Genomic DNA, 54,679 nt, shown 5'->3' on the forward strand with positions numbered 1-54,679 from the left:
GAAAATCAGTCGGCATGACGTCCTCGGAGGCATCAATAGTCTGCCAATCGCGAACCTTGCGCCTTGGATCTCGCCTTGTCGACCAGCAGCGCCACGTCCGCACCGTCACTTTTTTGATCACCGCATCGACATCAACTCCGTCATCAGACCTGCTTTGATTTCGAGCACGGGTCGATTGTCCTGGGGGTGACCGATGTCATCCCGGGGATAACCGATGTCCCTCAACTGATCGGGCGTCAACTCTGTCAGTGCCTTCCGTCTAACCACGGCCCGCCGCCACGCCCGCAGGGCGGTGACGACGGTTGCCAGACTGTTCGGCCCGAACCCAAACACCTGTCTTTCCGGCGCGCTGATGCCGGCATGAGTTTCCGTGTGAGCCATTTTCAGTCTCCCATCTGTGAGATTTGCAAGTGGGAGCCTGCCACGCGGGTGTTTTCGCGCTGTTCGGCTCAGCGTGAACGGCCGGGAAAACGTCGACAAGCCGCCGCTAAATCGGTGTTAAAACTCTTTGCCGAAATGCTATTCTGCGGCGGCAGTCGAAATCTGGGGGACGATCTGTGCGCATCAGGTTGCTGGGTGGCCTCGAAGTGACTTCGCCGGAGCACCGGCAGGTTCGCTTCACCACGCGCAAGACGTCGCTTCTCTTTGCTGCTCTCGTGCTTGGAGGCCGCCGCGGCCATCGCAGGGAACTGCTTTCCGAAGCCTTTTGGCCGGGACGAAGCAGTGAGCAGGCCCGCAATAGTCTGCGCCAGGCACTGGTCGATATCCGGCGATCGTTTCCGGCCGGCGGCGATGCCACCGTCTACATTGACGGGGATCAGGAGACCGTCGCGCTGATAGCAGGTCCTGAAGAAACCGACATTTCGATCTTCGACCGTAAACTGGAGGCAGGCCGGACGGCCGATCTCGCCGTTGCCGCCGATCTCTACCGCGGCGAGGTGCTGTCAGGCGAGGCCATTCCGGACGAATTGGACGAGTGGTTCAGCCCCTATCGGAGCACATATCAACGCAAGGCGCTGCAACTGGTGGAGCGGCTGAGCCACGCGCTTTCCGAGCAGGGCACCGCGGAAGAATCGACCTGCGAAGGGTTGGCCGAACGGCTGCTCGCCATGGACCCGACCATGGAGGCCGCCCATCGGGCGCTGATGCGGATCCACGCTCTCAGGGGTCACGAGAACGCGGCCCTGCGTCAGTACGAAGCCTGTCGGGCGTTCTTGAGGAAGCACCTTCAGGCAGAACCCGAGGCAGAGACCTCCTCCTTGGCCGCTTCGCTGCAATCTCGGCAGGGGTCGGAACATCGGCGGACAGCGCGTGGCGTCGACGTCCCCTCACAGCCGCAGGTCTTCGCGGCCCCGACGAACATCACGATCGGCCATCGGTTGCGGTGTTGCCGTTCCAGAATTTGAGCGGCGACGCGGAGCAGGAATATTTTGCCGACGGCATCGTCGAGGACGTCACCATCGCGCTTGCTCAATTCCGCCACCTCTATGTCATCGCACGGAATTCGAGCTTCACCTACAAAGGTCAGGCGGTCGACATAAAGCAGGTCGGGCGCGAGCTTGATGTTCGCTATGTGGTCGAAGGAAGCGTGCGTCGCACGGGTGACCGCCTGCGCATTGCCGGCCAGCTCATCGACACGTCGACGGGTGCACACCTCTGGGCCGATCGTTTTGACGGAACGCTGGCGAATGTTTTCGACCTTCAGGATCAGGTCGCCTCGAGCATCGTCGGCGCCATAACGCCGAAAGTGGAGGAGGCCGAGATCGAGCGTGCCAAACGCAAGCCGACCGAGAGCCTCGACGCCTACGACTACTATCTCCGCGGCCTGGCGGCCTCCGACCGGACGGTCACCAACAGATCGACATCGATGAGGCCCTGCGGCTTTTCATGAAGGCGATCGAGCGTGACCCGGAGTTTGCCATAGCCTATGCACGGGCAGCGCGGTGCTACGCCACACGAAAGAGCAACGGCTGGATGCTCAATCCCGCAGACGAGACGTCCGAAGCGACCAGTCTGGCGAGGAGAGCCGTCGAACTCGGCTGGGACGATGCGGTTGCGCTCACCTACGGCGGATATGTCATCGGTTATGTCGGCGGTGACCTCGACGACAGTGCGGCCTGCATCGATCGCGCCCTCTTCCTCAACCCGAACCTGGCGGCTGCACTCGGCGTCAGCAGCTGGGTGAAGGCTTGCCTCGGCGAGCCCGATAAGGCCGTCGAACACGCAGCCCTTGCCATGCGCCTCAGCCCTTTGGATCCGCGCTTGTTTGCTTGGCAGTTCAACACCGGGCTCGCGCATTTTTGCGTCGGTCACTATGAAGACGCTGCCGCTTGGGCAGGAAAATCGCTACGGCACCAGCCGAACTACCCGAGCGCCATGCGCGTGATGGCAGCGAGCCTGGCCATGGCCGGGCGGCTTGCGCAAGCCCGGGAAACGATCGCTCGCCTGTGCCTGATGGATCCCGCCCTCCGGCTTTCCAATCTCGCAGACGTGCTGCCACCATTCCGGCGGCCAGACGATCGCAGCCGATATATCGAGGCTCTCAGGATGGCGGGGCTACCGGAGTAGCTGCCGCTTCAGCGGCTTCTTCTTCGGAACGAAGCGGGTCATGCCGGGCTATTGCCGACCCCCTATCGGCCAATTGCGAAACGATGCCGCTTCGTGCGAAATTGCCATGCTATGAACCACACGGGCGAAGTTCTCATTCTCACCGGGCCGCCGGGCTCGGGAAAAACCACGACGGCCGAGGCGCTCGCCAGCGAGCCCGGCTCGCCGAAGGTCCATCTTCATTCCGACGACTTCTGGCATTTCATCAAGAACGGCGTGATCCCGCCCTATCTGCCGGAAGCTCATGAACAGAATATCGTTGTCGTCGACGTGTTGACGAAGGCGGCGGCAGGCTATGCCGGCGGCGGCTACTTCGTCGTCGTGGATGGCATCGTCGGGCCGTGGTTCCTGGAACCGTTCCGGAAAACCGCGGCACCCCTCCACTACGTGGTTCTGCGTCCGCCGCTCGATGTCGCTATCCGGCGCTGCCGGGAGCGTGGCGGCAACACGCTGACCGACCTCGGCCCTATTGCAGAGCTCCATCGACAGTTTTCATCGCTGGGTGCGTTTGAGCGACATGTTCTGTCGACGGATGGGCAAGACAGGAAAGAGACGCTGGGCGCCGTTATCGAAGCCGTGCAAAGCGGAGCCTTCCGGCTGGCGTCATGACGCCAAGCCATCGGCCTCTAGCGCAAACGCGCCCTCGCCCGCCCTTTGCAGTTCGCTGCTTCCCAGTTCGCCGGGCGACATTCATGAATCCAACTCATAAGCCCATGCCGATATCACCGGCTAATCAATACCAGCCTTTGCCCTTAGGTTGCGATCAACCTGAGGAGGACATCAGATGATCAAGCGCAAGCTCGGCCAAAGAGGCCCTGACGTATCGGCGATCGGTTTCGGCTGCATGGGGCTGAACTACCACCGCGGGCCGGCGATGGAGCGTGGCGATGCCATTGCGCTCTTACGCGCGGCCCACGACCGCGGCGTAACCTTCTTCGATACGGCCGAGGCCTACGGGCCGTTCACCAACGAGGAACTCGTCGGCGAGGCGTTGGCGCCGATCCGTGATGAGGTGGTGATCGCGACGAAATTCGGCTTCAAAGATGGCCGGCCGGAAGTCGGCCTGGATAGCCGGCCAGAACGCATCCGTGTGGTCGTCGAAGAAGCCCTCCGGCGGCTTCGCACCGATCGCATCGATATCTTCTACCAACATCGGGTCGACCCTGCCGTGCCGATCGAAGAGGTGGCAGGCACGGTGAAGGATCTGATTGGCGCCGGAAAAGTGCTGCATTTCGGCCTCTCCGAAGCAGGCGCCGAAGCCATCCGCCGCGCCCATGCGGTCCAACCGGTCACCGTCCTGCAAAGCGAATATTCGCTCTGGTGGCGCAACCCGGAAAAGGAAATCCTGCCCGTCGTCGAAGAGCTCGGCATCGGCTTCGTGTCCTATAGCCCGCTCGGCCGCGGGTTTCTGGCCGGCAAGATGGACGAGAACACTAGTTTCGACGGCGGCAACGACCACCGCAAGACCAATCCGCGCCTCTCGGCCGAAAACCGCAAGGCAAACCAGCCGGTGGTCGATGCGATCGAGGCGATGGCCGCTCGCAGAAACGCGACCGCAGCCCAGATCGCCATCGCCTGGCTTATGGCGGGCAAGCCTTGGATTGTTCCCATTCCCGGCACCACCAAGCTGCACCGGCTGGAAGAGAATATCGCCGCCGCCGACATCACCTTCACATCGGAAGAACTGGCCGAGATCGACGCGGTCTTCTCAGGCATCGAGATCCACGGCGACCGCTACTCCACAACGTCGGCAGCCCGCGTCACGCGGTGAGCCAACGCCCCTCAGTCGCCGACCGTAAATCCTCATGACGAGGAATCGACCAATTCGGGTGGCTGCATCATTCCCTAAGGTTTACAGGGCGGCGTTTAACTTCGACGGCGGTGTCACGGCCCCGAGAAACGCGCAAAACCGCCCGCGAGAAAACGCGGGCGGTTGCATCATCGTGTTGCACCCGCCTCAAGCGCGGATGATCAGTCCTGCCCCTGCAGGCGGTCCATCACCTGGAGCAGCAGATCGGCGCAGGCCTTCATCGGTTCGTCCTCGGCGCACTTCAGATCGATCCGGGTGTTCCCATCCTCGATCCGGAAATGGGCTGCCTTGGACGGCGGCGGAGGCAGCGGGCGATGACCACGGAAGCCCCCGTCGCCACGGAACCCCATGTCGCCTCTCCGACCATGCCAGCGGTAATCGGGGCGATCTCCCGGTCTTGCATCCGGCTCGCCCATCATCCGCTCGTCGTCATCAGAGGAAGACGGAGACGGAGACGGAGACGGCGAAGGCGGCGGTGACGCCGGATCGCCCGCCACAGGCGGCTTCCCGGCGGATGGCGGAGCGGGCGGCTGTTGGGCAAAAGCGGTGCCGGCGATTGCGGCAAGGGCAAGGCCTGATAGCAGAAGTCGTTGCATGAAAAGCGTTCCTTTCGGAGTTATAGGGCGTGTCTGTAAACACCGCAGCGCGGCTTTGGTTCACGCCCGTCACGGCCTGTGATCGAATTCTGCAAATCGTCTGTGCGGGGGACCTTTCGGCGGACGCAGCGCTTCGGTTCGTCCATCCTAACGAACGAGGTAGCTCGCATGCACAAAGCCGTCGTCGAAGCGTCCCTGGGCGGTGACGACCGCGAGCACGATAACGCGCTGATGTCGCCGCAGCCCTCTTTTCCGTGCGAGTGGAAACGCCGCCGCCCGCTCCAACACGTGCATGACCGAGGCGACGCTCGACGATCCCGAATTGCCGCGCGAGCCCATCGCGGAAAGATCACCCTCGAAGACCGCAGCGCGCTTCGGTGAGCGGCGGTCACCGAAGCATTCCTGTCGAAAAGGCCGTCATGTGAAAAGGTGGCCGCCCTCGAGACGTCTTTCGCCTCGCCTCTGCCTTGTTGCTCGCGTATCCTGACGCACGATTCGCCGTCCGCAAACGAGGGTGGGCATGAACGAAGCATCAAAGGAGAGCGCGATGTCGGACGCCAAGAGCGGCATTTCTGGACTACGGCCGCATATTACAGTCATCGGCGTCGGCGGCGGTGGTGGCAATGCGATCAACAATATGATCGCGGAAAAGCTGGCAGGCGTCGAATTCGTCGCCGCAAACACGGATGCTCAGGTGCTGGCCACCTCCAAGGCGACGCGCCGCATCCAGCTTGGCGCGAATGTGACGGAGGGTCTCGGCGCCGGTTCGCTGCCTGAGGTCGGCCATGCGGCTGCCGAAGAGTCGCTCGATGAGATCATGGATCACCTGGCCGGCTCGCACATGTGCTTCGTCACCGCCGGCATGGGCGGTGGAACGGGCACGGGTGCTGCACCTGTCATCGCCCGCGCTGCGCGTGCCGCCGGCATCCTGACGGTCGGCGTCGTCACCAAGCCCTTTACCTTCGAAGGCAACCGCCGCATGCGGATGGCGGAAATCGGCATCGAGGCGCTTCGCCAGGCGGCCGATACGGTCATCGTCATTCCCAATCAGAACCTCTTCCGCATCGCTGATGCAAAAACGACATTCGCAGATGCCTTCATGACGGCCGACCGCGTGCTCTATGCCGGCGTCGGCTGCATCACCGATCTGATCGTCAAGGAAGGCTTGATCAACCTCGATTTTGCCGACGTGAAGTCGGTCATGTCAGGCATGGGCCGTGCCATGATGGGCACCGGCGAAGCCTCCGGTGAGAGCCGCGCGATGAAGGCGGCGGAAGCAGCAATCGCCAACCCGCTTCTCGACGATATCTCAATGCGGGGCGCCAGGGGTGTGCTGATCTCAATTTCCGGCGGTTCGGATATGACGCTGTTCGAAGTGGACGAGGCGGCTAGCCGCATTCGCGACGAAGTGCAGGAAGACGCCGATATCGTCGTCGGGGCGATCTTCGACCGCAGCCTCGACGGCAAGTTCCGCGTCTCGGTGGTGGCGACCGGCCTCGAAGGCAGCCCGCTGCCTGCATCCGCGCCTCACGCCGCCGAACAGATCCAGACGCGCACGCTGCAGTAAGCGCAGCGGCGCGCCATATCCGAGCACGACAGCCTGCCGCGTCTTTTCAGACGCGCGGCGCTGTTCATGCATCAATGTCATGCGCTCCGGGGGAATCGCCGCGATCACCAGTCGTTGATCGTCGGAAGGTGCGTTTCGACCTCTACGCGGCGCTTGTCATCCAGCGGCTCAATGTGCTTCTGCCAGAAGGCTTCGGCCTCCGGCGTGTCATCCTCCCAGTGGCGGATTTTAACGATATTGTCATCGATCTTGGCCAGCCGTTTGCCGCCGAGCCGCAGGTATTCGTCCGCCAGTTCTTTCGATCGGGTCGTTTGCATGTCGTGTTCCTCCATAGGCGAACCGAAAGGCCCATCGTCATTACCGGGTTGGCCGGCAATCGGCATCCCCGTTATCTGCGCTTCCGCGCCTTCCAGTTAAACAGTACGGTGGGATCATGGTTCCAAATCATCGGCCGAAACCGGTCCACGCGGCCGGCTGAAGGCGTCGGCCGCCATCCATGTTCCACAGGGCTCGCCGCTCTTGCTGCCGGGGCAGCCGGAGACGCCTCGTCCTCGCATCGTGCTTTCCGAAAATCGATCCCGATTTTCGCGCCGATGCGCTAGAACAGGATGATTTTAGGCCGGGTCGGCCCAAAATCTGAATCCTGTTCTACATTATATAGTTAGAGCATGACGTCGTCCGAAAACCGCTCACACTTTTCGGCATCATGCTCTAAACGAACAGGACGTCCGAGATATTGTGCACCACGGAGATTTCGTCGATCCCGGTGTTGGTGATGTAGAGATTATCCGCCGCTGAGTCATAGACCACGTTGGTGATCAAGTCGTCTCCCGGTATGGCAATGTTGACGTCAACCGTTGTCTTGACTCCGGTTTCGAAGTCGAAGGCCGTGCCGATATGCTCGCTGCTGGAGGAATCGCCGAAGAAGAAGGTGCCGTCGACGGCAAAGCCGTAGCCGAGCCCGCCGGCGGCGAAGGTCTTGGATTCGATCGGGCTCAGCGTTTCGGGATCGATTTTGGAGACCTGCCAGGTGGAATCATTGATGCGGCCGACGACGTAAATGCCGGTCGAATCCTGCATCGTATTGACGGCCGTGAATCCACCCCAGTCGAACGTACCCGCCCCATTCTCGCCGATAAGGCCCGGGATTGGGTCGCCCCGCTGATCGGACGATCCGTCCGCGGCATCCCACTTTGCGAGATAGGTCTGATCGGGGAAAGGATCCTCCTGGCCTCTCGCCTCGTTGGTTCGGCCGATGATCTCGCCGCCGCGGACCGAAAAATAGGTTCCGCCGATGTCATATTCGCCCTTGTCATAGTCGCCAAAAGAGATGGCGCCGCTGGCATGGTCGGCTTCAAATGCCGCGGCGTTGTCGTAAATGCTCACCATGGGACCATCTGGGAAACCATGGCCGGAGCTGACGTAATACTTGCCCGTTAGCGGATCGATTGCGACCCCCTGGAGTTCGTAATGGTCCAGGAAGGGGCGCACGACATCCGCCTGGGCCTCGACATGATGGGTATTCAACGACTTCCCGTCCGTCACGCCGTCGACGGTCAGGGTGATCACGCCGGCATCCGCGTGACCGGCGCCGTCGGAGACCTTGTAATATTGGAGTTTCTCCGTGACATGCTCGCCATCATCGAGGCCCGCCTTGACGGCCGGATTGAGATCGTAGGTGAAGCTTCCATCGCCTGCGAAATGGAAGGTGCCGAATTCACCCGCCACGTCGGTCGTCTGCCCTTGCCCCTGACCGGCAGGAATGCTCGTGCCCTCGACCGAACGCAGGAAGAGCGTGCCCGCCTCTCCCGCGTGATCATTGGCGAGCACGTTGCGGGCCATCTCGCTTCCTTCGCGGAAGGAGAAGGCGTCGTCGACCGCGACCGGTGGGCTCGTGACCCCGTGAATGTCGAGGTTGAAATGGTCGACATCGGTATTGCCGGCGCCGTCGGAAATCTTATAGCCGATCGTCTCCGTCAGCGTCATCCCGTCAACGAAGCCCGCCTTGGCGGCCTCGTTCAGCGTATAGGTGTAAGAGCCGTCGGCCTTGACGTGGAACGTGCCGTATTCACCCTCGATATCGGTGACCTGCCCGGCCGTCTTGGCAAGAACTCGCTCGCCATCGAAGGAGTTGAGAAACATGTTGCCGGAGGCCCCGGCCAGATCATTATCCAGCAGATTGCCAGAGATCACGTCATTCTCGGAAGCGCTGCTGACATCATCGACCGCCACAGGTTTTGCAAGCTCTGTCATGGATATCTCCTTCAAGATCCATTCGCCTTGGTCTATCGGGAGGAAAGCAGCTGAGATCGGGCAGGTCAACTATTTTTCTAGCAGGAGTGGTATTTTAGTCTTTCACAGCCTTATCACGTTTGGAGGGCTTCGTCCTGGCTCTAACCTTTAGCATGAAGGACGGCGGAAGATGCCACGTCAACGCTGAAGACACCGAGGCGCCGAAGCCGAAGGCTGCCGGCGCTTGTGAGATATGATGGACGCACACGCCGCTACTGGGTCGGAGCAGACTGGACGGCCGGCGCGTTCGAGGGCGCCTCGCCGGGATGGGCAAACAGCAGATATCCGAGCGCCAGGAGAATGGCGACGACGAAAATGACGAGCACGAAAATCATCATCCCGCTGCGTGCAGGTTTACCGGCATCAGGCAAACCAATCACCCCTTCTTGTCGTCTTTGACTCTGACGCCCGGTTTGCCGATGGGCATGACGCGGTCCTTGTCAAAGACGCTCGGCGCCATGCCTTGCTGCTCACTCGATTCTCGGATCGGCGGCTTACGGCCAGGGTGTCTGTCTGGCGTCCCGGCCATCTTGTCCGACCTCTGCTCTCTGTCTTCCATGATGTCCTCCTATATGCTTGAAACGCTTTCGCCTGAAAGAAATCGCCGATCAACGGTCGTTGATGGTCGGAAGGCGCCCTTCGGTCTCCCTCCGGGCTCGCCTTCGCCATAAATGTTCCGCACGGTCCGCCGCTCTTACGACCGGGACAGCAGGGAGTTCCCGGATCGGCAACAATTGATGGAAGCGCTGCCGAGGCTCCCTCAAGCAACCGCCCTCGCCTCAGCCCACCAACCCCCTGATCTTCGCCGCATCCTCCGCCGTCGCCGGGTTGTACACCACCATGCTGAGATCCGGCCGGCCATCCACCTGGAAGGCGGAATATTCGAAAGCGAGTGGACCAAGGATGGGGTGGCGGATATGCTTGGCGCCCTCGCCGTGGGTGCGCACGTCGTTATCCCTCCACATCGCCAGGAATTCCGGGCTCTTGCGGCAGAGTTCGTCGACGAGGGGCTCGACCTCGGTCGCAGCACCCGCGCGGGCCGCGTCCACGCGGAAGGCCGCGACCACGAAACGGGCCACACTTTCCCAGTCGTATTGGGCGGCGCGCACGCGCGGATCGAGGAAGATGAAGCGCAGTACGTTGCGCTCCTCAGGCGGCAGCGCGCCGTAATCGGTCAGAAGCACCGTTGCCGCCCGGTTCCAGGCGACGACGTCCCAAATCGCGGTGCGGATCAGCGCCGGGCTCGGGTCCAGCGCATCGAGCACGCCCTGCAGCCGCGGTGTCACCCCCTCTTGCCTGCGGTAGCGCACCTCGGGCGGGCGTCCAAGACCGAGCAGAAAAAGATGCTCGCGCTCAACATCAGTCAGCATCAGCGCGCGAGAGATCCGGTCGAGCACATCGGCAGACGCCGCGCCGCCACGGCCCTGCTCCAGCCAAGTGTACCAGGTCGGGCTGATATTGGCGCGGCTTGCTACCTCCTCGCGGCGCAGGCCGGGCGTGCGCCGTCTCTCCCCCGCGAAGCCGAAGGCGGCGGGATCGAGCCGCACGCGACGGTCCTTCAAATAGGTGCCGAGCCGGTTATCCGAGGTGACGAACTCGCCCATCCTGTTAGCCTTTATACCATGATAATGTCACTACTTTACCATGATATCGGCAGGGCCGATATCTGTCTCCGGCAAAAACTGGAGATATCACATGCGCGTATTCGTCACTGGAGCCACCGGCTGGGTCGGCTCGGCTGTCGTCAATGAATTGATCGCCGCTGGCCATCAAGTGCTCGGCCTCACCCGTTCGGACAAGGGAGCGGATCAACTGGCCGCTGCCGGCGCCGAAGTCCATCACGGCACGCTCGATGATCTGGGAAGTGTGAAAAGCGGTGCGGCTGAAGCAGACGCCGTGATTCATACGGCATTCAACCATGATTTCTCGAAATTCGCCGAGAACTGCGCCGCCGACCGGCGCGCCATCGAGGCACTCGGCGAAGCCCTCCAAGGCTCCGATCATCCGCTGCTGGTCACAGCCGGCCTCGGCTTTGCCCCCGGCCGCGTCGGCACCGAGAAAGATCCGCCGATGCCGACATCTGAGACCTACCCTCGCGCCTCCGAAATCACCGCAGTATCGCTTGTCGCGCGTGGCGTGCGGGCATCCACCGTCCGGCTCCCACCCTCGGTGCATGGCCATGGGGACCACGGCTTCGTGCCGATCCTGATCGATTTGGCCCGACGGAAGGGTGTCTCGGCCTATATCGGCGAAGGGCAGAACCGCTGGCCGGCCGTGCACAGGCTCGATGCCGCCCGTGTCTATCGGCTGGCGCTGGAGCGCGGCGCCGTCGGCGGCCCGTTCCTGGCAGTCGCGGAAGAGGGAGTTCCCTTCAGGCAGATGGCCGAGGTCATCGGCCGGCGCCTCGATGTGCCCGCCGTGTCGCTCTCACGGGAAGAAGCGGCCGAGCATTTCGGCTGGTTCGCCATGTTCGCCGGCTTCGACATCCCAACCTCTAGCGAGCACACCCGCGCGCTGCTTGGCTGGCAGCCGCAGGAACCCGGCCTGCTCGCCGATATCGACCACCCCGCCTATTTTTAAGAGAGCCCATCCTTGCGGAGGCGCCCAGGCCTGGAAGGACGAGGTGGCGCGCCCGTCGGAATCAGGGGCGCACCTCGCCAAAAATAGCTTCCTAACGCGAGCGGCCCTCATTCATGTCGGCCGGGTCGTAATTGATGTCCCAATCCGTTTCGGGCTTCTTCTTGCCGGGCGGGTTCTTGTTCACCGTCGCATCCTCGGAGCCGGTAATGACGGTCGGCTTGGCGCTGGTGACACCGCTGCTCTTCCGGTCAGCCCGCGACTTGGCGAACTGGCCGGCGGCGTCCTTTTTCGGATTGCCCATGTCACTCGCCCTTCTGCTTCAGTGCGTCACTGATATTCTTCGTCTCGGGGTCGCGATTGTTTTCGCCATGCGCGTCGCGGTCGCGATCCGGATCATCCTTGGCCTTCATGTAGCCGCGAGGTCTATTTCCCTTCGGCCCTTCCCAGCGGGGAGACTGGTCGGTCGTGCCGGGGGCGCCGTCTCTAGGTGTCGTCATGCCCATCATCGTTTCTCCTTGGTTGGAACAGGCAAAACCGAAAAGATCAGCAAGTGTTCCCTCGGCAATATTTTCCGCAAAGTGGCTTACCGTAGCGAGGCGAGCGTGGCGCAGCAGAAGGCGAGGAAGGTGACCACAGCATTGACCGCGTGCGAATATTCCCATCGGGTGCGAAGGCTTTCCCAATTTTCCGGTTGCACGGTCCAATTCTCCGTCGCCGCGTTCGCCGGCTGGGTGAAGACCATGAAGATGACGAGATTGAGCGCGATCAGCGCTGCTGCCGCGACCGACAGCATCATGGCGGTTCCATCAGCTCTGAGGGCTACGGCATTGCCGATATTCGCCAGAAGCGCCAGCGGCAGGAGGAAACCGACGATCCACCATCCGGCATAGGCCTGCTGCGCAATGAAATAGTCCGCCTTCGCCATCGCGATCTTGTTCAGGAGCGCGAAGGCGTGCGCTGCGGGTGCCACGAGCGACAGGCCCGTTATGATGACGGCAAGGAATCTCATCGCGGATAAACTAGCCGCAAGACGACAGGTTCCCAGAAAATATGGAACAGTGTCGTCCGCCATCGGTTGATCAGAGGTCGCGACATCAAAACAAGGAGCCGAAAATGAGCAAGACCAACGCTCGCGAACTTCAGAAACGCGCCGAACAGCAGGTCAGGAATACCAGCGCCGGCGGCCATCTCGGCGGCACATATTTCGGGCAGCAACCGGACGGAAAAACCGCCTCGTCGACGACCAACGACAGCGCCAAAGCGCGGCCGAATGACGGAAGCAAATAACCGCCGCAGGCGCATTTCATCTCCCAGTAAAGCCCCTGCTCCAGCCGCTATTGATCGGTGACGCCTCCGCACTAGCTTCTGCTCGAGGCCGACCGGCCGCGAGGATACGATCTCTGGGCGAAGGCGGAGGGGCGACGTGGCAGCCTATTCGATTGACGAGGCGATCCGGGAACTTGCGCCGGCTCTCGGCAAGGCGCCGGCGGGCGCGGTCAGCGGCGAATGGAACGCCACCACGATGCAGGCCGGGCATTCTTCCCGGACGGGCGGCTACCTCGATGCCGAGGGAAACCATGTCCCGGAGGGTTCCACGCATCCGCTCGACATCATCGCGGATGTCGTCGAAAAGCTCGCTGCCTCAGGGGGGCCACGTTTCAACAAAGTGGTGATCCGCTGGAAGAAGCCGAAATTTCCCTTCATGCAGGCGAAGATCACGCTCGAAACCAGTTATGATCAGACGATCGTACCGCGCGGCCCCGACGACCCGATCTACGAGACTGCTGCGGCTGCGCGGCGCGCTTTCTGGCAGAGCCGCGGCACGCTGCAGGAGGACTTTGCCGTCGAGCGCGGAACGGTCAACATCCACGCTCAGACAAAATGGTTCGGCCCGCATCGCCGCATCCTCGCCATCCATGCGCCGGGAAGGCTGACGCTTGCCACCGACGGGCTGTCGACCCCCTGGGCCGGCATATCCGAGCCGCAGAACGGCGTCGAATGCGAGCTTTTCATGGAATTCGACGCGGCGAGACTGGATACAGCGGGGATCGAAAACTGGGCGAACCTGTTGATCAACATCGGAGACCTCGTGGCAGACGGCCATCGTGTCGCGCGCGATGTCGAGATGCACGGTGCCATCCTGTTCTGCCGACTGACCGAGGATTATCTCCCGATGTCCCGCATCGTGCTGAGCCGCGACGCAGGCCGGATCGACGGCCTGCCTTTCGGCTCGGTACCGCTGATCCGCGCGACCCCGATCGCCGAAGCCGAAATGGAAGGGCAGGACCTTTCCGACGACTGGGGCGCCACGGCCGCCCGCCACGCCCTGGCCAAACGCGGCATCAGATAAGCTCAGCCGGATCGTCGCAGTCCGGCGCAATCTTTTGCTATTCCTGGATATCGGGTTCGACGACCCTGGCGAGGTTTCGCAGCGATTCCTGCCAGCCGAGATAACAAGCCTCGGGCGGAATGACGTCAGGCACGCCTGCCTGCACGATATCCACCTCGGTGCCGACCGAAACCTTCTTCAGCGTCACGGTGACTTCCATTTCGCCGGGCAGGTTGGGGTCGTCGAACCTGTCGGTGTAGCGCAGGCGTTCGCCCGGGACGAGCTCGAGATATTCGCCGCCGAAGGCATGGCTGTTGCCCGTCGTGAAGTTCCGGAAGGACATTCTGAACGTGCCGCCGACAACCGGCTCCGAATGATGCACGGTGCAGAGGAAGCCGTTCGGCGGAAGCCACTTGGCAAGCGCGTCCGCCTCCAGAAATGCGCGATAGACTTTCTCCGGGCTGGTCGCCAGAACGCGGTGCAGGCGTATGGTACTCGGCATGGTCGTGATCCTTTTTGGATTTACGGAATGGACGAACCTAGGACGGGCGTGGCTTGGCCGATCCGACACCGGATCGAACTTTTCTTCAAGAAAAATTGCTTAAAGCATGTCGCGCAAAAGTGTGCTGCGGTTTTGCGATAACGATATGCGTGAAAACAAAGACCTAAAGCGCATGGAGCGAATCTGAAAGATTGCGACGCGCTTTAAGAGTATCGCCGCTCAGCCAGGCATGCCATCGAACTGCGGAAGATCGAGCGGCCTTGCCCAGGCGAGCCGCCGCCTGGTGAACATTTCGACCCCCGGCTTGATCAGTTCGGGTCGGTCGAGGCTGCCGAGCGTCACGAAGACGAGACCGGGGAAGCTCTCGAGGTTGCTGCTGAACAATCTGGCGCCGCAATCGGGGCAAAAGTTGCGGTCGAGCCCCTTGCCTGAATCGGCGATGTAATGAAACGCCTTCGGGCTGCCGCTGATCACGATGAAATCGTCCTGCGGCACGGCAAAGAACGTGGCGGCCTCGCCGCCCGTTGCCCTCTTGCAGTCCAGGCAATGGCAGTTGGCGACAAAGTTCGGGTCGGTGTCGAAGGCAAATCTCACGGCGCCGCAGGCGCATTGCCCCGTATATTTCCTGGTCATGTCAGTTGCCTCCCATCCCGTGTTCGAAGTCTTGCGATTGGCTCTGTCTCACCGTCATGCCACAGACGTCGTCGAAGCGACGCCTGCGGCCGGCGTCGGCACAAGCCAAATAGGGAGTTTCGACCTCCCGGGGCAGCAATCGTGCCCAAGCGCTGAAGCGCTTAAGCCGCGGCCTGCTTTCTCAAGGCATCAAGCAGCGTCCGGGCGCCCTGTTTTGACGAGGCCGGATTTTGTCCGGTGATCAGCAGGCCGTCCTGGACGACATGCACGCCCCAATCCGCCGTCTTCGAAAACTTTGCGCCCTGCTCTTTCAACACGTCTTCGAGCAGGTAGGGAACGACCTCGACCAGATGCATGGCCTCTTCTTCGGAATCGGTGAATCCCGTAACGGTCCGGCCCTTGGCAATGGGCTTTCCATCCGGCGCTTTCACATTCGTCAGGATACCGGGTGCATGGCAAACGAGCGCCACAGGTTTTCCCGCCGAAAGCATGTCCTCGATGAGCGACAGCGCATTGCGGTCGTTCGTCAAGTCCCAAAGCGGACCGTGCCCGCCCGGGAAGAACACGCTGTCATAGTCCGCCTGGTTGATGTCGGACAACCGCAGCGTGTTGGCGAGCGCACCCATCGCGGCCGCGTCTCGTTCGAACCGTCTAGTGTCATCCGTCTGGAAGGCCGGCTCATTGCTCTTCGGATCGAGCGGAGGCTGGCCACCCTTCGGCGAAGCGAGTGTGATATCGACTCCGGCGTCGCGGAAAACGAAATAAGGAGCAGCAAGCTCCTCGAGCCAGAATCCCGTCTTCTTGCCGGTGTTTCCCAACTGATCATGCGATGTGAGAACCATGAGAATTTTCATTGCTCAGCTCCTTCAAGCCGGCCGGCGGACACCGCCGTCGGCGCCCGGTTTTACGGTGAATACTGCCTGCAGATCTCATGCTGAAACGGGAGATGACATAGAGCGGCTGCGCTGCGAAACAAGCTCTCCCGCGCGGTGTTTGCTAGAATTGCTTCAACAGAAGCCTAGCCAGACAAACGGAGGTCGCGCGCGACATCCATTCCCTTGGCTGAGCCGGCAGATGCCCGCGCTGGATGATGCGCTTGGCTTCCAGATCCAGCTGAACGGCCTTCAACCACCATCCGGATAAGCGATAAACGCCGCCGAAGGTGCGGGGTATCACAGCGGCGATGACTGGAATTTTCCGCACGTGCCAGTGGGCCGGCGGTCACAAAGCTGCCGCTCAATCGTCAGCAAATCGCCCCCTTATCGCCGCACCGTGCCCTCTTAAAGGTTTCATCGTCGCGACCTCGCCCGGCCTTCGAGTGGCTGAGCGATCGACCGAGGCGGTCTTGCTGCCAATCAAATCATGCACTTGAAGAGGAATGAATATGATCACTCGTTACACATCTGTCGCAGCATTGAGCGCGGCAGTCTTCAGTCTGCTTGCTTTCAGCCCGGCGTCCGCTGTCGACATGGCCCAGGCGCAACAGCAGCCAGCACAAGCGCAGCCCCCGGCACAGGCGCAGTCGCCGATGCAGGGACAGCCCGGCGGCAGCGGTGCGACCGCCCCCGTCAGCGATCAGAAAATCGAGGCCTTCGCCGTTGCCTATCTGCAGGTCGATAAGGTGAGACAGGAATATTCCGCCAAGATCGGCGCCACGAAGGACGAGGCTGCAAAGCAGCAGTTGCAGGAAGAAGCCAAGAAGCAGATGGTCGATACCGTCCAGGCTTCTCCCGATATCTCCGTCGAGGAATACTCGTCGATCCTGACGGCCGCGCAGAGCGACCCGGCTCTGGCCAAGAAAGTTCTGGAAAAGATCGGCACGCCGCCCCCGGGCCAGCAACAACAGCAGCAGGGGCAGCAGCAGCCGCAGCAATAAGGCAACGCAGCGCTTATGTCGCCACGAATAGGCAGCGGACGCCTTGCCGTTCGCGCCGGAAACAGAGCCCGCCATTTGCCGGGCTCTGCTTTTCACCTCGCTACGTCGACAACGGGATCACTCAATATTCGGAGCCGCTCTTGTTGTTCAGATCGTGCCGTTCGGTTCCCGCCAGCGGCGGATTGAAGATGCTGATGAGAATAAGGTCCTGATCCTTGCCGCCGCGCAGATAATGCCGGTCGTGCTTGTCGAGCACATAGATGTCGCCGGCGCGGATCGGAAAGACATTGCCGTCCATATCCTCCACTTCGCCCTCACCCTTGATGCAATAGCATGCCTCCAGGTGATTACGGTACTGAAGCAGAGCCTCGCTATTGGCGCGAACGACGGTATGGCACACCGTAAAGCCCATGCCGTCGTCTTTGGTCAGCAGGCGGTGGCTCGTGCCGTTGCCCCAGTCGACGAAAAGCTCGGTGAGCTCCACCTCCTTCAGATTTCTGACGAACACGTCGATTCTCCTGATAATTTATTGAAGATGTAGCGATGATTCATTTTCATCGCCCGCCACAATTAGCTATTGAAATGGCTGGCGTTTTCAAATGATGATTCCTGCGTCATCTGTTAGGAAATTTTACACATGCAGTTGCCGCCGCTGAATGCCTTGCGCGCTTTCGAAGCCACGGCCCGCCTGATGAGCCTTTCGAAAGCGGGCGACGAGCTGCACGTCACCCATGCGGCGATCAGCCATCAGATCAAACATCTGGAAACCTGGCTCGGCCGCAAGCTGTCGCAGAAGTCGGGCCGCGGCGTTGCGTTGACCGCAGCCGGCAGCGAATATTACCGGGCTGTCTCCGGATCGCTGGCGGCGATCGCGCATGCCACCGACAACATGCGGCGCGATCACGATATGCGGGCCATCACTGTCGGCTGCATTCCCTCGATCGCATCCCGCTGGCTCGTCCCCGCCCTGCCCTCGTTCCAGGAGAGCGACCCCGATCTCGACGTCAGGATCGTCTATGCGCGCGCCGAAGAACGCTTCGATGACGAGAGCCTCGACGTGCTGATCACCATGGGCGAGGATCTGAGCGGCGGCAGGGAAAGCCGCCTGCTCTTCCCCCGTCGCAATCAGCCCGTCGCCAGCCGCCATTACCTTGCCAAACGCAACTGGACGATCGGCGACGTCTCGTTCGGCGGCACCGATCTGCTGCACGACGAATCCGTCGATGGTTGGAAGGAATGGTTCCGCAAGGCCGGCCAGAAAGCGACGGAGCCGCTTCGAGGCCCGATATTCCAGGAATTCAACATGCTTGCGACGGCCGTGATCGCCGGCCACGGTGTGGCGCTCTGCCCCGTCGAGGTGTTCCGCCGGGAGATCGAACGCGGCGATCTGCTGGTGCTTTCCGACATCGCGACGTCAGAGAACCAGGGCTATTACGTCATATCGAACAGCTGGGCGAAAAAGCCGGTGCGCCGCTTCATCGACTGGTTCATGACGGAGTGCGGATCGGGCGCGTGAGATCCCCTGCCCGCAGTTTGTCGAAAGGGTCGCCGTCGAGACGATGGATGCAAATGGGTCGCGGTAATAAAGACGTGGCAAAAGCCCATCCGTGAGCGAGTTGGGCAGAGGTTGGGGATTGTTAATCAGAAATGCCTAATGTAAATCTTGGCGTGCACAGGTTGTGCGGGAGCTGATTTGCTACATTATCTGGTTATGACATGCGACTAGGGAGGGCCTCGGACATGCGGAAAATTCATGCGGCCCCCTCGGCGCTCGGACAAATAGAGGCAAAAGCTTCGAGCTCGATCGACCGGCTTTTGTTCTTTGACCGCGATTTCAATCCCGTCGAGAATTTGCTGGGCAATGAGCTGCCTGCTTCTGTCAAACCAGCAGTGTCGTTTTGGGAGCATTTTCCCGAATTGGACAAATCGGCGATTACGCTCGCCTTCCGCTCATTGGGCGACAGCGCCCAGCCTTTGCGAATATCGGGTGATCTTGGCACGCCAGCGTCGCACGGACTGACGATCTATCGGATCGGAGACCTGTTTGCCGTGGTTCGGTCCGAGGAATCTGTCGACGATGAGCGCGCAACCCTTTTGCACCTGGCCACCCACGATCCGCTCACTGGACTGCCGAACCGACGCCAGTTCAGCGAGGACCTCACTATACTGCTACGGGAGACTGCAGACTCGAACGAGACTTTGTCCCTGATGCAACTCGATCTTGACGATTTCAAACCCGTTAACGACACACTTGGGCATCCGGCCGGCGACAAGCTTCTTCAGCTCGCTGCAAGCCGCATTCAAGAGTGCCTGACCAGGGACGACAGAGCCTATCGACTGGCGGGTGACGAATTCACCGTCATATCAAGAGGACCGGGACATCCCGCTAAAGGACACCAGCTAGCAGAAGTTTTGGTTGATGCATTCAAAAAGCCCTTCACTATAGATGGCATCGCGCTATTTGTCGGCGCCAGCATCGGCATATCAGCTGCTCCACCGGACGGTACAAGTCCGGAGCAACTGATGAAGGCGTCCGACGTCGCACTCTACGCCGCGAAGAAGGACGGGCGCGGTCGCGCAAGACCGTTTGATCCCTCAATGCTTGAGTTGCTGGAACAACGCGAACTGCTGCGCCGCAGTCTTCGCATGGCTCTGGTCCAACAACAATTCTCTGTAGAATACCAACCCATCGCCGAGAGCGGCAGCATTGTCGGCTTCGAAGCATTGCTCAGATGGCACCACCCTCTCCTTGGAATAATCCCACCAACGGCGTTCATTCCGATGGCCGAGGCCGATGGAATGATGCCGGAAATAGGTGCCTGGGTCTTGGAGCAGGCATGTCGCGAGGCAATGAAGTGGCCGCAGAACTATATCGTCGCTGTCAATTTGTCCGCGGCTGAATTCTTGACGAGCGGCCTCACGGATCGGGTATCCCAGACGCTGGACCTGGTCGGGCTACCGCCCGACCGTCTGGAGCTTGAGATAACCGAAAGCGTGCTGCTTGAGCGGACCGTCAACAATATCGATACGTTGAACACTCTCAACGTGCTGGGCATACGAATCTCGCTTGATGATTTCGGGACCGAATATTCCTCCCTGAGTTATCTGAAGACATTCCCTTTCGACACGATCAAAATCGACAAATACTTTATCACCGATCTGGAAAGCGATCCGAAAAGCCAGACGATCGTCCGCTGTATCGTCAACCTCGCACATGGTCTCGACATGCAGGTGACGGCCGAAGGGGTCGAGACGCCGGCTCAGGCGGAATGGTTGGGCAGTGTGGGCTGCGACAGGCTTCAGGGCTATCTGGTGAGCAGGCCGCTTCCGGTCGAGGCGATCGGCGAGTTTATCAACAGGGCTGAAACATCCGTGAGCCACGCGCTGGTATAACAAACGAGTGATTTTTCGTCGTGCTCTTTGAGGGCATCTGAAGCTCCAGACAACTGATGGAGGCTGTATTGGAAGAGGAAGCATCTGGCTTCGATGACCATGCATTGGCGCCGATGGTATCGCTGGAATTGAACGTTGCGACGTTCAAATCTCAGTGGCAGTTTTGCGACAGGATTACCGAATATCTCTCAGACATTCTCGGCCAAGGTCACAGCGATCCCGCTCGATATTCGAATTTTCTTTCCGTCGCAGCCAACGAGCTCGTTGAACTAGCCTTCCGCTCGACGGGTGAGCCGGGAAGGATAAGTTTCAGTCTCTATCGGGGCGCGACGTTCAACCGGCTGAGAATTGCCTTTGCCCGCGAGGACCGCGAGAGTACGAGTATGAAATCAAGTGAACGCCAGTCTCTACCGGGCGCCGGGTCTGACCTGAAGTCCGGCGGGACGATTTTGCTCAGAGATCTGGCAACCATTTTCCGCGCCGCTATCCGAATTGAGCAAGACGGCGCCCGCAGGATGCAAATCATAGCGGATTTCCCCTCGGTCGAGGATTTCCGATGACCCTGCTTGCCCGCCCCTTCACCGTTCATTTTGATCCGACAAATCAGGAGCTGTTGTTGACCGGCAAGATGCGGCCTGAAAGCCCCGACGAGATTGCCGATGCTCTCGAACTCGCGCAGCAAAGTTTGGAAAAATACAGCGGCGTCGTTTACCTGAATGTCAAACGCCTGACGCATATCAACATGACGGCCTTCGCAGCCCTTTCCGAGGTGCTCACGGCAAGCTGCCGGACCATGCCGGAACGGAAGATCGTCATCGTTACGTCAAGCGTGGTGGCATGGTCGACCTCGTTGTTCCAGACCTTGGCGGCAGCACAACCAAACCTGTCGGTTGAAGTTTACGATTCGGCGTTTTATCCAGGCCAGAGCTTTGTCGAGGATGAGAGCTTCATTCCCATTCTGCGCACCCAGACGAAAATGACATGGAGGCACGAACGCGAACTGTTGCCTCGCCACGGTTTACGCAGCGGTCTTGTCATCGCGGATATCTGTTGCGGAATTGGTGACTTCGCTGCCTTGGTTCAACGAGAATTTAAACCGGCACGCCTTGTTGCACTGGACCATTCCCTGCGCAGCCTCGAATATGCACGCAGGGTCGCTGCCGACTTCGATCTGCAGGGAATCGAATACACCTACGGTGACGCCTCCCAAATGCTGCTGCGAGACGATCAATTCGACTTTGTGACCTGCCGACATTCGCTACAGATTTTCGACCGTCCCGAGATGCTGCTCAGGGAGCTTTACCGCATCTGTAAGCCTGGCGGCCGTGTCTACATTACCAATGAAAAAAATTCGCATTGTTTGGGCGAGCCACATGCTGAATCCATAAAATGGACTTACGAGGAAGTCGCCAAACTGTTCAAGCATTTCGACATGGATGTCGAGATGGGGCCGAAAAGCCGCCATCTCCTTGCTGACGCCGGGTTCGATAGCATCAAGGTCGATTGCTTTATGGTCACGAATCTTGACGGGGATCCCCAAGACTTCGCAGACATCATCGAAGCTTGGGAGAATGTCTACGCGGGCGAGATGGCCGTCCGGCGGGGTGACTCATCAGATTTCATTCGCAGGTTCCGGCAAGGTTTCAGAGATCATATCTTTGCTGCTCTTCACCCCAAGGGTTATGCAGGCTGGCCGATCTGGGCCGCTTCCGGCCGAAAGCCGCTGTGATGGACGGGAGATCATCATCGAAGAGACCGGCACGACTGGGCTCATTTCGGGCGAAGTTCATCCTGGTCGTCGGTGGCGCCGTCCTTTTCGACTTGCTGGTCAGCGGCGGCCTAGCGCTTTGGAATGTTCAGAGGCTGTCGCGCGACGCCACCCTCGAAGTCGGACAGGGTCTCGAAGCAGCAAGCCAGGAATACATCCGCACCTATGCCGATTCCACCGCAGCCCAGGTGAGTTTGCTCCTGCGGCAGGTTCATAGCGACGTCGGCACCTTGGCGGGTGTGCTCCAGGCGCAGATCGACGATCCCGAGCGTAATTCCGATGTCGGCGCGGCGATCGCCCGCACATCGCCTGGCAGCGTCAGCCTTGTTTACGACGAGAAGGGAAAATGGTCTCAGAACCTGCCCGGCTCCGCTTCGGTTGTGAGCGTCTGGGGTTACTTGCTCGGACCTGACCATCGGCCGAAACCCGACATCCAGCGCGATCTAGAGACGAGCGCGGTTCTCGACATCGTTGCGCCGAGCCTGCTGCAGCACGGCGCTTCCAAGCTGCAGATGTACTACATCGGACCGAAAGAACGGCCAATCTTCAGGACGGCGCCTTACACCGACCAGGCTCAGACCTTCGATCGCCTTTATTCGGGGCATAACGAAGCCGATTTCTGGGACTTCTTTTTCCCCGGGCTTTACGAGTCCTGGCAGGGCTGGGCCAAGGACGCGAAAACGCGGCCGGTCGCCGACGATATCACGCAGACCGCTCCATATACCGATGCCATTACCGGAAAGCTGATCGTCAGTTTCTTTCATCCATTGTGGACAGCCGACCGGAAGGATGTCGCCGGGACGGCTGGCGCGGACATCACACTCGACCAGCTCGCGCAGATTGTTGAGAATGTGAAAGTGGCCCAGTCCGGCTTTGGATTTCTCGCAATGTCCGACGGAAACGTTGTGGCGATCAACAGCACAGGAGAAAAAACCCTCGGTCTGCGTTCTGCGAGCGATGCGAGCGGAGCCGGCGCCTTGACCGGCCTGGAGCGCTCCCTGAAGGGAAGCTCCCAGCCTGCCATCGCCAAACTGGCTCTTGACCGAGAACAGGGCATTCAGCACCTGCTACTGCAGCAGGACGGCAACGAGGTCCCCTATATCGCTATCGTCAAGAAACTGCCGGCGACCAATCTCTGGGTCAGTGGCCCGGTTCGGCAAGAGGCGATGTTGCTGGGGGTGGTTGTGCCCGAGCGAGAAATCGATGCCTCGCTCTATGCGGCCCAGGCCAAGATTTCTGAAGCAACGAACCGGATCGTGCTCTACCAAATTCTGGCGATCCTGATGTCCCTGCTGGTCGTGACGATCGCGGTCTTTGCGGCCTCGAAACGAATAACCAGCGGAATCAGCGCCCTGGCAGGGGCCGCCAAACGGATTCAGGCGAAGGATTATTCCGTCAGAGTGGCCATCACAAGCAGGGACGAAGTCGGTGAGGCCGGTGAAGCCTTCAATCGCATGGCCGAAGAGATCAGCTATCACACCGAAAATCTCGAGCAGCTCGTCGAAGAGCGAACCGCTCAAATCGAAGATGCAAAGGAAGAGATTTCGACACTGAACGCACAGCTCCAGCGTGAAAATCGACGTCTCGGAACAGAGCTGGCCGTCGCCGAGAGAATCCAGCTCATGGTTCTTCCGCTGCATCAGGAGCTTGAAGAATTTCAGGCCCTCGAGATCGCAGCCTATATGAGACCGGCGGAAGAAGTCGGTGGCGATTATTACGATGTATTGAAGAACGGAAGCCGATTGAAGATTGGCATCGGCGACGTCACCGGACACGGGCTCGAAAGCGGCGTGTTGATGTTGATGGTTCAGTCCGTCGCCCGCGCCCTGCAGGAGGCCGGAAACACCGATGCAGTCAAATTTCTCACGGACCTGAACAGCGCCCTGTTTAAAAATATCGTGAGGACTAAAATCGACAAGCATCTCACTCTGGCGTTTCTTGATTACGACGGAAAAGAGATGATCCTGTCGGGACAACACGAGGAAGTTGTTGTCGTGCGGGCGAACGGCGAAGTCGAGCGCATAGATACCATGGATCTCGGCATACCAATCGGGTTGGAAGCGGACATTTCTGCCTTCATTAAAACCCGTGAAATAGCCTTCGATAAAGGGGACCTCATACTCTTGCATACGGACGGCGTAACAGAAGCCGAAAACGACGCGGGAGAACTATTCGGCATCGAACGTCTGTGCCGCGAAGCACTTCGCTTGAAGGATCAGAGCGCTGAGAAAGTCGTTTCCGGAATTGTAACGACACTGATGCTCTTCATTGGATCTCAGAAGATCTACGACGACATCACGCTTCTCGCAGTGCGGCATAGGTGAGACATGACGCCAACGGTATATGGTATGGAATCTCTGGCGGGCATAAGCTTGGATTCAAGCACTCGCCTCACGTTAAACGACGGACCGCTTCAGCTTGGATGGAAGCACTCAGGAATGACTTCGGACTTTATCGCAGAAGTCATGGCTCTGCGGTATTCCCGTTCAAGAAAAGACTATGTGCAGGCGCATCATGACATCGGATATCTCAGCAATGAGTTGATCGAAAATGCCGTTAAGTTTCGACAGCCTGGGGAGATTCTCATTGAAGCCGGTATATTCGACGGTACTTTTTTAATAAGGGTGAAGAACACGATCGATGGCGTGACATCCTCTCGCTTTCAGCAACTGCTGCATCGCCTGCAATCGAGGGACCCCGGGGAACTTCTTCTTGAGCAAATCGAAACCAATGCCATATCGGCAGAAAGCGGTTCGGGATTGGGGTTGCTCACCCTTCTGAGCGATTACGATGCAAAAATGGCATGGGCATTCGAAGAGAACAACGACCAGCGTATCATACTGACGACGACTGCAGCTGTGGCGATGCCGCCCTCCTCCAATCCGTGAGCGAAGAATGGAAATCAGCGACGAAAACTTCCGCGTATGGGCTGAGAAAAACGAGGTGTATTTCGATGGCGTATTCCGGCTGGCGGGACCGGACGCCTATGCGCCGATTTACTCATTGGTATTCGGCCTGCTCCATGAGGGGCACAAACAGGTGACGTTCAACCTCACAGGCCTCGAATTCCTCAATTCCTCTGGCATAAATCTCCTGGCTAAGCTGACGATTGAAGCCAGAAAGATGGGCGACCTCCTGCTCGTCGTCAAAGGCACCAATCAATATCCTTGGCAAGCGAAGTCCCTCCCGAATCTCAAGAAGCTGCATCCGCTTCTCGATTTGCGCTTGGCGTGATTCTCTTTGGGCGAAAGTGCCCTGCGCCGAGACGTGTTCGCCGCCGCTGTGTCGCCCCTCCCGCGACGCGTCTGCAGACGTGATCGATGAAAAATACTGAGCAGCAATTGGCTTCAAACCGAAAGCCGCGTTGGGACGAAAAGGGATTCGTTAAGTATTCCACGCCATCTAGGACCATTGCCGGGGCCGGCATCGGACCTCGGTCCGATGTGCGGTTGGCGATCACCGTCTAACCTCTCGTATCTGTTCAAGCGGTGCATCTGCACGGCGCTTGATCCGATTTGGAGGAAACAATGCGGATAGCAACCTTAGCGTCCTTGGCCGTGCTCTCGCTGGCTCTTGCAGCAAGCCCGGCAACGATCGCCGGAATCGACATGACCGCACAGGCAAAGAGCGGTGGAAACGGTGGCGGCAACAGTGGGGGCAATGGCGGCGGCGGTCACGGCGGCGGCAGTGGAAACAGCGGCAACCATGGCAGCAGCAGCCAGGGTAGCGGTTCAACCTATGGCAACTCCAAATCTCAAGGTGTGAAAGGCAAATCCACCGAGGCGGCAAGCAAGTCCAAGTCCATCAAGGCAGACGAGACCAAAGTCAGCACCAAAGAAAAGAACCTGTCGGCGCAACTTGCGGGTCTGAACTCCTTGAAGCGAAACTACAAGGCGTTGATGCATACGTCTGACCCACGCATGACGGCTATCGCGGCCTATGCCGTGGCTTATGCCCAGTATGAACTCGACAATGGAATCGAGCCCGCAGCCGATGACCCTCTATTGGGGGATCAGGCGCTGGAGGACGCATTGGCTTCAGCGACAAAAACCGGTGAAGTCAGCCCGGCGGTTTTGGATGAAGCCAAAACCATCCTGGGGGTTGGCGACGCAAACGGGAAAATCGATCAAATCCGCACCTCTCTGGAGAACGCCGCGCCGGCGACATCCGAGGAATAGCCGATAAATCAGTTGCGAGCGGTGTGGAGCCGACAAGTACGGCTCCGCACTAAACTACGAAGAGCATTTCCGTTTTGTTTGATTACGGAGATGCTCTTTTTTTATCAATTTCAGACGCAGAACCCTTTGCTCGAATTGCTCCAAGATGACGGTCGATCATCCATCACCTCAAAGTCCCTGTGTTGTGATGGGCCTTCGAGCGTGCGGAATTCGTTTCACGTCGGCAGTCATGTTTGTCGACGTCCCGACCAGATCGTAGCCATCGACCGATCGCGTTTGCTGACAACGTGTCGCCGTATTGAAAATCATCGGTCGTTTGCGAACCCGCGTTGATCGGACAGAGGCCGGTCTGCGGCCCCTGCCTTGCACGTGAAAGCCGCCTCACCCCGCGAGCTCGATGATCGCGCAGCCGTAGCCTTCGAGATCGAGCCTGCCGGCAACCGGCTTTTCGTCATCAAGCAGGTCGCGACCGGCGGGAACGCCGCCGATGGCGGCCGGCTGGTCGGTGTAGTTCTGGATGAACAGCAGCCGGCGGTCCTCATTCATCCGCATGGTCACCTCGACGCCCTCGGGAAGGTCGCCAATCAGCGGCTCGATGCCGACGGGCGCAAACAGCCGCTCGGCGAGCGCTGCCGTCAGATCCGGGGTGAGATAGGTGCCGACATAGACCACCTGCCCCTTGCCGAGCTTGCGCGACGTCGCCATCGGCTGGCCCTCGGCATAGCGGTTGGACCAGGCCGCCACCACCTCGACATCGCTTGCGATCGCCAGGTTTTCATAAAAATGGCCGGCAGCCAGTTCGCGGTTGCCGATCTTGAAGCGGCGTTCGCGGCGGTGCGATTCCGCCGGCTTGTTCGGAGGAATGACAAGCCCGCCCGAACGCTCCATCACATCGAAGAGCCCGTTGGCGCCGGGAGCGGCAAGCCGGCCGAAATCCTCGACGCGCACGCCTGTGAGCTGCGACAGCGAGGTGCCGGGCGCGGTCTCGCGGATGACGTGGTTGTCTTCGTTGCGTGTGCCGGTGCGCGCGCCGATGACGACGGTGCCGCCCTGCTCCGCGAAGGATTTCAGCCTTTCGGTCCATTCGTCCTTCCACATCACCCAGTGTGGGACATAGAGCAGCTTCAGCTTGGAAAGATCGTCCTCGGGATGAATGAAGCCACAGGCAATGCCGTGGTCGTAGCAATATTGGTGCAGCAGGATCGCATCGTCCTGTGGGCTCGGCAGGCCGATCGGATAGGTCTTGTGGGCTTCCTGATTGTCGAAATCGGACCCGGCAATGCCGACATCCATGCGCACATAGGTGCCGAGGATCTTGGGCGCCAGCGCGCTCATCTCGGTGGCGAAGCGTTTCGCCTCGTCATAGCGATGGCGAGCGACATCGTCGTGGTCGATGATGCCCATCCAATAGATCTCCGCGCCGAAATGCGCGGGGCGCCAGCGGAAGAACATCAACCCGTCGGCGCCATGGGCGACCGAGGAAAGCGCCATGCGGCGCAGTTCGCCCGGCTCCGGCGTCAGCGTGCAGAAACCCGGCTGGCTGCCGAAGCCCGATTGCTGCTCGGGAACGATATAGTTGCCCGAAAAACCGCGGCAGATATCGAGATGCAGCGCCTGGACCTTGGCGTGGTTTCCGAGCCGCTGAAACTCGTCGTAGAGCATCGGGTAGATGTCGTAGCCGACGAAATCGAGATCGGTGGTGAACTGGCCGCGAAAGTCGATATCCCTGAGCCCGCCGAGATTGTGGAAGACGAACCAGGAGGATTTAACGGCGCGCAGGATCTCCACCTGGTCGTGCTGGAAGCGCGCCGTTGAGAAGGCGAGGAATCGATGATAATCCTGCAGGTGGCCGGGACTCGGGAAGGTCGGGCCGAACTCGATCGGCAGCACCACCTGGTCGAAGCCGTCATAGGCCGTCGCCCAGAAATCGCCGCCCCACGCCGTGTTGAGCTTGCCGATTTCGCCGTATTTGCCGGCAAGGAAGGCCTGGAATTCGGTGAGCGTCGCCTTGGAAAAACTTTCCGGCATGCTGGTGTTCAGCTCGTTGTCGGTCTGCCAGCCGACGACAAAAGGATTGTCGCGATAATGCTCGGCCATCGCTTTGGTGATACGTCGGCTGTGCTCGCGAAAGACGGGGCTTGCCGTGTCGCAATGCTGGCGCGAGCCATGGCTCATCGGCCGGCCCTTGCCGTCGATCCTCAGAATCTCTGGATGCGCCACGGTCAGCCAGCGCGGCGGCGTGGCTGTCGGCGTGCACATGATCGTGTCGATGCCGTAACGCCCGAGCATGGCGATGGCGCGGTCGAAGAGATCGAAATCGAAGGTGCCGAGCTTCGGCTCGAGAATATGCCAGGCGAATTCGGCCATTCTGACCACGTTGAAGCCGGCCTTCGCCATGCGCTCGGCATCGCGCTCCCAGTAGCTTTCATCGACGTGCTCGGGATAATGCGGGGCGCCGACGAGGAAGCGGTCGGTGTTGACGGAGTTCCATACGGAGAGGGTCTTGTCGGACACGGTGATGTTTCCTGTGATTATCTGTCGAGGGTCGTCTTGCGGGCGCTGATCGTGCGTCCGCCATCGGGCGAGAAGAGATAGAGTTCGCTGGCATCGAGCTTCAGCGCCACGTTCTGGTCGGCGGCAAAAGGCGCGACGTAGCTCAACTGCACCGTGATGTTGCCGGTGCCGCTTTCCGAGGCGATGGTCCTGAGATTGCCGGCGTCGATATAGAGAATGGTTTCGCGCCCGAGATGCTCGACCAGTCGGACTGCACCGTTGATCGCCCCGCCTTGCGCCCCGTCGGCGACCATCGATATGTTTTCCGGCCTCACACCGAGCGTCAGGCTGGTGCCCTTCGCCAGCACGGTCGCCTCCGCCAGTTCCACCGTCACCGGCACGAGACCCGGTGCGGAGACCGTGACATTGCGGCCGGACACCTCGTCGAGGGTAACGCCGAGGAAGTTCATCCGCGGGGCGCCGAGAAAGCCCGCGACGAAGAGATTGTCAGGGTTGCGGTAGAGTTCGAGCGGCGAGCCGACCTGCTCGATCACCCCCTGGTTCAAGACGACGATGCGGCTTGCCATGGTCATGGCCTCCACCTGGTCGTGGGTGACATAGACCATGGTGGCGCCGAGCTCGGCGTGCAGGCTGCTGAGCTCGACACGCATCTGGGTTCGAAGTGCCGCATCGAGGTTCGACAGCGGCTCGTCGAACAGGAAGACGTCGGGCGAACGGGTGATGGCCCGGCCGATCGCCACACGCTGCCGCTGCCCGCCGGAGAGCTGCTTCGGCCGCTTCTCCAACTGATCGGTGATCCTCAGGATCTTGGCCGCGCGCGCCACGGCCGCCTCGATCTCTGCCTTCGGGCGCTTGGCCATGCGCAAACCGAAGCCCATGTTCTCCGCCACCGTCATATGCGGATAGAGCGCGTAGGACTGGAAGACCATGGCGATGCCGCGATCCCCTGGCTCCTGTTTGCTGACGTCACGACCGTTGATCAGGATCTGGCCGGAGGAGATCTCCTCCAGGCCAGCGATCGTCTTCAAAAGCGTGGACTTGCCGCAGCCGGAGGGGCCGACCATGACGATGAATTCGCCATGCGCTACGGAAAGATCGATGCCGCGCAGCGCATGATAGGCGCCGTAATTCTTGTTGATCTGTCGGAGTTCGAGACTGGTCATGCGTCCTGGCTCTCTGCTGTTGAAATCGGAACTTCCAAGGACCTGTTGTCGAGATCGCTCATCCCTTCACCGCGCCCATCGTCAGACCGGCGATGAAGTGCCGCTGCATCAGGAAGAACATGATAACGGGCGGCACCGCGACGACGATGGTGCCGGCGGAAATCAGGTTCCATGCTGACACCCATTCGCCGCGAAGATTGGCAAGGCCGGCGGTAACAGGCTTGACGGAGTCGCTAACGGTCAGCACCACGGCCCAGAAATAATCGTTCCAGATGAAGGTGAAGATCAGGATGGCGAGTGCGGCCAGCGCCGGCCGCACCAGCGGAATCGCTACATGCCATAAGGTCTGGAAGGGAGACGCCCCCTCGGCGCGCGCCGCCTGGAACAGCTCGTCGGGTAGTGCTGCGATGAAATTGCGCATGAACAGCGTGGCAAAGCCCGTCTGGAAGGCGACGTGGAAGATGATCAGCGATGCCGTGGTATCGATCAGATCAAGCCGGACCATCAGGTCCCGCACCGGGATCATCATGATCTGGTGCGGCAGGAAATTGCCGCCGACAAACAGCGCGAAAATCAGCATGTTGCCGGGAAAGCGGTAGCGCGACAGCACATAGCCGGCGAGCGTGGAGAGCACCAGCACGCCGATCACCGAGGGAATGGTGATCGTCAGGCTGTTGAGGAAGTAGCGGGCCATCGGTGTCTGCGTGAAGACATCAGTATAGTTGTCGATGACGCCGATCCCGGTCGGCCATCCCCATAGATTGCCGCCCATGACATCCTCGGTCGAGCGGAAGGAGGTGAGGATGATCGCAAACAGCGGGCAGAGCCAGAGCAGCAGGACGATGACGACGGCGAGCACATAGAGGCGGCGCTGCCAGATGGCGGCATCGGGAATGGGACGAGGATACATCAGCCTCCCCTTTCTTCGGTATGGATGATGCGGCTGAGGTACCAGACGATGAAGGCGGCCATGATCACGAACAGCACCGATGCGATCGCCGCGCCGTAACCGAAGCGGTAGGAGAAGATCGACTGTTCGAACATCTGGTAGGCGAGAACCGAGGACGAACCGAACGGGCCGCCGTTCGTCATCACCGACACCATGTCGAAGGACCTGAGTGCCCCGACGACGGTGACGGCAATGGCGATGAAGGTGACCTGGGTCAGCTGCGGCAGCACGATGTGCCACAACATGTTCCAGCCCCTTGCCCCGTCGACGCGCCCTGCCCCGATCAGCTCTTCGCTCAAATTGTTGAGGCCGGCGAGATAAAGCACCATGCAGAAGGTGATCTGCGGCCAGAGCGCGGCAATCACGATCGCGAAAGTGACGAAATGCTCGTCGGAGAGAACTGCCGGCGCCGTCGACCCGAACGCCCTGAAGCTCAGCGCGAGCAACCCGAACTCCGGCGTATAGACCCAGGTGAAGACGACGCCGACCGTCACCGAGGCGAGCACCAGCGGAATGAAGAACAGCGACTTCAGGAATCGCATGCCGCGGATTTTCTGGTTGACCAGCAGCGCGATGGCGAGCCCGAGAGGTGGTGCCGCCATGAACATCACCAGCCAGATCAGGTTGTTCTTCAGCGACACGTAGAATTGCGGATCGTTGTAAAGCTCGACGTAATTGCCGAAGCCGATCCAGACCATCGGGCCAAAGCCATCCCAGTCATGCAGGCTGATCCAGAGACTCCTGACCGCCGATAGCAGGATGACCGTGAAGAACAGCACGATCGCGGGCGCGATGAGCAAAGTCGGTGTGAGCCACCAACGCTGGCGGCGCCATAATGTCAGCATTTCAGGAGCCTCATATTATCGTACGGCGCTTTGCCACCCAAGCGAAGAGTAGGCTGCGGGCGCCTCAAGCTGCGGGCAAAGCCCGCCAACCTCTCTTTCGTCATACTCGGGCTTGTCCCGAGCATCTGCCCACGTCGATGCGCAGCAGATCCTCGGCACAAGGCCGAGGATGACGTCGAGTGAAGGGCGCAGCCTACCAACAAACTGGGCTGAGACGTCCAGATCAGATCTTGTAAATCCGCTTGCGCGTGCCTTCGAGCCGCGTCAGGATGGCTTTCCGCCGGTCGGGTTTGGCCATGAACTCCTGGAAGCCGACGAGGCCTGCCTGCGCCATGTCGGGGTCGCTGTCGCGGTCGTAATATTGCGACGTGCCCTGCACCGTCTTCATCGTCTCGACCGCGATATTCACCAGCGGATCCTTGCTCGGCGGCAGATCGCTGCGCGGCGGCACGTTGCCGCCCGGCTCCAGATAAGCCGCCAGATTCTCCGGCTTGTAGAAATAGGCGAGGAAATCGCGTGCGCCCTGCTTGTTCTTGGCTTTGGCTGGAATGTGGATCGAATTGACCGAGAACTCCTCGAAGTGGCCGACCTTGGCGTCGAGCACCGGGAAGGTCGCATAGGAGAGCTGCGGCAGATCTTCGGCGGTGAAAGCCGAGCGCAGGAAAGCGCCGAGGTTCATCATGCCGGCCTTCTTCTGCGCCAACAGCGCCGCGGCCTCCTGCCAGCCGAAGGACGTATGGTTCTCCGTGAAGAACCCCTTCGAAACCATCGCCTCCCACTGGTCGAAAACCGCCGTCAACGCGGGATCGAGATAGCTCATCTCGCCGTTCATCAGCGCCATATGCTTGTCGAGGCCGTTGATGCGAAGGTTCATCTGGTCGAACCAGCCGGCCGCCGGCCACAATTCCTTGGTGCCGATCGCGACTGGCGTGATGCCCGCGGCCTTGCACTTGTCGCCATAGGCCATGAACTCGTCGGCCGTCTTCGGCACGGTCAGACCATGCTGCTCGAACACATCCTTGCGGTAGAACATGCCCCAGAGCGTGCCGCCTGTGGGAAGGCCGTATTGCTTGCCGTCGTCTGTGACGGCGCCGGCCGTGGCACCCAGCACGTCCTTGTACTTCTCCTTCTCGAAAAGGTCGGAGATGTCGTCGAACAGGCCGCGCTTGACGAAGGCGCGCATGCGGTTGCCCGAAAACCAGGAGCAGACGTCAGGCGCGCCGGCGACGAGATAGTTGCGAATGGCCGTCTTGTGGGCCTCGTGGTCCATATTGTTGATGACGACGTTGACACCGGCTTCCTTGCTGAAGCTCGCGGCGATCGCCTTCAGCGCGTCGAGCGCAGCGCCATTGTTTTCGGCCGAGATCATCGTGACCTCCTGGGCCTGCGCGATCGCCGGGATCGGAAAGCTGCCGCTAACCGCTGCGGCGGAAACCAGCCCCGCGCCCTTGAGGAAGCGTCTGCGGGTGGTCGACGGAAATTGCTTCAAAAATGTCATTGAATTCCTCCCAGTTGATCGATCGACATCTCCCGACCGTCGCCTCCTCCATGAAACGACCGACCAGGCATTCAATGCTGCGATCTGCTCCGCGATTCCTGCGATAATCCGCCTTGCTGAGTTGATCCGCGGCCGAACTTATGCATAGATCGTTCCAGCTCGCAATAATTAATTTACAAAATTAAGGAATGCCTAGTGAAGTTAAAAGGCGACCAGACCACGGCGAGAGCCATGAACCGACGCCTCATCCTCAACCTTCTCCGGCGGGAGGGGCCGAGGAGTCGTGCCGACATCGCCACCGTCATCGGCTTGAGCCCGGCCGCCGTCACCTTCGTCGTCGCCGACCTCTTGGAGGAAGGCATCGTCATCGAAGGGAAGACCGTGCCCGGCCTCACCGGCCGCCGCCCGATCCCGGTGGATATCAATTACGAACACGCGCTTGCCGTCGGCTTCAAGCTGATGGTGGATTCGGTAGAGTGCGTGGCAACCGACCTTGCCACCAACCCCGTCGCCGCCATGCGGGTAAGCCTCGACGGCCACGAGCCCGATAAGGTCGCCGACCTGCTGGCGGGCACCGTTCCCGAACTGGTGAAGCTCGCCGGCCGGCCGAACGCGAAGCTCGCCGGCATCGGCATCTCCATGCCCGGCGTCATCAACCACGAACAGACGGCCTGCGTGCGCAGCTACCGATTCAAATGGGACAATGTCCCCCTCGCCTCGCTCGTCGCCAGCCGCGTCCATGTCCCGGTGTGGCTGGAAGACGACACCAACGCCTATGCCATTGCCCAGCAGCTCTTCGGACTCGGCCGCCAGCATCGCAACATGGCCGTTCTCGCCGTCGGCGTCGGCATCAGCTGCGCCCTCGTCATCGACGGCAAGCTCTATCGCGGTGCCAATGGTGCTGCCGGCAAATTCGGCCACACGCTTTACGAGGAGAACGGCCGGCTCTGCGAATGCGGCAAGCGCGGCTGTCTGATGGCCTATCACTCCGAAGCATCGATGCTCCGGCGCTGGGGGGAAGCGACCGGTCGCGAGGAACTCGGTCTACCGGAACTGTCGGCTGCGCTCGCATCAGGCGATGCCACCGCCCTCGCCCTCGTCGCCGATTCCGGCCGCGGCATCGGCACCGCCCTTGCCAATCTCGTCAATATCACCGACCCCGAAGTCATCGTCGCCGGCGGCGAAGCCGTCTCCCTCGGCGACCCTTTCCTGACACCACTGCGCGAAGCGCTTTCCGCCCGGACCTTCCGAACCGCCCCGCCGCTCTTGCCCGACTGGGAGGACAATTCCTGGGCCCGGGGTGCCGCCGCCCTGGTCACCCAGAAAATATTCGACTTCGAGTCGTCGGGCGGCGTTACCGACATCGCCAGCTTGGCGAGTGTCATGACCGCGGGTTCGTCGTCGGCGGCGTAAAGCCGCGAGAGATCGGCGGGATTGCTTGCCGGGTAAGGCGCCGTGCAAAGCCCCCTCTGGCCTGCCGGCCATCTCCCCCACAGGTGGGGATATTGGCTGGGCGCACCGGCTTCCCAAACAATGAGCGTCCAGCACGACGAAACGGTAGATGGGGCAGGAAGTTCAAGCCACTTGTGATCTCCCCACCTGTGGAGGAGATGCCCGGCAGGGCAGGGCAGAGCGGGGCTCCAGGGCACACCCTATCACAAGCAACGTAGGCCAACCGATGACGGCCCAATCTTGGACAGTTATCTCACGCAGAACAACCCAGCCGCGCCGCAGATACACTGGCTTACAAAAATGCTGGTTTGCCGACACATCCCTGGTTCAATCATCGACTTAAATCCCGATGCGGCCAACCGGTCGGAAATGGTCAATTCAGGAAGGATGACGACATGAAAATGATCCAAGCTATCGCGCTCGCCCTTGTTCTCGGCGGCCCAGTGACAGCACATGCAGAACAGCCGCTGCAGCGCACCGATCTTATCAAGAACGATATCGATGTGGCCGGCCACGAGGTCGTTCAGGTGCGCGTCGATTTCGCGCCCGGCGTTCTCGCCCCCAGTCACACGCATCCCGGCGAGGAGATCGCCTTCGTCATCGAAGGAACGTTGGAATACCAACTCGAGGGCAGGCAGCCGGTTACCCTCAAAGCCGGCCAATCCTTGTTCATTCCCACCGGCGTCGCTCACTCTGCGAAGAATGTCGGCAGCGGCAAGGCGTCGGAACTGGCAACCTACATCGTCCGCAAAGGGGAGCCGCTGGTCGTGCCCGCCAAGTGAGCCGTCGTATAACCAGTGATCAGGCTGCGCACCACTTTTCTTGCCATTCTTGTGCTCTCGCAGGAATGGAGGAAACGTGGGTTTTGGCTGCCCATTGATAAGAATTCGCTTTGCCGCGCCGCCCTTCGTCCCCCTGCCGGGAGAGGGTTACAGTGAAAGGCGTCTGAGCCAACGACGACCAACCACACCACTTGCGTGCGGGCAACCTTTTCGCCCTTGCGGTCGCCTTCCATTCACGGCAGCATGTCCGTGTTCTCAATCATCTGAACCTCTCACATCAGGAGGATTACCATGGCAACGTCGGAGCGGCCGGCCTTTGTCGTCCATTGGAGCGAGATCGAACGGCCTGACGACTCGCACTATGACGATGACAACGAGCTGATGAGCATTGGTGCGCCTTTCGGAGGTTATTTCGGCCTGGCAAAATTGGGCATTCATCACGAGCGCTTGCCGCCTGGCCGGCGCACATCTTTTCCGCATGCCGAGAGCGCCGAGGAAGAATTCGTCTATGTCATCGAAGGCGCGCCCGACGTCTGGCTCGATGGCCATCTCCATCGGCTGAAGCCCGGCGACGCCGTCGGATTTCCCGCCGGCACCGGGATCGCCCATAGTTTCCTCAACAACACGCAAGCCGAAGTGCACCTCCTCGTCGTCGGCGAGCGCCATAAGCCCGAAAACCGGATCTTCTATCCACTCCACCCTCACCGCCGACCACTGCACGATGATTGGTGGGATGACCATCCCACCCACGCCCTCGGTCCGCATGACGGGATGCCGGATCTGGTGCGGGAAGCAAAGGGCCGAGGAAACAGCGAATAGGTCAGCGGGCCGATAGCCGGCCGTAATGGCGGCTTCGCGCAAAGCGGAGACCAACGCTTGCTTGAGCTTCGACAGTTATCAACTCACGCCAGCCAACCGCAACAGCTGGTCGTTTTCGTTTTCAACGCCTTCCGTCAGCCGGGCGGCGGCAATCGCGGGAAGCCAGGCGAGAATGTCGCCGATCTCCGCCCCGGTGACCGAAGCGTATGCTTCGACATAGCCCATCGCCCGGTCCGGCATCGCATGGTGCAACAACACGTATGTTCGGCAGACATCGGCCAGAGGATTGCCGCAGCACGCGTCGAGCCAGTCGACGATCATGAACCCCCGTCCCGAGCCGTGAATATTCCAGGGGTGAAAATCGCCGTGACACACCCTGTCGCCATCCGGAAGAGAATCGAGTTTTGACAGGAGCCGCTTTCTGGACGCAGCATCCAGCCCCTCGGCTTGCTGGATCCTGGCGGAAAGCCTGGCCATGAGAGACGGCAACCCTTCGCCGGGTTTTTCGTGAAGTCTTCGATGCAGTTGCGCCATGTCTTCAAGCGGCGCTCTTCCTGCCGTCAAGACGAATTGGTCGGCAAAACAGGAGCTGGGCGCGCGATCCATCAACACGCCCCAGCGCCCATCGAATTCACCGACCGCGTGGACCTTTGGCGTCGGCAGCGCGAGCCTCTCCAGGATCGACAGGTTTGCAGCCTCCCTGAAGGACGACGCCTTGGAGGCGGCTGGCCTGTACAGCTTCAGCGCCAAGGCGCCAAATTCGAAGACCTTGGCCTCTTTACCCGAACCAAGGAGCCGACCGGTTTCGGTCATTGCAGAGCTCCAATTTCTGAATTCAGCACGATTGCATGGGGATCTCGCGAGAAATGCGGCGATCACCGCCATCGCAGTTTGCCACGGTCGACGAAAACGGGTGAGCGAAATTGTCGGGGCCAGCACCTGCCGCCGGCGGACCTGGCCGAGCGCCATAGCCATAGGAGCAACTCTTGCGCCTTCCCGATATTGAGAGAGCGCGAGGGCCTAGGCTGCCGTCACAACGGATCGCTGATACCTATCAACGAGAACTTGTCGAACCATGATGGATGGTATTCTGTCAAAAGCTCCGGCGCAGCCATGGCAGCATCGAGTTGTCATGGCGGGTGGATGACTCACGATGAGGGGTAATTCGCCGCGGCTAAGATTACTCTTTCGCAGTATGCCGACAGCAGTCACTGCGATCGCGGCGATAAGCCACGCATATAGCAACCGATCGGAGCTCAAATGTCGACCGCCGCTTTGCCTGAACCGCCATACTATATGGTCAGTTTTTCATCTCAACGAACCAAGGTCGACAACGGCTATGGCGAGATGGGCTATGCGATGACGGAACTTGCAAAACAGCAGCCGGGTTATCTCGGCTTCGAAAGCGCTCGCGGAACAGACGGTTTCGGCATACTCATCTCCTATTGGAAGGATGAGGATAGCATTCGAGCCTGGAAATCAGTCGTCGATCACGTTCAGGCGCAAAATCGCGGCCGGTCAGATTGGTACACCCGGTACGAAATCCGTGTTGCGCTCGTCACGCGAGCCTATGGATTCAATATTGAAGAGACATGAGTTGGCTTGTTTGGACAGCCAAGACTAAGCGCGTGAAACGGAAGCACATTTCCTTTCGAAATGCAGCCGGGATCTAACGTCGCCTCCGCATGAAGATCATTGAAATTTTACGAATTTCCAAAAGCCTTCGGCAATCGAAGCCTGGTTAAGTCGCGTCGTCTGGCTGATGGGTGTACCAATGACGACGCGACAGCTCACCTTCGCAATAGTTTGGGCCTGCATATTCACCTGCCTTGCCTTCGGATATCTGCTGTCCGGAGTTTCGCTCCGGGGAATGGAAAGGCGATATGTACATGAAAGGCGCTGCACCGGCGGCTTACCTTGCTATCATGAAAAACGGGATCTCTGGTTGTCGGATGCCTTGGACAAGGCACAAGCCTCCAACAGCCGCGATTGACGGCAAGTCGTCCGTATTCAGTTGACGGGTTCCCGGTCGATCCGCCCCCCTACCGCGCAAACCTGCGGGCGCCCGCGACACACAGGATGACGGCAACGGTCACGGCGAGCATGGCCCAGGTCACGGGCTCGTGCAGCAGGGTTGCGGCGAGCGCCAGCCCGAAGAACGGCTGGAGCAACTGCAGTTGACCGACGGCGGCGATGCCGCCCTGCGACAGGCCGCGATACCAGAAGATGAAGCCGATCAGCATGGAAAACAGCGAGACATAGGCAAGGCCGAGCAGCGCCGGCATCTCGATGCCGGAGAAGGTCTCCGGCTGATGGAAAAGCGCGACCGCGACCGTCACCGGCAGCGACAACACAAGCGCCCAGGAAATCACCTGCCACCCACCGAGCGTGCGCGAAAGCCTGCCGCCTTCGGCATAGCCGAGGCCGCAAACGATGACCGCCGCCAGCATCAGCAGATCGCCGACCGGCGAGGCCGTCAGGCCTTGCGTTAATGCGAATCCCGCCACCAGCGCGCTGCCGAGAACGGAAAAGGCCCAGAATGCCGGCTTCGGCCGTTCTCCGCCACGGATCACGCCGAAGATCGCGGTCGCGAGCGGCAGCAGGCCGATGAAGACGATCGAATGGGCTGAGGTGACATGCTGCAGCGCCAGGGCCGTCAGCAGGGGAAAGCCGACAACGACGCCGAGCGCCACAACGGCCAGGGAGAGAATATCACCTCGGCTCGGCCGCTTCTCCCTGAAAGCAATCAGCAGCCCAAGCGCGAGGAAGCCGGCGATCGCCGCGCGCGCCACGGTGAGAAAGACGGGATCGAACTGCATCACCGCCACGCGGGTTGCCGGCAGCGATCCGCTGAAGATCACCACCCCGATAAAACCATTGATCCATCCCGATGCCATGCGGTCCATGATGCGCTGCACTCCTTCATTTCCTAACCCTTATCGGCCAACAGCGATGGCCATGACAGTGACAGTCTGATACGATTTTGCGAAACTGTAATGATGCAGAAAGCAATACAGATGAAACGAGGGACGCACACGCGTGGAGATGGTCATCGCGACGATCAGGCAGCGCATCACCGGGCGCAGCCTGACGCCGGGCGCAAGGCTGCCCTCCGTCCGGGGGCTGGCCGCGACGTTGAAGCTGTCGACTTCGACCGTCGTCGATGCCTATGAGCGGTTGGTCGCCGAAGGCGCGATCCTGGCAAGGCCAGGCTCGGGATTCTACGTCGCCAACCAGGCAGCGCCCTTTGCGCTTGCCGAGGCTGGGCCAAGGCTCGACCGCGCGGTCGATCCCTTCTGGATATCGCGGCAATCGCTGGAGGCCGGCGAAGCCGACCTGAAGCCCGGCTGTGGCTGGCTGCCACCTTCCTGGCTGCCGGGGGACGGCATGCGCCGCGGGCTCAGAACACTTGCCCGCGCCGACGGGCCGGCGCTCGCCGACTACGGCTCGCCGCTCGGCTTGCCGCAACTGCGCCAGCTGATTTCGCGGCGCATGGGCGAACGGGGGATCGAAGCCTCCCCGGACCAAATCATGCTGGCCGATTCCGGCACACAGGCAATCGATCTGCTCTGCCGTTTCCTGCTGGAACCCGGCGACACCGTGCTGGTCGACGATCCCTGCTATTTCAATTTCCATGCGCTGCTGCGCGCCCATCGGGCAAAGATCGTCGGTGTGCCCTACACGCCATCCGGTCCCGACATCGATGTATTTGCCCAGATCGTCGCCGATGAACGTCCGCGGCTCTACATCACCAATTCCGCCATCCACAATCCGACCGGCGCAACCTTGTCTCCCGTTACGGCTCACCGGGTTCTAAAACTCGCCGACCAGTTCGACCTAGCCATCATCGAGGACGATATCTTCGCCGATTTCGAATATACGCCGGCACCCCGCCTTGCCGCCTTCGACGGGCTCGAGCGGGTCGTTCACATCGGCAGTTTCTCGAAAACCCTGTCGGCCTCAGCGCGCTGCGGTTTCGTCGTGGCGAAGCCGGAGTGGATCGACGGCCTAACAGACCTCAAGATCGCCACCTCCTTCGGCGGCGGCCGGCTGACGGCGGAACTGGTACTAAACGTCTTGAGCGACGGCAGCTATCGCAAACACATGGAGACGCTGAGACACCGGCTCTCCCGGGCGATGAGCGAGGTCTCGGGCAAACTGAAGAATCTCGGCATAACGCCCTGGCTGGAGCCCCAGGCCGGGATGTTCCTCTGGTGCCGGCTGCCCGAAGGCATCGATGCGGCTGATGTGGCGCGGGCCGCACTGGAAAAGAGGATCGTTCTGGCACCAGGAAACGCATTCAGCCTGTCGCAATCGGCAACGAATTTCATGCGCTTCAACGTGTCTCAGACACTCGATCCAAGGGTGTGCGAGGTGCTGGGTGATGCGCTGGCAAGAAGAGGATGATGGAAGGTGGGCCATCGCGGAACGATCGCCCTCTGCTCGCGGCGTCCACCCCTCTTATGAGGGCGGCATCCACCAACGCTGACTGTTTAGGAGCGATAATTCACCAACGCCCCTCATCCTGAGGCGCGCACCCGCAGGGCGAAGCCTCGAAGGACACGCCGCAACGCAGCTCTTTGCAAGCATCAACCCCGGCGCACCCGCCCCGCCCTTCGAGGCCCCTGCGGGGCACCTCAGGATGAGGCTCTCTTGGGTCTCCCCGGTAACCATCAGAACGACCGGTGAACCGCCTTGTCGTTGGCAAGACGCGTCACGCAGCCTTCGAGCTTGGCGAGCAGCAGATCGAAGTCGAGCGGCTTCGTCAGATAGTCCGCCGCTCCGCCGCGCAGGCCGGCTAGCGTGTTTTCCCGGTCGGTCAGTGCCGTCAGCAGGATGAAGGGGATGTTGGAAAGCTCGGGGTGGTTGATCTGAATTTCCGCCAGAAGCTGGTGCCCATCCATCACAGGCATCGAAATGTCGCTGATGACGATATCGGGCCACTTCGACAGGATCATTTCCAGTCCCTCGGCGCCGTTCGATGCCTCGAGCGTCTTGTAGCCGGCTTCGCTCAATTCTTCGACGAGGAGGTTCCGGATCTCGACTTCGTCTTCTATGCACAGGACTGTAACCATGAGCTCTTCCTTAAGCTGCGACTTGTTGATCCGACAATAGAAACTCTATTGGCAGAAGAATGGTGAATGTTGTGCCTTTGCCGAGCTCGCTCGTCACCTCGACGGTGCCGCCATGCAGTTCGACGACCTGCTTGACGACGTTGAGGCCGATGCCGGTTCCGGCAATGCCCGTCGCGCTGCGGGCGCGATAATAGGGCTGGAAAAGCTTCGGCAGATCCTCCGCATCCATGCCGATACCACTGTCGGAGATGGCGATCTCCACCGTTTTCTCGTCGGCCCGGGCGCGAACACGAATGTCAGGCGCGTTGGGCGAATATTTGACGGCGTTCGAAATCAGGTTGGTGAAGACCTGTTCCATCGCGCTGCGGTCGAACGTCAATACATCCGGTATGGGCTCGAGATCGAGATGGAACACATGCGAGCGGCTGAGGTGGCGCTGCCTGTCGCAGCAGGTGACGAGCAGGGCTTTCAGATCGCCTTCGCTACGCTTCAGTGTGATCTGTCCGGTTTCGAGCCGACCGCTGGCGAGGATACTCTCCATCAGATCGACCATGCGCACGACCGCGCTGCGGATCACGCCGGCTTTTTCATGAACGTAATCGCCGCTGACGTTGGTCGTCGAGCGGCAAAGCCGCTGAGCGGCAGCGTCGATGATGGCGAGCGGCGTTCGAAACTCGTGCGAGGCCATGGCGACGAACTGGCGCTGGAGCGCATTCACCTGGCGTTCGTGCACCAGCAGGCGGTCCAGTTCCTCTCTCTGCCTTTCGATCTCGGCCGTTCGATCGGCCACCATCTCTTCCAGATGGTTGCGGTGGTGGGTGAGTTGCGCCTGGCTGTCCAGCAGGTTCAGTGACGTGCGATGCAGACCTCGCCCAAGCCAGAAGACGACGGCGATCAGCAGCGCCAGGCAGCCGAGCCCCGCCGGTGCGATTTGCCGAAGCAGCATGAACCCGGGCAGGATAGGCGGCCACACGAGATAACCGATGGTGCCGCCGTCATGGGACGACACAGGCACTTGCGCCCGCTCGTCCTCCCCTTTCGAAGGCGCGAAATGCAATCCTTCGAGCCGCGCATAGTGGGCAACGCTTTCGGTAGCCTTTCCATCGAGGAACTTGACCGAGACGGCGACGAACTCCTGGCCCGCCTCGATCTGCATCCGGGCCGAGCTCGGGAGAATGGGACGCGCGCTTGTTATCGCCGGCCGGTTGCCGATCATGATCGTCCGAACCTTGGCCAGTTGACCTAGCGCTTCGGCGCTGGGCTTTACAGCTCGCTCGACGAGAACGGCGCGCATCTCGCCGGCGAGGGCGGTCACTTCTCGGCCGTCGTCGTCACCGAGCCGCGGCGGCATGGCATCCGCGCCGTCGCGGAACGCAAACATCAGGCGATTGGTATCGTCGAAGATATAGGTCCTGTCGTGCCCGAAATACCGGCTCGTCCACTGGCCGACATTGTCGAGCAGCCATTCATGGTTCCGTTGCTTGGCATAAAGGAAGGCATCGTCCCATCTGGTGACGCTTTCCTGCTCCCGGGGAAGTGCCGCGATCTGCTCTTCCAGTCCTTGGCCGACGAAGTCAGCCTGCCGGCGCAAGGAGAGATCATCGACCTTCACCGCCGCGAGCCACGCAAATCCGCACAGCAATGCGGCCGCCGCGCAGGTGAGCGTCACCAAGACGAATGTAATGTGGGATGTGAGCCCGACCTTCAATACCTGCAACCTTTTGATGGCGCCCGCTGCCGAGAAATTGACACGCAAAGGTTGACGGACCGTGAATTATGCGCTCCCGTGCGGGCCTGCGGCAGGTCTGCGATAGGCATTCCGCGATCGTTAAGGAGAAGCACATGGATGCAGCAGCATCGCCGGATAAGTCAGGCATCAGGATCGAACCGATCGCTGCCGTTCATATTGACAGCTTTCATCATGCGCTCGACGTGGTCGCGCGGGAGAAAAAATACCTGTCCATGCTGGAAGCAACGCCCCTGCCGCAGACGCGTGAGTTCGTCATGAGCATGATTGCGAAAGGCAATCCGCAATTCGTAGCCACCGCTGGAGGCGAAGTCGTCGGTTGGTGCGACATCAGCCGGCATTTTTTCCCGTCGCACGCCCATCGCGGCAAACTCGGAATGGGGATTCTTCCCGCCTATCGGGGCAAGGGTCTCGGACGACGGCTCATCGAGACGACATTGAGAGCCGCACAGAAAAGCGGTTTTGCCCGGGTCGAACTCGATGTTTATGAAGACAACGCCCGTGCTATCGCTCTCTACGAAAAGATGGGATTTGCCCGCGAAGGCATCATCCGACGTGCGGCACATATCGACGGTCGGTTCATCGATGCGATCAGCATGGCGCTTTTGTTCGACGAACGCGGGGCGGCGGCTATCGCCGAGAATTCTTGAACGTGTCAGCTGACGCTTCTCAAATCGCCAGCCTCGGAGAGAAATCACCGCCAAGGGCATCGTGACGCAGACCGATCTCACGATCCGGACAAGTTGCGCGCACTTCAGATAGAGTGGATCGCGAAGCTGTCGGCAGGCACGCACGCTCTCATCATCTGCCGATCGGCTTTTGATCGGTCCTCACTGCATTATCAGTGAACTCCGCTCTCACCGAGCTGAGGTGACCGCAGTCGGCTGAACCGGGCTTTGAGCGGGGTATCGCGACATGATTGTCGCAGGATTCTTTCGCCGGGCCACTCCCCCTATCGGGCAAAAGCCTCGAACGGATTGTCGTGGGTCAAGCGCATCAGGGTCCCGTCGTCTATGCCCCGCCGTTTCAGCTCGGGCAGCAAGACCGTGGAAAGATGGGTATACGGTTTGGGTATCCCGCCCATCGGCAGCGCCGGATCGAACCAGCCGCGGTCATGGCTCAACAACAGGCGATCGCCGCAGCCCGCCTGCAGCGCCTTGATCACAAGTTCCGCCACCTCGTTGTCCCCGCCCCGGCCGACATGGTCATACTCGATCCAGGCGCCTCGCTCGGCGACAGCGACGTTATAGGCGAAATCCTTTTCCTCCTGCGTGTGGATCGAGATGAACCTATCGGCCCTGTAACCCTCCGCCTCGATGACATCGAGCTGGTCCATGACGACCCGTCCCCTGATCGTATGACTGCCGATGACGGCGCCCGTTTGGGCCGCCGCGCGCGCGGCTGCCCGCAGGATTTTCGTCTCGAGCGCCGTCATACCGTCATCGCCGGCGCTGAGCTTGATCCAGCCTGCCTGGAACCCGGTCTCGTCGATCTGCTCCGTCAGCTCGCGAAGCATCCACGCCTCCAGCTCCTTCTCGGAGGCATCGCGGACCCATTCGGGAATCCAGGGTTCACGGTAATTGCCGGTGGGCACGACGATCGGAAAATCCGTCGCGAGCGACACGGCAAGATCTATATCCGCACGGCGTCCGACGCCGCCCGTCGAGCATTCGACCAGTGCCGTCACTCCGAGCTTCTTGATCCGCTCGATCTCGGGGGCCATCAGCCGAACGACGTCTTCGATCTCTGCTTCGGCATAACCGAGCTGGTCCGGCGTCCTGAGGTCGACGAAAACGTGCTCGTGCGGGAGGATCATCCCAAGTTCGGCTTTGCTTTTAGGCCCGAGCGTCGTGCGCAGATATTTCAAAGTCTCTCCCCCACGATCATACCGGCTTTGCGAACTGGCCTCGACCGACACTGCCGCAAAAGTAGATCGTCACGTAGCGAAATCAATCGCGCACTCGATTGAAATTCCCACAGCTTGACCCTGGTGTCGATTTCCAACTTGGCGCCCGGATTGCTGGCGAGCTAATTGTCGCTGGGGAGAGATATGCCGCGTCGGCCCCTTCGACGTCGCATCGGCTACTTCCCCTCCTTGCCCTGCGCCGGCCGGCTGATCGCGCGGACCTTGCCGCTGGCGCCGCCACCGCAAAAGAAGCAGTCGGCGCCGTCGGATTCGAGGCCGGAGACGCCGGTTCCCTCCGGCATATCCAACCGCTCAAGCACCTCGCCGGTTTCCGGGTCGATGCGCCTGACATCGCTGTCGTCGCCCTCCCAGGTGCCGTGCCAGAGCTGGCCGTCGACCCAGGTGACGCCCGTCACGACGCGGTTGGATTCGATGGTGCGGAGGATCTTGCCGGTTTCCGGGTCGATCTGATGGATCCTGCAGCCCCGGTGCTGGCCGACCCAGAGCGAGCCTTCGGCCCAGGCAAGGCCGGAATCACCCCCATTGCCGGGCGCCGGGATGGTGGAAAGGACACGGCCGGTCTTCGGATCGATCTTGTGAATGACATCCTCGGCGATCTGATAGAGGAACTCGCCGTCGAAAGCCGTTCCGGCATGGGACGCAACCTCGATCGAGCGCACCACCTCGCCGCTTGCGGGATCGAGCGCGTTCAGCCTGTCGCCCGAGGCGAACCAGACGTGCTCACCATCGAAGGTGACGCCGTTGACGCGCTCGGCGCCGGGAAAGGGTCCATATTCACGGATGATCGTCGCAGCCGATTTTTTCATCTCTTCCGTCCTGTTTGCCCCGTTTGACCAGGGCCATCCTCATCTGTCAGGCCATACTAGTCGCTTGGCAACGGTCCCGGGAGTAACAAGATCGTCGGGAAACCGGGCAGCGGCGGGCTCATCCAACGCCGCGCCCGCCCGCGTCCGAAAGATTGCACCTTCCCCTCCCCGGCAAGCGAATCCAGCGCCCGCTGCACGGTCCGCGGGCTGGCGCCGAGCGCGATCGCCAGCGCGGAGCTCGACCACGCCTCGCCATCGGCCAGAAAGGCGAGCACCGCCCCATGCTGGCCTTCGACCAGCGGCGCCAGCACGGCGGTTTCGCCGGCGCGCCGCGGCGAAAGCGCAAAGCCGCGTTTCGTCGCCGAAACCTCCGCCAACTGCCGCAGCTCGGCGCGCAGCCGGCCGATCTCGACGCGCAGCCGGGCGCGATGTGATTCATCGGCATGTTTGCCGCGGAAGGCGCGCGCGATGAGCGTACCCCTGGCCATATCCACCGGCCAGGCTTCGGCAAGCGCGCGGGCGAGCACGAAGAGCACCGGCCGCGTTGCCAGCGACACGGAAAGCTGATCGTCGCGCACGATATGGCGGCAGGCATCGAAGACGAGCGCGCCCGAACCTAGCAGCTCTTCCACCTCCTCAAGCCGCAGCGGGCTTTCCCGCCAGCGCGAGATCAGCCGTGCCACGGGTGCGTTGAGTACGCCGGCGGCATTTTCCACCTCCGCCGTCAATACCGGCATAGCGGCCTCGCGCGCCGCTTGCCTCGCCCGGCCAAGAGCCGCACGCGCCGCTTTCGTCTGCAGGCGCCGGATCGCGATACCCGCGACAACAAGCTCATGTGCAGCCCTTGCCGCCGGCGGCAGCGGCGTCGGGTCGAGTGTTTCGAGCGCCCGCTCGGCCTCGTCGAGCCGGCCGATCAGCACCAGCCGGCGAAGCTCGACATTCCTGGCATGGGCGGCATTGATCCTATCGCCGTGCGCTTCGAGCACCTTGCGCGCCGCCTCCAGCGCTTTGGGCGGCCAGGTGAGATCGCGAGAGACCAGCGCGATCTCGGCCTCGGCGACCACGCAGCGGGCGCGCGCCACCGCCTCCCGCGGGCCGAAAGCACGCGCCGCACTCTTCAACAGCGCCTTGGCGCGGACGAGATCGCCGAGCTGCGCCATCGCAATGCCGCGCAGCGCCAGCGCCGGCGCATCGTCGCGCAGCGCCACCCGCTTCAGCGCGCCGAGCGCATCTCCCACTGCCAGCGCCCGCGCAGCTGCCGTGATCAGCGAGTCCATTCAAATCCTGTCACACTTGTCACTCCCACCCTTGCCCTGCCCGGCCGTAGCTTTGTCGTCGACCGGCAAGCAACCCCGCGCCGGATGGTACGACGAGAAACAGGCAAAGGAGAAGACCCATGAAAATACAACTCGGAACACGGCAGCAGTGGCTGGAAGCGCGGCTCGACCTGCTCGATGAGGAGAAGGCGCTGACGCGGCAGAGCGACGCGCTCGCGATGAAGCGCCAGCAATTGCCCCGCGTGAGGATCGACAAGGAATACCGCTTCGACACCGAGGCCGGCAACGTTTCGCTGAAGGATCTCTTCGGCGGCCGTTCGCAGCTCCTGGTCTATCACTTCATGTTCGGGCCGGATTATACCGCCGGATGCCCCTCCTGCTCCTCGATCGCCGACGGCTTCAACGGCTTCTTCGTCCATCTCGAAAACCACGACGTCGCCTTCACCGCGATCTCGCGCGCGCCGCTGGCAAAGCTTCTGGCATTCCGGCAGCGCATGGACTGGAGCTTTCCCTGGGCCTCCTCCTCCGGCAGCGACTTCAACAGCGATTTCAGCGTCTGGTTCACCCCCGAGCAGCAGCGCCAGGGCGGGATAGAATATAACTACCGCCGCGAGCCGCCCGCTCCCGAACAGTCCGCCTCCGAACCATTGGCCGGCAGGACCGTGCAGGAATGGCAACTGCGCGGCAGCGAGGGACCGGTCGCCCAGATCGCCGCCATGACCGAAACGGATGTCGCGACCTACACCCGCGACCGGCCCGGAGTCAGCGCCTTCGAGCTTGCCGACGGCGCCGTCTACCACAGCTATTCCAGCTATGCCCGCGGCCTGGACGGGTTATGGGGCATGTACCAATGGCTCGACCGCGCCCCCAAGGGCCGCAACGAAACCGGCATCTGGTGGCGCCACCACGACCGGTACGGCAAGGAGTGACGCTGATGCTGCTTTCCGCCCATACTCCAGAGCGAGGCGACGGCAACGTCGCTCTCAACGCCGCCGAATGGCTCTCGCTGGCCGCCGCAGCAGACGCATCAGCTGCTAATCCGAGCAGTGGCATCGCTAGGCCGGGCGGCCGGATCGCCGCCCACACTGCCGATTGGTTGTCGCTGGCTGCCGCCCCGACATTCGCGGTCATGGCGCTGCTGACAGCCACGACCGGCAGCGCCGACATGATTTGCATGACGACGCTGGATGCCTTCCCGATCGGCGGAATGGTGCCCATGTACCTGCTGATGAGCAGCTTCCACCTGGCGCCTTGGCTGCGGCTCGCCGCCAATTGGCGAGCCTGAGCGATCGGTAACGCTCCGCGACGCCGCCGATATCTCTTCTCCCCAGCGGGGAGAAGAGGGAGCTAGCCGCACTGCCGCTCAACCGCCTCCGGCCTTGTCCCCTTACCAAAGCGACCCAGTTCGTGCCCTCACCTCGATAAAGTCGATCGGCCCGCCGGCAATATCGTCGTCGAAGATCGCACAGGAAAGCTTGCCGCCGAAGACGCAGCCGCTGTCGATGTTGGTGCGATTTCCTGTCGTCATCGGGTTCGACATCGATGGCGTATGGCCGTGGACGAGGTGTTTGCCCCAATATTCGCCTGGCTCACCGGCCAGGAACCGCATCCATAGAAGATCGTCCTGACTCTGCCGGTCCAGCGGAAATGCCGGATCGACGCCGGCGTGGACGAAGATGCGGTGCCGATCGACATGCATGAGCGGACGATCGGCCGCCCATTGCAGATGCTGCGGCAAAACCCTGCCGCCATAGGATATTTCGGTCTCCAGCCCGCCGTTGCCGAGCCATACGGCTCTGCTCTGACCGTCGGCATAGGCAGCGACCATCATATCCTCATGATTGCCTTTCAGGCAGATCCATCTCCAAGGCTCCGATGGACCGGCAATGATCCGGTCGAGGACACTTTTGCTGTCGGGCCCGCGATCGACATAGTCGCCAACGAAGACGACGGTCCCTCCAGGCGCATAGGCCGCGATCCGATCGATCATCCTGTTCAGCGGATCGATACAGCCATGGATATCACCAATGGCGAACGTGTAACGCATGCTTCGATCCTCTCGGCTGCAGTGCGACGGCGCGCGGCCAAGACGAGAAGACACACCAGGGCACTACGCCGAGGCTCACTCCCCACGCCGTCCACTGCATCATAACAAACGAAAGCCCGCCGCCATCGCGAAAACCGACTCAATCTCCAGCATTTATGGCGGTTGGCTCTCCTTCCGCTTGAGGCAATCGCCACAACAATCACGCCTGCGCAGTGGGGTAGAGCGTCAGGATATTGACATTGACCCTGCGCGGCTGCGTCACCGCATAGACAATGGCCGCGGCGATGTCCGCGGCCTCTAATTGCTCCATGTCGCCAAGCCTTTGTTCCACCGCCTCGCGGACACTGGCGCGCATATGGGAGGTAAACTCGGTCCTGACGGCGCCAGGCTCGATGCAGGTAACGCGAATGCCATCCCGACCAATCTCGCGCCGCAGCGATTCCGCCATAGCGCTCGCGGCATGCTTGGTGCCGGAATAGACCGTCGAGGGATGAATGTAGCGGCCGGTGCCGGAGGAGACGATGACGATATGGCCGGCGCCCTGCTGCTGCATCGCCGGCAACGCCGCATGGATCGGATAGAGCAGCCCGAGGAAGTTGACCTCGACCATCTCCCGATACTCGGCGGTGGTCGTGTTCCGGAACGGCGCGGCAACGCCGACGCCGGCGACGCAGAGCAGCATGTCGAGGCTGCCGAAATCGCCGATCGTCCGCTGCACCATCGCCGCAGCCTGTGCCTCGTCGGACACGTCGGCCTCGATCGGTAGGACCTCACCGCCGCGCTCGCGGATGCGCTCCGCCAACGCCTCGAGGCGCGGCATGCGGCGGGCGGCGATCGCCACGCTTGCCCCTTCCTCCACCAGCGCCAGAGCGGTCGCCGCACCTATGCCAGACGAAGCGCCGGCAATGAGGGCGACCCTGCCACTGAGCTTTTTGTCTGTCTGCATACCGGCTCTCGCGTTTTTTGGTTCAGGGTGAAATTATCGGCAATTAGGCTGCGATGATCATGGCAACAATACTGTATAAATCGAACAGACTATGTCGACCTCGAGGCATAATGCGCGGCAGCGACTACGCGGAGTTCAAGGCGTTCGTGACCATCGTCGCGCAGGCGCGATTCAGGGGCAGCAGAGACCGCTCGAAGAAACCGCAATGGATCGTAGGATGACAACCAGACAGGGCACCCGTCGGCAATCGCCGTGACAGTCGCCGAAGATGCCGATCCACGGACGATTATCGCATCAATAAAGCCGGGCGTTGCGTACCATCAGGGGCAGCTTGTAGCCTAAAGGCGACCTTGCATTGTGCAATCGCCAACGGCTATGCCTTCATCCCATGAAAAAATACGGACGAACCTATCACCTGCCGATTTCGCCCGGAGCGACAAGCGACGACAAGGTCATGACAAAGCTTGACGGGCTGATGATCGCCGATCTTGTCATCACCGAGAAAATGGATGGTGAGAACACGACCATTCATCGGGGTGGCTCTCACGCCCGCAGCCCCGACAGCCGTTACCATTCGTCGCGCGATTGGCTTAAGGCCTTTGCCGCCGGGATCAGCCCGCAACTGGCAGACGGCGAACGCATCGTGGGCGAGAACCTCTATGCCCGGCACTCGATCAGTTATGATGATCTGCCGTCATACTTCCTCGGCTTTGCATGGATTATCGAAGGCGAAGTTCAATCCTGGGATCTGACTCTGGCTCGGTTCGAAGAACTGAGCATCGTTCCCGTGTCGACTCTGTATCGGGGACCGTACAAAGCCGCCCTGTTCGAGGATATTGCGGCCTCGCTGGATAGGACCAAGCAGGAGGGGTTTGTCGTTCGGATCGCTGATGCGTTCCTGGAAGCCGAAATGCCAGTTCGGATGGGCAAGTATGTGCGGGACAACCACGTTCAGAGTGAAATGCATTGGATGCAGTCGGAACTCATCCCCAATCGCTTGGCAAATGCCTGACAGTCGCTCGCCTCTCCTGTCCTGTGCTTGTCACAGGAATCCAGCCACGCCGCTCGCGGGCCTCACGCATGGCCCGCGGGATCTTGCCCTGCCACGCCTGACTTATCATACTGCCCGGCATGAGCGGACAGGAGAGCTCCATCGAGTTCTACACGCGACCCGGCCGGATGACCTCGGCCGGGCTGCATGCGCCTACCGTTGCCGCGCTCCAGGGCGTCGGCGCCGTTGCCGCCGCCGTGCACGGCACGCTGCTGCATGATGCCTGGGCGCAACACTACGATCAGGTGCTGACGCCGGAACGAAGGGCGCAATCGCACACGCGGCCAGCGGGCGAGATACTCGATACGATCATGGCGATCGATCCTGCGCCCCTCGACATCCCGCGCCCGCCTGACAAGCGCAGCATCGGGACATGCCGCAATTTCACCGTGCTTGCCTGCGCTGCACTCAAGGCCCAGGGCGTGCCGGCACGCGCCCGCTGCGGCTTCGGCATGTATTTCGAGGCCGGCAAGGGCATTGATCACTGGATCACCGAATATTGGGACGGAGAGCGCTGGGTGTCTGCGGACTTCCAGATCGACGACCTCCAGCGCGCTGCGTTGAAACTCGATTTCGATCCTCTCGACCAGCCTCCGGGCAAATTCCTCAACGCCGGCGAAACCTGGCAGCGCTGCCGCGCCGGCACCGCCGACCCCGGCAAATTCGGCATCTTCGACGAGTCGGGCCTATGGTTCATCGCGATGAATCTCGTGCGCGATTTCGCCGCCCTCAACAATATGGAGATGCTTCCTTGGGACAATTGGGGATCGATGCCGCAGCCCGAGGAAGAAATATCTCCGGATGGCTTGGCGCGCTTCGATCGTCTCGCCACGCTGACGGTCGACGCAGACCAACACTTCGGCGAGCTGCAGGCCCTCTACCAGGACGATGCCGGGCTGCGCGTGCCGGCGCAGGTCTTCAATGGCGTGCGGCAGCAGATGGAGAATGTGGGCAGCGCATGATTTATGGAATGGCTGAGATCGCCGCTTGTTCCCCCTTCTCCCCGCAGGGAGAAGGTGGCCCGAAGGGTCGGATGAGAGGGCCGCACGATACGCCCTTCATGCTGCTCTTCGCTTGCGCTCAGCGCATTCGCGGCTTTGCCGCTCACCCCCCATCCGCCTTGTCCAGCTGAAAGATGGGTAACAGATTGAACCGGATACATAGGTTACAGTTCCGGCGCAGTTTCCCGTGGATGGGGATCGATGACGCCGAGGGGATGAGCATAGAAGCGCGCGGCCCACTGCCCATCCTCGGTTTCCTCGACCGCCACGGGTTCGCCCGCGAGGCCCCGGCGATGTAGATCAGGTCACCGTTCCATTTGATCTCGCCGTTGTGGCGCACCCGCCTGACCGCCGCCCCGGCGGGGCGGCTAGCGCGCCAATGCCGCAGAAGTGATGTACCGCATCCACCCGGTTCCGATTGTCTTCCAGACCGAAACTGTGCCATGACCGATCGACCCCAGATACAACGGATCAAGGCGCGGCATCGGCATGAAGAAGATCGGTTTCCTCTCGTTCGGGCATTGGACGCCCTCGCCCCAATCGCAGACGCGCTCGGCCGGCGACGCGCTGCTGCAGTCGATCGACCTTGCCGTCGCGGCCGAGGAGCTCGGCGCCGACGGGGCGTATTTTCGCGTGCATCATTTTGCCCGCCAACTGGCCGCACCCTTCCCGCTGCTATCAGCCGTCGGCGCTAGAACCGACCGGATCGAGATCGGCACCGCGGTCATCGACATGCGCTACGAGAACCCGCTCTACATGGCTGAAGATGCCGGTGCGGCCGACCTCATCGCCGGCGGCCGCCTGCAGCTCGGCATCAGCCGCGGTTCGCCCGAGCAGGTGATCGATGGCTGGCGCCATTTCGGTTATGCCCCGCCCGAAGGCCAGAGCGAGGCTGATATGGCCCGCCACCACGCCGAAGTCCTCCTCGAAGTGCTGCGCGGCGAAGGGTTTGCCAAACCGAACCCGCGGCCGATGTTTCCAAACCCGCCCGGCCTCCTGCGGCTGGAGCCGCATTCCGAGGGCCTGCGTGAGCGGATATGGTGGGGCGCGAGCTCGAATGCCACCGCCGTCTGGGCGGCCAAGCTCGGCATGAACCTGCAGAGTTCGACGCTGAAGGACGATGAGACGGGAGAGCCCTTCCACGTCCAGCAGGCCGACCAGATCCGGGCATACCGCGAGGCATGGAAAGAAGCCGGCCACGCGCGCCAGCCGCGCGTCTCGGTCAGCCGCAGCATCTTCGCGCTGGTCGACGACCGCGACCGCGCCTATTTCGGCTACGGCAACGACGGTGAGGACAAGATCGGCTTCATCGACGAGAAGACCCGGGCGATCTTCGGCCGCAGCTACGCCGCAGAGCCCGACGCCCTGATCAAGCAGCTCGCTGAAGACCAAGCCATCGCCGAAGCCGACACCCTGCTGCTGACCGTCCCCAACCAGCTCGGCGTCGACTATAACGCCCATGTCATTGAAGCGATCCTCACCCACGTCGCGCCTGCGATGGGTTGGCGCTGACGCCGCGGCACGACAGGCTGTCTTCGCCGGCTACAGCGCCGCGCGTCATTTCAGACGCGCAAAGGACGCTGTAACACTTTGAAATGCTCCAGCACGCTACGGCTCATGCGCGGTTTGATTTGCCGCAGCCAATTTCCCCATGGCCTGCTGGATGGCCGAGAAGAACAGTGCCGTGGTGATCCCGAACATCATCAGCCCGTTGGCTGCCTGCAGCGGCGCAAGCAGCCTGATACGGCCGTCAAGCACCACGTCGCCATAACCAAGCGACGTGAAGGTGACCCCCGAAAAATACATGGCCGTTTCGAAGTCCTCGAAGGCACCGAGCACGCGATATAGCAGTGCCCAAAAAGCGACCTGGAGGATATTGCCCAGCATGAGCACGATCATCAGAACCGAGAATTGCAGGAAGATCGTCCGCCAGGGCTTTCGTCCCACGGGTTGCGTGCGCGCGTGAGCAAAATAACGCGCGGCCAGCACCGAAGCCAGCGCCTGCAGTCCGAGGCAGATCGCCATCGCCAGCAGGCCGAGACCAATGACTTTGATCATGGGGCGGGACCTTCGATCCGGGGGCCGTCCTCGATCGGGCGCTGATGCAGCCATTCCATCAGCAACACGAAGGCGACGGCCAGCAGCACGGGGCCGACAAATATACCGAGAAGGCCGTCGGCTATCATCCCTCCGATGACACCGATCAAAATGACCGGCATCGGCACATCAGATCCACGGCCGAGCATCAATGGTTTGAGAAAATTGTCGCTCAGCCCGGCGATGAAAGACCATATGGCGAAGATGATTGCCGGTGTTGTCGCTTCCGTGACAAAGACATAGGCCATGACAGGCAGCGTCAGCAGCAGCGGCGGTATCTGCACGACTGCCAATAGAAACGTGACGAGCGTCAGGGCACCAGCCGCCGGAACGCCGATGGCGAAGAAGCCAATGCCAACGAGCATCGACTGGATCGCCGCCACACCGACCACGCCGACCGCAACTCCCCGGATCGTTGTGGCGGTCAGGTGGACGAGCCGGGCACCCCGCGCCCTGCTGTTAGTGACGAGTTCCAGCAGACTGAGTGCAAAAGCCGCAGCACCCTTGGCATAGGCGACAAGCACGGCGGCGATCGCGATGGAAAGAACGAAG

General features: G+C 61.0%; 59 protein-coding genes and 2 pseudogenes (1 of these 61 running past the window's edge). 29 read left to right on the forward strand and 32 right to left on the reverse strand.

The annotated features are described in order from the left end of the window. Window positions 1–117: 117 nt before the first annotated feature. Complete coding sequence (locus HFO99_RS04790; protein ID WP_222359646.1) at window positions 118–381, reverse strand: DUF1127 domain-containing protein; 264 nt, start codon at window positions 379–381, stop codon at window positions 118–120. Window positions 382–557: 176 nt separating this feature from the next. Here HFO99_RS04790 and HFO99_RS33290 point away from each other — a divergent pair, with 176 nt between their 5' ends. The 5 genes from HFO99_RS33290 to HFO99_RS04805 all read left to right on the forward strand — a co-directional run bounded on the left by HFO99_RS33290 (window position 558) and on the right by HFO99_RS04805 (window position 4,378). Beyond that, entirely contained in the window at window positions 558–1,406 is an 849-nt protein-coding gene (locus tag HFO99_RS33290) for a BTAD domain-containing putative transcriptional regulator (protein ID WP_315860469.1), read from the forward strand. Beyond that, entirely contained in the window at window positions 1,388–1,891 is a 504-nt protein-coding gene (locus tag HFO99_RS33295) for a hypothetical protein (protein WP_261322996.1), read from the forward strand. Before HFO99_RS33290 ends, HFO99_RS33295 begins: the two co-directional genes overlap by 19 nt. Beyond that, on the forward strand, window positions 1,888–2,568 hold the full coding sequence (locus HFO99_RS33300; protein ID WP_261322998.1) for a tetratricopeptide repeat protein: 681 nt from the start codon (window positions 1,888–1,890) through the stop codon (window positions 2,566–2,568). The genes HFO99_RS33295 and HFO99_RS33300 overlap by 4 nt, the downstream gene beginning before the upstream one ends. Window positions 2,569–2,679: 111 nt before the next feature. Next, window positions 2,680–3,216, forward strand: a complete 537-nt coding sequence (locus tag HFO99_RS04800; RefSeq protein ID WP_222359648.1) for an ATP-binding protein — start codon at window positions 2,680–2,682, stop codon at window positions 3,214–3,216. Window positions 3,217–3,391: 175 nt separating this feature from the next. Then, complete coding sequence (locus tag HFO99_RS04805) at window positions 3,392–4,378, forward strand: aldo/keto reductase (RefSeq protein WP_222359650.1); 987 nt, start codon at window positions 3,392–3,394, stop codon at window positions 4,376–4,378. 200 nt (window positions 4,379–4,578) lie between these two features. Here HFO99_RS04805 and HFO99_RS04810 read toward each other — a convergent pair whose 3' ends face one another. Beyond that, entirely contained in the window at window positions 4,579–5,013 is a 435-nt protein-coding gene (locus tag HFO99_RS04810; protein ID WP_222359652.1) for a hypothetical protein, read from the reverse strand. A gap of 547 nt (window positions 5,014–5,560) precedes the next feature. Here HFO99_RS04810 and ftsZ point away from each other — a divergent pair. Continuing rightward, on the forward strand, window positions 5,561–6,580 hold the full coding sequence (ftsZ, locus tag HFO99_RS04815) for a cell division protein FtsZ (RefSeq protein WP_017964879.1): 1,020 nt from the start codon (window positions 5,561–5,563) through the stop codon (window positions 6,578–6,580). Window positions 6,581–6,684: 104 nt separating this feature from the next. On the opposite strand, the gene HFO99_RS04820 is transcribed toward ftsZ, so the two are convergent. The 5 genes from HFO99_RS04820 to HFO99_RS04835 all read right to left on the reverse strand — a co-directional run bounded on the left by HFO99_RS04820 (window position 6,685) and on the right by HFO99_RS04835 (window position 10,476). Further along, on the reverse strand, window positions 6,685–6,963 hold the full coding sequence (locus HFO99_RS04820) for a hypothetical protein (protein WP_222359654.1): 279 nt from the start codon (window positions 6,961–6,963) through the stop codon (window positions 6,685–6,687). A gap of 328 nt (window positions 6,964–7,291) precedes the next feature. Continuing rightward, window positions 7,292–8,833 (reverse strand): Ig-like domain-containing protein, encoded by a 1,542-nt coding sequence (locus HFO99_RS04825; RefSeq protein ID WP_222359656.1) that lies wholly within the window; start codon window positions 8,831–8,833, stop codon window positions 7,292–7,294. 251 nt (window positions 8,834–9,084) lie between these two features. Next, window positions 9,085–9,207, reverse strand: coding sequence for a hypothetical protein (locus tag HFO99_RS33305; RefSeq protein WP_261322999.1), 123 nt, complete (start codon window positions 9,205–9,207; stop codon window positions 9,085–9,087). 41 nt (window positions 9,208–9,248) lie between these two features. Further along, on the reverse strand, window positions 9,249–9,431 hold the full coding sequence (locus tag HFO99_RS04830) for a hypothetical protein (RefSeq protein ID WP_222309841.1): 183 nt from the start codon (window positions 9,429–9,431) through the stop codon (window positions 9,249–9,251). Between the two features lie 220 nt (window positions 9,432–9,651). Then, window positions 9,652–10,476 (reverse strand): helix-turn-helix transcriptional regulator, encoded by an 825-nt coding sequence (locus tag HFO99_RS04835; protein ID WP_222359658.1) that lies wholly within the window; start codon window positions 10,474–10,476, stop codon window positions 9,652–9,654. A gap of 91 nt (window positions 10,477–10,567) precedes the next feature. Between HFO99_RS04835 and HFO99_RS04840 the strand changes: the two genes are divergently transcribed. Then, the gene (locus tag HFO99_RS04840; RefSeq protein WP_222359660.1) at window positions 10,568–11,452 is read left to right on the forward strand and encodes an SDR family oxidoreductase; all 885 of its coding nucleotides are present in this window, start codon (window positions 10,568–10,570) and stop codon (window positions 11,450–11,452) included. A gap of 91 nt (window positions 11,453–11,543) precedes the next feature. Here HFO99_RS04840 and HFO99_RS04845 read toward each other — a convergent pair whose 3' ends face one another. The 3 genes from HFO99_RS04845 to HFO99_RS04855 form a co-directional block, all read right to left on the reverse strand. After that, window positions 11,544–11,753, reverse strand: a complete 210-nt coding sequence (locus HFO99_RS04845) for a hypothetical protein (protein WP_222359662.1) — start codon at window positions 11,751–11,753, stop codon at window positions 11,544–11,546. A gap of 1 nt (window position 11,754) precedes the next feature. Then, on the reverse strand, window positions 11,755–11,955 hold the full coding sequence (locus HFO99_RS04850; protein WP_222359664.1) for a hypothetical protein: 201 nt from the start codon (window positions 11,953–11,955) through the stop codon (window positions 11,755–11,757). An 80-nt stretch (window positions 11,956–12,035) separates the two neighbouring features. Further along, window positions 12,036–12,461: a hypothetical protein gene (locus tag HFO99_RS04855; RefSeq protein ID WP_222359666.1), complete on the reverse strand. Its 426-nt coding sequence runs from the start codon at window positions 12,459–12,461 to the stop codon at window positions 12,036–12,038. 104 nt (window positions 12,462–12,565) lie between these two features. Here HFO99_RS04855 and HFO99_RS04860 point away from each other — a divergent pair, with 104 nt between their 5' ends. Beyond that, complete coding sequence (locus HFO99_RS04860; RefSeq protein ID WP_204340453.1) at window positions 12,566–12,739, forward strand: hypothetical protein; 174 nt, start codon at window positions 12,566–12,568, stop codon at window positions 12,737–12,739. 136 nt (window positions 12,740–12,875) lie between these two features. Continuing rightward, window positions 12,876–13,802: a hypothetical protein gene (locus tag HFO99_RS04865; RefSeq protein WP_222359668.1), complete on the forward strand. Its 927-nt coding sequence runs from the start codon at window positions 12,876–12,878 to the stop codon at window positions 13,800–13,802. Window positions 13,803–13,839: 37 nt separating this feature from the next. Here the strand turns inward: HFO99_RS04865 and HFO99_RS04870 are convergent, their stop codons facing one another. The 4 genes from HFO99_RS04870 to HFO99_RS33870 form a co-directional block, all read right to left on the reverse strand. Next, window positions 13,840–14,283, reverse strand: coding sequence for an SRPBCC family protein (locus HFO99_RS04870; RefSeq protein ID WP_003560606.1), 444 nt, complete (start codon window positions 14,281–14,283; stop codon window positions 13,840–13,842). A 219-nt stretch (window positions 14,284–14,502) separates the two neighbouring features. Next, on the reverse strand, window positions 14,503–14,916 hold the full coding sequence (locus HFO99_RS04875) for a GFA family protein (protein WP_222359670.1): 414 nt from the start codon (window positions 14,914–14,916) through the stop codon (window positions 14,503–14,505). Window positions 14,917–15,077: 161 nt separating this feature from the next. Continuing rightward, window positions 15,078–15,770: a type 1 glutamine amidotransferase domain-containing protein gene (locus HFO99_RS04880; RefSeq protein ID WP_222359672.1), complete on the reverse strand. Its 693-nt coding sequence runs from the start codon at window positions 15,768–15,770 to the stop codon at window positions 15,078–15,080. Window positions 15,771–15,912: 142 nt separating this feature from the next. Further along, on the reverse strand, window positions 15,913–16,119 hold the full coding sequence (locus HFO99_RS33870; protein WP_409994926.1) for a DUF6958 family protein: 207 nt from the start codon (window positions 16,117–16,119) through the stop codon (window positions 15,913–15,915). Between the two features lie 175 nt (window positions 16,120–16,294). Between HFO99_RS33870 and HFO99_RS04885 the strand changes: the two genes are divergently transcribed. Continuing rightward, window positions 16,295–16,792 (forward strand): DUF4168 domain-containing protein, encoded by a 498-nt coding sequence (locus HFO99_RS04885; RefSeq protein WP_222359673.1) that lies wholly within the window; start codon window positions 16,295–16,297, stop codon window positions 16,790–16,792. Window positions 16,793–16,913: 121 nt separating this feature from the next. On the opposite strand, the gene HFO99_RS04890 is transcribed toward HFO99_RS04885, so the two are convergent. Then, window positions 16,914–17,300, reverse strand: coding sequence for an ectoine synthase (locus HFO99_RS04890; protein ID WP_222359675.1), 387 nt, complete (start codon window positions 17,298–17,300; stop codon window positions 16,914–16,916). Between the two features lie 129 nt (window positions 17,301–17,429). On the opposite strand from HFO99_RS04890, the gene HFO99_RS04895 reads away from it, so the two are divergent. The 8 genes from HFO99_RS04895 (at window position 17,430) to HFO99_RS04930 (ending at window position 26,131) form a co-directional block, all read left to right on the forward strand. After that, window positions 17,430–18,308 carry a LysR substrate-binding domain-containing protein gene (locus tag HFO99_RS04895; protein ID WP_222359677.1) on the forward strand — a complete coding sequence of 293 codons (879 nt, stop codon included), beginning with the start codon at window positions 17,430–17,432 and terminating at the stop codon, window positions 18,306–18,308. Window positions 18,309–18,532: 224 nt separating this feature from the next. Further along, window positions 18,533–20,185 (forward strand): putative bifunctional diguanylate cyclase/phosphodiesterase, encoded by a 1,653-nt coding sequence (locus tag HFO99_RS04900; protein WP_222359679.1) that lies wholly within the window; start codon window positions 18,533–18,535, stop codon window positions 20,183–20,185. Between the two features lie 68 nt (window positions 20,186–20,253). Further along, entirely contained in the window at window positions 20,254–20,745 is a 492-nt protein-coding gene (locus HFO99_RS04905) for a hypothetical protein (protein ID WP_222249540.1), read from the forward strand. Beyond that, window positions 20,742–21,914 carry a class I SAM-dependent methyltransferase gene (locus HFO99_RS04910; RefSeq protein ID WP_222359681.1) on the forward strand — a complete coding sequence of 391 codons (1,173 nt, stop codon included), beginning with the start codon at window positions 20,742–20,744 and terminating at the stop codon, window positions 21,912–21,914. Before HFO99_RS04905 ends, HFO99_RS04910 begins: the two co-directional genes overlap by 4 nt. Beyond that, the gene (locus tag HFO99_RS04915) at window positions 21,914–24,277 is read left to right on the forward strand and encodes a SpoIIE family protein phosphatase (protein ID WP_222291355.1); all 2,364 of its coding nucleotides are present in this window, start codon (window positions 21,914–21,916) and stop codon (window positions 24,275–24,277) included. The genes HFO99_RS04910 and HFO99_RS04915 overlap by 1 nt, the downstream gene beginning before the upstream one ends. 3 nt (window positions 24,278–24,280) lie before the next feature. Continuing rightward, window positions 24,281–24,841 carry a slr1658 superfamily regulator gene (locus HFO99_RS04920; RefSeq protein WP_222359683.1) on the forward strand — a complete coding sequence of 187 codons (561 nt, stop codon included), beginning with the start codon at window positions 24,281–24,283 and terminating at the stop codon, window positions 24,839–24,841. Between the two features lie 7 nt (window positions 24,842–24,848). Then, window positions 24,849–25,187, forward strand: a complete 339-nt coding sequence (locus tag HFO99_RS04925; RefSeq protein WP_003560625.1) for a slr1659 superfamily regulator — start codon at window positions 24,849–24,851, stop codon at window positions 25,185–25,187. A gap of 293 nt (window positions 25,188–25,480) precedes the next feature. Then, on the forward strand, window positions 25,481–26,131 hold the full coding sequence (locus tag HFO99_RS04930) for a hypothetical protein (RefSeq protein ID WP_222359685.1): 651 nt from the start codon (window positions 25,481–25,483) through the stop codon (window positions 26,129–26,131). 381 nt (window positions 26,132–26,512) lie between these two features. On the opposite strand, the gene HFO99_RS04935 is transcribed toward HFO99_RS04930, so the two are convergent. The 5 genes from HFO99_RS04935 to HFO99_RS04955 all read right to left on the reverse strand — a co-directional run bounded on the left by HFO99_RS04935 (window position 26,513) and on the right by HFO99_RS04955 (window position 33,100). Further along, window positions 26,513–28,645, reverse strand: a complete 2,133-nt coding sequence (locus HFO99_RS04935) for a beta-galactosidase (protein ID WP_222359687.1) — start codon at window positions 28,643–28,645, stop codon at window positions 26,513–26,515. 17 nt (window positions 28,646–28,662) lie between these two features. Then, window positions 28,663–29,808: an ABC transporter ATP-binding protein gene (locus HFO99_RS04940; RefSeq protein ID WP_222359689.1), complete on the reverse strand. Its 1,146-nt coding sequence runs from the start codon at window positions 29,806–29,808 to the stop codon at window positions 28,663–28,665. A 58-nt stretch (window positions 29,809–29,866) separates the two neighbouring features. Next, window positions 29,867–30,718: a carbohydrate ABC transporter permease gene (locus HFO99_RS04945; RefSeq protein WP_222359691.1), complete on the reverse strand. Its 852-nt coding sequence runs from the start codon at window positions 30,716–30,718 to the stop codon at window positions 29,867–29,869. Continuing rightward, window positions 30,718–31,602 (reverse strand): carbohydrate ABC transporter permease, encoded by an 885-nt coding sequence (locus HFO99_RS04950; protein WP_222359693.1) that lies wholly within the window; start codon window positions 31,600–31,602, stop codon window positions 30,718–30,720. Before HFO99_RS04950 ends, HFO99_RS04945 begins: the two co-directional genes overlap by 1 nt. Window positions 31,603–31,825: 223 nt before the next feature. Then, window positions 31,826–33,100 (reverse strand): ABC transporter substrate-binding protein, encoded by a 1,275-nt coding sequence (locus HFO99_RS04955; protein WP_222359695.1) that lies wholly within the window; start codon window positions 33,098–33,100, stop codon window positions 31,826–31,828. 195 nt (window positions 33,101–33,295) lie between these two features. Here HFO99_RS04955 and HFO99_RS04960 point away from each other — a divergent pair, with 195 nt between their 5' ends. The 3 genes from HFO99_RS04960 (at window position 33,296) to HFO99_RS04970 (ending at window position 36,153) form a co-directional block, all read left to right on the forward strand. Beyond that, window positions 33,296–34,513 (forward strand): ROK family protein, encoded by a 1,218-nt coding sequence (locus tag HFO99_RS04960; RefSeq protein WP_222359697.1) that lies wholly within the window; start codon window positions 33,296–33,298, stop codon window positions 34,511–34,513. A 434-nt stretch (window positions 34,514–34,947) separates the two neighbouring features. Beyond that, on the forward strand, window positions 34,948–35,334 hold the full coding sequence (locus HFO99_RS04965) for a cupin domain-containing protein (RefSeq protein ID WP_222359699.1): 387 nt from the start codon (window positions 34,948–34,950) through the stop codon (window positions 35,332–35,334). Between the two features lie 291 nt (window positions 35,335–35,625). Next, a complete protein-coding gene (locus HFO99_RS04970; protein ID WP_222359701.1) occupies window positions 35,626–36,153 on the forward strand; it encodes a cupin domain-containing protein in 528 nt (175 codons plus the stop codon). A gap of 78 nt (window positions 36,154–36,231) precedes the next feature. On the opposite strand, the gene HFO99_RS04975 is transcribed toward HFO99_RS04970, so the two are convergent. After that, entirely contained in the window at window positions 36,232–36,966 is a 735-nt protein-coding gene (locus HFO99_RS04975; RefSeq protein WP_222359909.1) for a phosphotransferase family protein, read from the reverse strand. A gap of 447 nt (window positions 36,967–37,413) precedes the next feature. Between HFO99_RS04975 and HFO99_RS04980 the strand changes: the two genes are divergently transcribed. After that, complete coding sequence (locus tag HFO99_RS04980; RefSeq protein ID WP_222331641.1) at window positions 37,414–37,749, forward strand: antibiotic biosynthesis monooxygenase family protein; 336 nt, start codon at window positions 37,414–37,416, stop codon at window positions 37,747–37,749. Window positions 37,750–38,195: 446 nt separating this feature from the next. On the opposite strand, the gene HFO99_RS04985 is transcribed toward HFO99_RS04980, so the two are convergent. Next, window positions 38,196–39,059: a DMT family transporter gene (locus HFO99_RS04985; RefSeq protein ID WP_222331758.1), complete on the reverse strand. Its 864-nt coding sequence runs from the start codon at window positions 39,057–39,059 to the stop codon at window positions 38,196–38,198. A gap of 90 nt (window positions 39,060–39,149) precedes the next feature. On the opposite strand from HFO99_RS04985, the pseudogene HFO99_RS04990 reads away from it, so the two are divergent. Then, a pseudogene (locus HFO99_RS04990) lies at window positions 39,150–40,560 on the forward strand (PLP-dependent aminotransferase family protein). A 266-nt stretch (window positions 40,561–40,826) separates the two neighbouring features. On the opposite strand, the gene HFO99_RS04995 reads toward HFO99_RS04990, so the two are convergent. Beyond that, complete coding sequence (locus tag HFO99_RS04995; RefSeq protein ID WP_003560657.1) at window positions 40,827–41,228, reverse strand: PleD family two-component system response regulator; 402 nt, start codon at window positions 41,226–41,228, stop codon at window positions 40,827–40,829. A gap of 10 nt (window positions 41,229–41,238) precedes the next feature. Then, the gene (locus HFO99_RS05000; RefSeq protein WP_222359703.1) at window positions 41,239–42,984 is read right to left on the reverse strand and encodes a sensor histidine kinase; all 1,746 of its coding nucleotides are present in this window, start codon (window positions 42,982–42,984) and stop codon (window positions 41,239–41,241) included. Window positions 42,985–43,070: 86 nt separating this feature from the next. Here HFO99_RS05000 and HFO99_RS05005 point away from each other — a divergent pair, with 86 nt between their 5' ends. Continuing rightward, window positions 43,071–43,625: a GNAT family N-acetyltransferase gene (locus tag HFO99_RS05005; RefSeq protein ID WP_222359705.1), complete on the forward strand. Its 555-nt coding sequence runs from the start codon at window positions 43,071–43,073 to the stop codon at window positions 43,623–43,625. A gap of 302 nt (window positions 43,626–43,927) precedes the next feature. Here HFO99_RS05005 and HFO99_RS05010 read toward each other — a convergent pair whose 3' ends face one another. From HFO99_RS05010 to HFO99_RS05020, 3 genes are all read right to left on the reverse strand, one after another. After that, window positions 43,928–44,842, reverse strand: a complete 915-nt coding sequence (locus HFO99_RS05010; RefSeq protein ID WP_222359707.1) for a phosphotriesterase — start codon at window positions 44,840–44,842, stop codon at window positions 43,928–43,930. Between the two features lie 215 nt (window positions 44,843–45,057). Next, window positions 45,058–45,708, reverse strand: a complete 651-nt coding sequence (locus HFO99_RS05015) for a PQQ-binding-like beta-propeller repeat protein (protein ID WP_222359709.1) — start codon at window positions 45,706–45,708, stop codon at window positions 45,058–45,060. A 56-nt stretch (window positions 45,709–45,764) separates the two neighbouring features. Continuing rightward, entirely contained in the window at window positions 45,765–46,985 is a 1,221-nt protein-coding gene (locus HFO99_RS05020; RefSeq protein ID WP_222359711.1) for a helix-turn-helix domain-containing protein, read from the reverse strand. A gap of 119 nt (window positions 46,986–47,104) precedes the next feature. On the opposite strand from HFO99_RS05020, the gene HFO99_RS05025 reads away from it, so the two are divergent. Next, window positions 47,105–47,914: a DUF899 domain-containing protein gene (locus tag HFO99_RS05025; protein ID WP_222359713.1), complete on the forward strand. Its 810-nt coding sequence runs from the start codon at window positions 47,105–47,107 to the stop codon at window positions 47,912–47,914. 5 nt (window positions 47,915–47,919) lie between these two features. After that, entirely contained in the window at window positions 47,920–48,270 is a 351-nt protein-coding gene (locus HFO99_RS05030) for a hypothetical protein (RefSeq protein WP_222359715.1), read from the forward strand. Between the two features lie 102 nt (window positions 48,271–48,372). On the opposite strand, the gene HFO99_RS05035 is transcribed toward HFO99_RS05030, so the two are convergent. Together HFO99_RS05035 and HFO99_RS05040 are read right to left on the reverse strand one after the other, a co-directional pair. Further along, complete coding sequence (locus tag HFO99_RS05035; protein ID WP_222359716.1) at window positions 48,373–49,032, reverse strand: metallophosphoesterase family protein; 660 nt, start codon at window positions 49,030–49,032, stop codon at window positions 48,373–48,375. Between the two features lie 199 nt (window positions 49,033–49,231). Continuing rightward, a complete protein-coding gene (locus tag HFO99_RS05040; protein WP_222359717.1) occupies window positions 49,232–49,978 on the reverse strand; it encodes an SDR family oxidoreductase in 747 nt (248 codons plus the stop codon). 388 nt (window positions 49,979–50,366) lie between these two features. Between HFO99_RS05040 and HFO99_RS05045 the strand changes: the two genes are divergently transcribed. Next, window positions 50,367–50,990 (forward strand): RNA ligase family protein, encoded by a 624-nt coding sequence (locus tag HFO99_RS05045; protein WP_222359718.1) that lies wholly within the window; start codon window positions 50,367–50,369, stop codon window positions 50,988–50,990. Window positions 50,991–51,109: 119 nt separating this feature from the next. Further along, complete coding sequence (locus HFO99_RS05050) at window positions 51,110–51,991, forward strand: transglutaminase-like domain-containing protein (RefSeq protein ID WP_222331632.1); 882 nt, start codon at window positions 51,110–51,112, stop codon at window positions 51,989–51,991. 236 nt (window positions 51,992–52,227) lie between these two features. Here HFO99_RS05050 and HFO99_RS33875 read toward each other — a convergent pair. Next, a pseudogene (locus HFO99_RS33875) lies at window positions 52,228–52,394 on the reverse strand (integrase); the annotation flags it as partial. Window positions 52,395–52,519: 125 nt separating this feature from the next. Here HFO99_RS33875 and HFO99_RS05055 point away from each other — a divergent pair. Then, the gene (locus HFO99_RS05055) at window positions 52,520–53,542 is read left to right on the forward strand and encodes an LLM class flavin-dependent oxidoreductase (RefSeq protein WP_222359719.1); all 1,023 of its coding nucleotides are present in this window, start codon (window positions 52,520–52,522) and stop codon (window positions 53,540–53,542) included. 96 nt (window positions 53,543–53,638) lie between these two features. On the opposite strand, the gene HFO99_RS05060 is transcribed toward HFO99_RS05055, so the two are convergent. Together HFO99_RS05060 and HFO99_RS05065 are read right to left on the reverse strand one after the other, a co-directional pair. After that, window positions 53,639–54,088, reverse strand: a complete 450-nt coding sequence (locus HFO99_RS05060) for a potassium channel family protein (protein ID WP_222309770.1) — start codon at window positions 54,086–54,088, stop codon at window positions 53,639–53,641. Beyond that, window positions 54,085–54,679, reverse strand: the 3' portion of a protein-coding gene (locus HFO99_RS05065; protein ID WP_222249481.1) for an AI-2E family transporter. Its footprint extends 512 nt past the window's final position; the window shows 595 of its 1,107 coding nt (coding positions 513–1,107); the start codon falls outside the window, past its right edge — the gene reads right to left on this strand; its stop codon occupies window positions 54,085–54,087. The genes HFO99_RS05060 and HFO99_RS05065 overlap by 4 nt, the downstream gene beginning before the upstream one ends.

This window comes from Rhizobium leguminosarum (assembly GCF_019798305.1).
GTDB lineage: Bacteria > Pseudomonadota > Alphaproteobacteria > Rhizobiales > Rhizobiaceae > Rhizobium > Rhizobium leguminosarum_U.

What these genes read in the sequence shown, in the direction of transcription:
- HFO99_RS04790 (WP_222359646.1), bottom strand. Translation starts at nt 381, where the DNA reads ATGGCTCACACGGAAACTCATGCCGGCATCAGCGCGCCGGAAAGACAG.
- HFO99_RS33300 (WP_261322998.1), top strand. Translation starts at nt 1,888, where the DNA reads ATGAAGGCGATCGAGCGTGACCCGGAGTTTGCCATAGCCTATGCACGG.
- HFO99_RS04800 (WP_222359648.1), top strand. Translation starts at nt 2,680, where the DNA reads ATGAACCACACGGGCGAAGTTCTCATTCTCACCGGGCCGCCGGGCTCG.
- HFO99_RS04805 (WP_222359650.1), top strand. Translation starts at nt 3,392, where the DNA reads ATGATCAAGCGCAAGCTCGGCCAAAGAGGCCCTGACGTATCGGCGATC.
- HFO99_RS04810 (WP_222359652.1), bottom strand. Translation starts at nt 5,013, where the DNA reads ATGCAACGACTTCTGCTATCAGGCCTTGCCCTTGCCGCAATCGCCGGC.
- ftsZ (WP_017964879.1), top strand. Translation starts at nt 5,561, where the DNA reads ATGTCGGACGCCAAGAGCGGCATTTCTGGACTACGGCCGCATATTACA.
- HFO99_RS04820 (WP_222359654.1), bottom strand. Translation starts at nt 6,963, where the DNA reads ATGCCGATTGCCGGCCAACCCGGTAATGACGATGGGCCTTTCGGTTCG.
- HFO99_RS04825 (WP_222359656.1), bottom strand. Translation starts at nt 8,833, where the DNA reads ATGACAGAGCTTGCAAAACCTGTGGCGGTCGATGATGTCAGCAGCGCT.
- HFO99_RS33305 (WP_261322999.1), bottom strand. Translation starts at nt 9,207, where the DNA reads ATGATTTTCGTGCTCGTCATTTTCGTCGTCGCCATTCTCCTGGCGCTC.
- HFO99_RS04830 (WP_222309841.1), bottom strand. Translation starts at nt 9,431, where the DNA reads ATGGAAGACAGAGAGCAGAGGTCGGACAAGATGGCCGGGACGCCAGAC.
- HFO99_RS04835 (WP_222359658.1), bottom strand. Translation starts at nt 10,476, where the DNA reads ATGGGCGAGTTCGTCACCTCGGATAACCGGCTCGGCACCTATTTGAAG.
- HFO99_RS04840 (WP_222359660.1), top strand. Translation starts at nt 10,568, where the DNA reads ATGCGCGTATTCGTCACTGGAGCCACCGGCTGGGTCGGCTCGGCTGTC.
- HFO99_RS04845 (WP_222359662.1), bottom strand. Translation starts at nt 11,753, where the DNA reads ATGGGCAATCCGAAAAAGGACGCCGCCGGCCAGTTCGCCAAGTCGCGG.
- HFO99_RS04850 (WP_222359664.1), bottom strand. Translation starts at nt 11,955, where the DNA reads ATGGGCATGACGACACCTAGAGACGGCGCCCCCGGCACGACCGACCAG.
- HFO99_RS04855 (WP_222359666.1), bottom strand. Translation starts at nt 12,461, where the DNA reads ATGAGATTCCTTGCCGTCATCATAACGGGCCTGTCGCTCGTGGCACCC.
- HFO99_RS04860 (WP_204340453.1), top strand. Translation starts at nt 12,566, where the DNA reads ATGAGCAAGACCAACGCTCGCGAACTTCAGAAACGCGCCGAACAGCAG.
- HFO99_RS04870 (WP_003560606.1), bottom strand. Translation starts at nt 14,283, where the DNA reads ATGCCGAGTACCATACGCCTGCACCGCGTTCTGGCGACCAGCCCGGAG.
- HFO99_RS04875 (WP_222359670.1), bottom strand. Translation starts at nt 14,916, where the DNA reads ATGACCAGGAAATATACGGGGCAATGCGCCTGCGGCGCCGTGAGATTT.
- HFO99_RS04880 (WP_222359672.1), bottom strand. Translation starts at nt 15,770, where the DNA reads ATGAAAATTCTCATGGTTCTCACATCGCATGATCAGTTGGGAAACACC.
- HFO99_RS04885 (WP_222359673.1), top strand. Translation starts at nt 16,295, where the DNA reads ATGAATATGATCACTCGTTACACATCTGTCGCAGCATTGAGCGCGGCA.
- HFO99_RS04895 (WP_222359677.1), top strand. Translation starts at nt 17,430, where the DNA reads ATGCAGTTGCCGCCGCTGAATGCCTTGCGCGCTTTCGAAGCCACGGCC.
- HFO99_RS04900 (WP_222359679.1), top strand. Translation starts at nt 18,533, where the DNA reads ATGCGGAAAATTCATGCGGCCCCCTCGGCGCTCGGACAAATAGAGGCA.
- HFO99_RS04910 (WP_222359681.1), top strand. Translation starts at nt 20,742, where the DNA reads ATGACCCTGCTTGCCCGCCCCTTCACCGTTCATTTTGATCCGACAAAT.
- HFO99_RS04915 (WP_222291355.1), top strand. Translation starts at nt 21,914, where the DNA reads ATGGACGGGAGATCATCATCGAAGAGACCGGCACGACTGGGCTCATTT.
- HFO99_RS04920 (WP_222359683.1), top strand. Translation starts at nt 24,281, where the DNA reads ATGACGCCAACGGTATATGGTATGGAATCTCTGGCGGGCATAAGCTTG.
- HFO99_RS04925 (WP_003560625.1), top strand. Translation starts at nt 24,849, where the DNA reads ATGGAAATCAGCGACGAAAACTTCCGCGTATGGGCTGAGAAAAACGAG.
- HFO99_RS04930 (WP_222359685.1), top strand. Translation starts at nt 25,481, where the DNA reads ATGCGGATAGCAACCTTAGCGTCCTTGGCCGTGCTCTCGCTGGCTCTT.
- HFO99_RS04940 (WP_222359689.1), bottom strand. Translation starts at nt 29,808, where the DNA reads ATGACCAGTCTCGAACTCCGACAGATCAACAAGAATTACGGCGCCTAT.
- HFO99_RS04945 (WP_222359691.1), bottom strand. Translation starts at nt 30,718, where the DNA reads ATGTATCCTCGTCCCATTCCCGATGCCGCCATCTGGCAGCGCCGCCTC.
- HFO99_RS04950 (WP_222359693.1), bottom strand. Translation starts at nt 31,602, where the DNA reads ATGCTGACATTATGGCGCCGCCAGCGTTGGTGGCTCACACCGACTTTG.
- HFO99_RS04955 (WP_222359695.1), bottom strand. Translation starts at nt 33,100, where the DNA reads ATGACATTTTTGAAGCAATTTCCGTCGACCACCCGCAGACGCTTCCTC.
- HFO99_RS04965 (WP_222359699.1), top strand. Translation starts at nt 34,948, where the DNA reads ATGAAAATGATCCAAGCTATCGCGCTCGCCCTTGTTCTCGGCGGCCCA.
- HFO99_RS04970 (WP_222359701.1), top strand. Translation starts at nt 35,626, where the DNA reads ATGGCAACGTCGGAGCGGCCGGCCTTTGTCGTCCATTGGAGCGAGATC.
- HFO99_RS04975 (WP_222359909.1), bottom strand. Translation starts at nt 36,966, where the DNA reads ATGACCGAAACCGGTCGGCTCCTTGGTTCGGGTAAAGAGGCCAAGGTC.
- HFO99_RS04980 (WP_222331641.1), top strand. Translation starts at nt 37,414, where the DNA reads ATGTCGACCGCCGCTTTGCCTGAACCGCCATACTATATGGTCAGTTTT.
- HFO99_RS04985 (WP_222331758.1), bottom strand. Translation starts at nt 39,059, where the DNA reads ATGGACCGCATGGCATCGGGATGGATCAATGGTTTTATCGGGGTGGTG.
- HFO99_RS04995 (WP_003560657.1), bottom strand. Translation starts at nt 41,228, where the DNA reads ATGGTTACAGTCCTGTGCATAGAAGACGAAGTCGAGATCCGGAACCTC.
- HFO99_RS05005 (WP_222359705.1), top strand. Translation starts at nt 43,071, where the DNA reads ATGGATGCAGCAGCATCGCCGGATAAGTCAGGCATCAGGATCGAACCG.
- HFO99_RS05015 (WP_222359709.1), bottom strand. Translation starts at nt 45,708, where the DNA reads ATGAAAAAATCGGCTGCGACGATCATCCGTGAATATGGACCCTTTCCC.
- HFO99_RS05020 (WP_222359711.1), bottom strand. Translation starts at nt 46,985, where the DNA reads ATGGACTCGCTGATCACGGCAGCTGCGCGGGCGCTGGCAGTGGGAGAT.
- HFO99_RS05025 (WP_222359713.1), top strand. Translation starts at nt 47,105, where the DNA reads ATGAAAATACAACTCGGAACACGGCAGCAGTGGCTGGAAGCGCGGCTC.
- HFO99_RS05030 (WP_222359715.1), top strand. Translation starts at nt 47,920, where the DNA reads ATGCTGCTTTCCGCCCATACTCCAGAGCGAGGCGACGGCAACGTCGCT.
- HFO99_RS05035 (WP_222359716.1), bottom strand. Translation starts at nt 49,032, where the DNA reads ATGCGTTACACGTTCGCCATTGGTGATATCCATGGCTGTATCGATCCG.
- HFO99_RS05040 (WP_222359717.1), bottom strand. Translation starts at nt 49,978, where the DNA reads ATGCAGACAGACAAAAAGCTCAGTGGCAGGGTCGCCCTCATTGCCGGC.
- HFO99_RS05045 (WP_222359718.1), top strand. Translation starts at nt 50,367, where the DNA reads ATGAAAAAATACGGACGAACCTATCACCTGCCGATTTCGCCCGGAGCG.
- HFO99_RS05050 (WP_222331632.1), top strand. Translation starts at nt 51,110, where the DNA reads ATGAGCGGACAGGAGAGCTCCATCGAGTTCTACACGCGACCCGGCCGG.
- HFO99_RS05055 (WP_222359719.1), top strand. Translation starts at nt 52,520, where the DNA reads ATGAAGAAGATCGGTTTCCTCTCGTTCGGGCATTGGACGCCCTCGCCC.
- HFO99_RS05060 (WP_222309770.1), bottom strand. Translation starts at nt 54,088, where the DNA reads ATGATCAAAGTCATTGGTCTCGGCCTGCTGGCGATGGCGATCTGCCTC.